The sequence below is a fragment of the uncultured Ruegeria sp. genome, assembly GCF_947504215.1.
In the GTDB taxonomy this organism is placed as follows: Bacteria; Pseudomonadota; Alphaproteobacteria; order Rhodobacterales; family Rhodobacteraceae; genus Ruegeria.
This window is the reverse complement of record NZ_CANNGO010000002.1, coordinates 225,718-283,388: the sequence shown is the minus strand read 5'-3', so window position 1 is coordinate 283,388 and position 57,671 is coordinate 225,718. Positions and strand designations below refer to the sequence as shown.

At 56.9% G+C, this 57,671-nt stretch carries 51 protein-coding genes (2 of these 51 only partly in view); 27 read left to right on the top strand and 24 right to left on the bottom strand.

The annotated features are described in order from the left end of the window. The 5 genes from Q1B21_RS06680 to Q1B21_RS06660 all read left to right on the top strand — a co-directional run. On the top strand, positions 1–1,007 hold the 3' portion of the coding sequence (locus Q1B21_RS06680; RefSeq protein ID WP_299887396.1) for a DUF2927 domain-containing protein. It extends 352 nt beyond the left edge of the window; 1,007 of the gene's 1,359 nt are visible here — the last part of the coding sequence; the start codon falls outside the window, past its left edge; it ends in the stop codon at positions 1,005–1,007. A 16-nt stretch (positions 1,008–1,023) separates the two neighbouring features. Next, positions 1,024–1,194: a hypothetical protein gene (locus Q1B21_RS06675; protein ID WP_299887394.1), complete on the top strand. Its 171-nt coding sequence runs from the start codon at positions 1,024–1,026 to the stop codon at positions 1,192–1,194. 4 nt (positions 1,195–1,198) lie between these two features. Continuing rightward, positions 1,199–2,383, top strand: coding sequence for a VWA domain-containing protein (locus Q1B21_RS06670; RefSeq protein WP_299887392.1), 1,185 nt, complete (start codon positions 1,199–1,201; stop codon positions 2,381–2,383). A 114-nt stretch (positions 2,384–2,497) separates the two neighbouring features. After that, positions 2,498–3,091: an NAD(P)H-dependent oxidoreductase gene (locus Q1B21_RS06665; RefSeq protein WP_299887390.1), complete on the top strand. Its 594-nt coding sequence runs from the start codon at positions 2,498–2,500 to the stop codon at positions 3,089–3,091. Between the two features lie 119 nt (positions 3,092–3,210). After that, entirely contained in the window at positions 3,211–3,897 is a 687-nt protein-coding gene (locus tag Q1B21_RS06660) for a M48 family metallopeptidase (RefSeq protein ID WP_299887388.1), read from the top strand. Between the two features lie 63 nt (positions 3,898–3,960). Here the strand turns inward: Q1B21_RS06660 and Q1B21_RS06655 are convergent, their stop codons facing one another. From Q1B21_RS06655 to Q1B21_RS06635, 5 genes are read right to left on the bottom strand one after another with little or no spacing between them, the layout of a single operon-like run. Then, positions 3,961–4,509 carry an RSP_2648 family PIN domain-containing protein gene (locus Q1B21_RS06655; RefSeq protein WP_299887385.1) on the bottom strand — a complete coding sequence of 183 codons (549 nt, stop codon included), beginning with the start codon at positions 4,507–4,509 and terminating at the stop codon, positions 3,961–3,963. Continuing rightward, complete coding sequence (locus Q1B21_RS06650) at positions 4,506–5,714, bottom strand: RSP_2647 family RNA methyltransferase (protein ID WP_299887383.1); 1,209 nt, start codon at positions 5,712–5,714, stop codon at positions 4,506–4,508. Before Q1B21_RS06650 ends, Q1B21_RS06655 begins: the two co-directional genes overlap by 4 nt. Positions 5,715–5,753: 39 nt before the next feature. Next, positions 5,754–6,032, bottom strand: a complete 279-nt coding sequence (locus tag Q1B21_RS06645; protein WP_299887381.1) for a hypothetical protein — start codon at positions 6,030–6,032, stop codon at positions 5,754–5,756. Then, positions 6,016–8,811: a glutamine-synthetase adenylyltransferase gene (locus Q1B21_RS06640; RefSeq protein WP_299887378.1), complete on the bottom strand. Its 2,796-nt coding sequence runs from the start codon at positions 8,809–8,811 to the stop codon at positions 6,016–6,018. The genes Q1B21_RS06645 and Q1B21_RS06640 overlap by 17 nt, the downstream gene beginning before the upstream one ends. A 49-nt stretch (positions 8,812–8,860) precedes the next feature. Next, on the bottom strand, positions 8,861–9,244 hold the full coding sequence (locus Q1B21_RS06635; RefSeq protein ID WP_299075977.1) for a nuclear transport factor 2 family protein: 384 nt from the start codon (positions 9,242–9,244) through the stop codon (positions 8,861–8,863). Positions 9,245–9,392: 148 nt separating this feature from the next. Here Q1B21_RS06635 and Q1B21_RS06630 point away from each other — a divergent pair, with 148 nt between their 5' ends. From Q1B21_RS06630 to Q1B21_RS06615, 4 genes are all read left to right on the top strand, one after another. After that, a complete protein-coding gene (locus tag Q1B21_RS06630; RefSeq protein ID WP_298935996.1) occupies positions 9,393–9,815 on the top strand; it encodes a DUF2852 domain-containing protein in 423 nt (140 codons plus the stop codon). 67 nt (positions 9,816–9,882) lie between these two features. Further along, the gene (locus Q1B21_RS06625) at positions 9,883–10,314 is read left to right on the top strand and encodes an RDD family protein (RefSeq protein WP_299887374.1); all 432 of its coding nucleotides are present in this window, start codon (positions 9,883–9,885) and stop codon (positions 10,312–10,314) included. 75 nt (positions 10,315–10,389) lie between these two features. Then, positions 10,390–11,214 (top strand): arginyltransferase, encoded by an 825-nt coding sequence (locus tag Q1B21_RS06620; RefSeq protein ID WP_298935998.1) that lies wholly within the window; start codon positions 10,390–10,392, stop codon positions 11,212–11,214. Positions 11,215–11,221: 7 nt separating this feature from the next. Continuing rightward, the gene (locus Q1B21_RS06615) at positions 11,222–11,611 is read left to right on the top strand and encodes a VOC family protein (protein WP_299887371.1); all 390 of its coding nucleotides are present in this window, start codon (positions 11,222–11,224) and stop codon (positions 11,609–11,611) included. Positions 11,612–11,751: 140 nt separating this feature from the next. On the opposite strand, the gene Q1B21_RS06610 is transcribed toward Q1B21_RS06615, so the two are convergent. The 3 genes from Q1B21_RS06610 to Q1B21_RS06600 all read right to left on the bottom strand — a co-directional run bounded on the left by Q1B21_RS06610 (position 11,752) and on the right by Q1B21_RS06600 (position 16,252). Then, complete coding sequence (locus Q1B21_RS06610; protein WP_299887368.1) at positions 11,752–14,106, bottom strand: TRAP transporter large permease subunit; 2,355 nt, start codon at positions 14,104–14,106, stop codon at positions 11,752–11,754. Between the two features lie 17 nt (positions 14,107–14,123). Then, positions 14,124–15,050 carry a TRAP transporter small permease subunit gene (locus Q1B21_RS06605; RefSeq protein ID WP_298936007.1) on the bottom strand — a complete coding sequence of 309 codons (927 nt, stop codon included), beginning with the start codon at positions 15,048–15,050 and terminating at the stop codon, positions 14,124–14,126. A gap of 119 nt (positions 15,051–15,169) precedes the next feature. Further along, the gene (locus tag Q1B21_RS06600; protein ID WP_298936008.1) at positions 15,170–16,252 is read right to left on the bottom strand and encodes a TRAP transporter substrate-binding protein; all 1,083 of its coding nucleotides are present in this window, start codon (positions 16,250–16,252) and stop codon (positions 15,170–15,172) included. Positions 16,253–16,499: 247 nt separating this feature from the next. Between Q1B21_RS06600 and Q1B21_RS06595 the strand changes: the two genes are divergently transcribed. Next, a complete protein-coding gene (locus Q1B21_RS06595) occupies positions 16,500–17,933 on the top strand; it encodes a cache domain-containing protein (protein WP_298936009.1) in 1,434 nt (477 codons plus the stop codon). After that, the gene (locus Q1B21_RS06590; protein ID WP_299075986.1) at positions 17,930–18,577 is read left to right on the top strand and encodes a response regulator transcription factor; all 648 of its coding nucleotides are present in this window, start codon (positions 17,930–17,932) and stop codon (positions 18,575–18,577) included. The genes Q1B21_RS06595 and Q1B21_RS06590 overlap by 4 nt, the downstream gene beginning before the upstream one ends. A gap of 504 nt (positions 18,578–19,081) precedes the next feature. Here Q1B21_RS06590 and Q1B21_RS06585 read toward each other — a convergent pair. Next, complete coding sequence (locus Q1B21_RS06585; RefSeq protein WP_299887362.1) at positions 19,082–19,927, bottom strand: hypothetical protein; 846 nt, start codon at positions 19,925–19,927, stop codon at positions 19,082–19,084. Between the two features lie 422 nt (positions 19,928–20,349). Here Q1B21_RS06585 and Q1B21_RS06580 point away from each other — a divergent pair, with 422 nt between their 5' ends. The 3 genes from Q1B21_RS06580 (at position 20,350) to Q1B21_RS06570 (ending at position 23,782) form a co-directional block, all read left to right on the top strand. Then, a complete protein-coding gene (locus Q1B21_RS06580; protein WP_299887360.1) occupies positions 20,350–22,101 on the top strand; it encodes an acetolactate synthase 3 large subunit in 1,752 nt (583 codons plus the stop codon). 56 nt (positions 22,102–22,157) lie between these two features. Then, positions 22,158–22,718 carry an acetolactate synthase small subunit gene (gene ilvN / locus Q1B21_RS06575; protein ID WP_298936014.1) on the top strand — a complete coding sequence of 187 codons (561 nt, stop codon included), beginning with the start codon at positions 22,158–22,160 and terminating at the stop codon, positions 22,716–22,718. Positions 22,719–23,035: 317 nt separating this feature from the next. After that, a complete protein-coding gene (locus Q1B21_RS06570) occupies positions 23,036–23,782 on the top strand; it encodes a helix-turn-helix domain-containing protein (RefSeq protein ID WP_299887356.1) in 747 nt (248 codons plus the stop codon). A gap of 7 nt (positions 23,783–23,789) precedes the next feature. Here the strand turns inward: Q1B21_RS06570 and Q1B21_RS06565 are convergent, their stop codons facing one another. The 4 genes from Q1B21_RS06565 to prfB form a co-directional block, all read right to left on the bottom strand. After that, positions 23,790–24,572 carry a DUF2189 domain-containing protein gene (locus Q1B21_RS06565; RefSeq protein ID WP_299887353.1) on the bottom strand — a complete coding sequence of 261 codons (783 nt, stop codon included), beginning with the start codon at positions 24,570–24,572 and terminating at the stop codon, positions 23,790–23,792. 25 nt (positions 24,573–24,597) lie between these two features. Next, positions 24,598–25,998, bottom strand: a complete 1,401-nt coding sequence (locus Q1B21_RS06560; protein WP_299887350.1) for an amidase — start codon at positions 25,996–25,998, stop codon at positions 24,598–24,600. Positions 25,999–26,126: 128 nt separating this feature from the next. Then, a complete protein-coding gene (locus Q1B21_RS06555) occupies positions 26,127–26,834 on the bottom strand; it encodes a M50 family metallopeptidase (protein ID WP_299887347.1) in 708 nt (235 codons plus the stop codon). Continuing rightward, positions 26,835–27,962, bottom strand: coding sequence for a peptide chain release factor 2 (gene prfB, locus Q1B21_RS06550; RefSeq protein WP_299076004.1), 1,128 nt, complete (start codon positions 27,960–27,962; stop codon positions 26,835–26,837). A gap of 77 nt (positions 27,963–28,039) precedes the next feature. Between prfB and Q1B21_RS06545 the strand changes: the two genes are divergently transcribed. Further along, positions 28,040–28,873: an aminoglycoside phosphotransferase family protein gene (locus tag Q1B21_RS06545; protein WP_299887344.1), complete on the top strand. Its 834-nt coding sequence runs from the start codon at positions 28,040–28,042 to the stop codon at positions 28,871–28,873. Here the strand turns inward: Q1B21_RS06545 and Q1B21_RS06540 are convergent. From Q1B21_RS06540 to Q1B21_RS06530, 3 genes are all read right to left on the bottom strand, one after another. After that, positions 28,867–31,356, bottom strand: coding sequence for a penicillin-binding protein 1A (locus Q1B21_RS06540; RefSeq protein WP_299887341.1), 2,490 nt, complete (start codon positions 31,354–31,356; stop codon positions 28,867–28,869). The genes Q1B21_RS06545 and Q1B21_RS06540 overlap by 7 nt on opposite strands. A 94-nt stretch (positions 31,357–31,450) precedes the next feature. Then, positions 31,451–32,671, bottom strand: a complete 1,221-nt coding sequence (locus Q1B21_RS06535) for an N-acetylmuramoyl-L-alanine amidase (protein ID WP_299887338.1) — start codon at positions 32,669–32,671, stop codon at positions 31,451–31,453. A gap of 66 nt (positions 32,672–32,737) precedes the next feature. After that, positions 32,738–33,901, bottom strand: coding sequence for an aminotransferase class I/II-fold pyridoxal phosphate-dependent enzyme (locus Q1B21_RS06530; RefSeq protein ID WP_299887336.1), 1,164 nt, complete (start codon positions 33,899–33,901; stop codon positions 32,738–32,740). Between Q1B21_RS06530 and Q1B21_RS06525 the strand changes: the two genes are divergently transcribed. The 4 genes from Q1B21_RS06525 to Q1B21_RS06510 all read left to right on the top strand — a co-directional run bounded on the left by Q1B21_RS06525 (position 33,900) and on the right by Q1B21_RS06510 (position 38,331). Beyond that, positions 33,900–35,282 carry a M48 family metalloprotease gene (locus tag Q1B21_RS06525; protein ID WP_299887333.1) on the top strand — a complete coding sequence of 461 codons (1,383 nt, stop codon included), beginning with the start codon at positions 33,900–33,902 and terminating at the stop codon, positions 35,280–35,282. The genes Q1B21_RS06530 and Q1B21_RS06525 overlap by 2 nt on opposite strands. After that, positions 35,279–36,037 (top strand): DsbA family protein, encoded by a 759-nt coding sequence (locus tag Q1B21_RS06520; protein ID WP_299887330.1) that lies wholly within the window; start codon positions 35,279–35,281, stop codon positions 36,035–36,037. Before Q1B21_RS06525 ends, Q1B21_RS06520 begins: the two co-directional genes overlap by 4 nt. A gap of 81 nt (positions 36,038–36,118) precedes the next feature. Beyond that, positions 36,119–37,144: an agmatine/peptidylarginine deiminase gene (locus Q1B21_RS06515; RefSeq protein WP_299887327.1), complete on the top strand. Its 1,026-nt coding sequence runs from the start codon at positions 36,119–36,121 to the stop codon at positions 37,142–37,144. 221 nt (positions 37,145–37,365) lie between these two features. Continuing rightward, the gene (locus tag Q1B21_RS06510; protein ID WP_299887324.1) at positions 37,366–38,331 is read left to right on the top strand and encodes a Hint domain-containing protein; all 966 of its coding nucleotides are present in this window, start codon (positions 37,366–37,368) and stop codon (positions 38,329–38,331) included. A gap of 27 nt (positions 38,332–38,358) precedes the next feature. Here Q1B21_RS06510 and ispG read toward each other — a convergent pair whose 3' ends face one another. The 3 genes from ispG to hemA form a co-directional block, all read right to left on the bottom strand. Then, on the bottom strand, positions 38,359–39,480 hold the full coding sequence (gene ispG, locus Q1B21_RS06505) for a flavodoxin-dependent (E)-4-hydroxy-3-methylbut-2-enyl-diphosphate synthase (RefSeq protein WP_298936032.1): 1,122 nt from the start codon (positions 39,478–39,480) through the stop codon (positions 38,359–38,361). Positions 39,481–39,551: 71 nt separating this feature from the next. Then, positions 39,552–40,760 (bottom strand): helix-turn-helix domain-containing protein, encoded by a 1,209-nt coding sequence (locus Q1B21_RS06500; RefSeq protein WP_299887583.1) that lies wholly within the window; start codon positions 40,758–40,760, stop codon positions 39,552–39,554. A 129-nt stretch (positions 40,761–40,889) separates the two neighbouring features. Further along, positions 40,890–42,113: a 5-aminolevulinate synthase gene (gene hemA, locus Q1B21_RS06495; protein ID WP_299076028.1), complete on the bottom strand. Its 1,224-nt coding sequence runs from the start codon at positions 42,111–42,113 to the stop codon at positions 40,890–40,892. A 335-nt stretch (positions 42,114–42,448) separates the two neighbouring features. On the opposite strand from hemA, the gene Q1B21_RS06490 reads away from it, so the two are divergent. After that, positions 42,449–43,834 carry a M20/M25/M40 family metallo-hydrolase gene (locus Q1B21_RS06490; RefSeq protein WP_299887320.1) on the top strand — a complete coding sequence of 462 codons (1,386 nt, stop codon included), beginning with the start codon at positions 42,449–42,451 and terminating at the stop codon, positions 43,832–43,834. Positions 43,835–43,891: 57 nt separating this feature from the next. On the opposite strand, the gene lpdA is transcribed toward Q1B21_RS06490, so the two are convergent. Next, the gene (gene lpdA / locus Q1B21_RS06485) at positions 43,892–45,286 is read right to left on the bottom strand and encodes a dihydrolipoyl dehydrogenase (protein ID WP_299887317.1); all 1,395 of its coding nucleotides are present in this window, start codon (positions 45,284–45,286) and stop codon (positions 43,892–43,894) included. Positions 45,287–45,501: 215 nt separating this feature from the next. On the opposite strand from lpdA, the gene Q1B21_RS06480 reads away from it, so the two are divergent. Beyond that, positions 45,502–45,936, top strand: a complete 435-nt coding sequence (locus Q1B21_RS06480; RefSeq protein ID WP_299887314.1) for a hypothetical protein — start codon at positions 45,502–45,504, stop codon at positions 45,934–45,936. On the opposite strand, the gene Q1B21_RS06475 is transcribed toward Q1B21_RS06480, so the two are convergent. The 4 genes from Q1B21_RS06475 to Q1B21_RS06460 all read right to left on the bottom strand — a co-directional run bounded on the left by Q1B21_RS06475 (position 45,933) and on the right by Q1B21_RS06460 (position 52,485). Next, complete coding sequence (locus Q1B21_RS06475) at positions 45,933–46,511, bottom strand: DUF924 family protein (protein WP_298936038.1); 579 nt, start codon at positions 46,509–46,511, stop codon at positions 45,933–45,935. The two genes, Q1B21_RS06480 and Q1B21_RS06475, sit on opposite strands and share 4 nt — an antisense overlap. A 109-nt stretch (positions 46,512–46,620) precedes the next feature. Then, complete coding sequence (locus tag Q1B21_RS06470; protein ID WP_298936039.1) at positions 46,621–47,892, bottom strand: MFS transporter; 1,272 nt, start codon at positions 47,890–47,892, stop codon at positions 46,621–46,623. Positions 47,893–48,004: 112 nt separating this feature from the next. Then, positions 48,005–49,051, bottom strand: coding sequence for a tRNA preQ1(34) S-adenosylmethionine ribosyltransferase-isomerase QueA (gene queA / locus Q1B21_RS06465; protein WP_299887580.1), 1,047 nt, complete (start codon positions 49,049–49,051; stop codon positions 48,005–48,007). Positions 49,052–49,095: 44 nt separating this feature from the next. After that, positions 49,096–52,485: a DUF3971 domain-containing protein gene (locus Q1B21_RS06460; RefSeq protein ID WP_299887310.1), complete on the bottom strand. Its 3,390-nt coding sequence runs from the start codon at positions 52,483–52,485 to the stop codon at positions 49,096–49,098. A 68-nt stretch (positions 52,486–52,553) separates the two neighbouring features. Between Q1B21_RS06460 and Q1B21_RS06455 the strand changes: the two genes are divergently transcribed. The 6 genes from Q1B21_RS06455 to aqpZ all read left to right on the top strand — a co-directional run. Further along, on the top strand, positions 52,554–53,015 hold the full coding sequence (locus Q1B21_RS06455) for a peroxiredoxin (RefSeq protein WP_299887306.1): 462 nt from the start codon (positions 52,554–52,556) through the stop codon (positions 53,013–53,015). An 87-nt stretch (positions 53,016–53,102) separates the two neighbouring features. Beyond that, positions 53,103–53,921, top strand: coding sequence for a ferritin-like domain-containing protein (locus Q1B21_RS06450; RefSeq protein WP_299887577.1), 819 nt, complete (start codon positions 53,103–53,105; stop codon positions 53,919–53,921). 176 nt (positions 53,922–54,097) lie between these two features. Continuing rightward, entirely contained in the window at positions 54,098–55,423 is a 1,326-nt protein-coding gene (locus Q1B21_RS06445) for a M23 family metallopeptidase (RefSeq protein ID WP_299887303.1), read from the top strand. Continuing rightward, positions 55,413–55,913 (top strand): polymer-forming cytoskeletal protein, encoded by a 501-nt coding sequence (locus tag Q1B21_RS06440; protein WP_120632856.1) that lies wholly within the window; start codon positions 55,413–55,415, stop codon positions 55,911–55,913. Before Q1B21_RS06445 ends, Q1B21_RS06440 begins: the two co-directional genes overlap by 11 nt. 132 nt (positions 55,914–56,045) lie before the next feature. Further along, a complete protein-coding gene (locus Q1B21_RS06435) occupies positions 56,046–56,855 on the top strand; it encodes a zinc-dependent peptidase (RefSeq protein WP_299887299.1) in 810 nt (269 codons plus the stop codon). 187 nt (positions 56,856–57,042) lie between these two features. Further along, positions 57,043–57,671 carry the 5' portion of an aquaporin Z gene (gene aqpZ / locus Q1B21_RS06430; protein WP_299887296.1) on the top strand. Its footprint extends 61 nt past the window's final position, so the window shows 629 of its 690 coding nt (coding positions 1–629); its start codon is at positions 57,043–57,045; the stop codon falls past the right edge of the window.

The window sequence follows — 57,671 nt, the reverse complement described above, 5'->3', positions numbered from 1 at the left end:
ACGAGGGTCAGGCGAATATTACAATCGAGGCGGTCAGCCAGAGGCAGATCCACCGTATCCTGCCGAATGCAGCCTGTTTCGTTGTACCCAACGCTTCGAGCTTTGAGGAATACAGCCGCGATCGACGTAAGGCCAAAAGCAGCTGGACCGAGCTGCGCAGCCGCGAACGGATCGGTATCTTCATCCCCTATGATGTCAGCCCGCAAGAGATGCGCGACTGCCTGCATGAAGAGCTGGCGCAAGCGCTGGGGCCGTTGAATGACCTTTATCACCTGCCGGACTCGGTGTTCAACGACGACAACATCCACACCGTTCTAACCGGCTTTGACATGTTGATCCTGCGAGCAGCTTATGCCCCCGAGCTGCAAACCGGAATGACCCGCGACCAGGTCGCTGCTGTCATTCCCGGTGTTCTGAGTCGCCTGAACCCGCGCGGCGACAGGCTGCCCGCGCAGCCGATTTCGGACACACCGCGCGAATGGATTGATGCGATTCAGAAATCGCTGGGCCCGGGATCAAGCTCACCCAGACAAATGCGGGCGGCCCGAAAGGCCGCCCAAATCGGTCAGCAGCTGGGCTGGACCGATCACCGCCGGGCGTATCCGCACTATCTGATGGGGCGCATGATGCAGTTCAACGACCCGCAAGAGGCACAGCGCCAGTTCCAGATTGCCCTGCAATTCCTGCGCGAAACGCCGGGAACCGAGGTCCACCGTGCCCATGTAACCACCCAGACTGCAGCTTTTGCGTTGGCGCAGGATCAGGGCCCCAGTGCTCTGCCCCAGCTTGATCAGGCCATCAACGTCATGACGCGGGCCGAAAACGCCTCAATTCTTGCCACGCTACTGTTGTTGAAATCCGAAGCCCTCAAACAGGCCGGAAAGCCGGAGCAGGCACGCGCAGTCAGGCTGGACAGTCTGGGATGGGCGCGATACGGCTTTGGCTCGGATCTGGTGGTTCAATCCCTGTTGCAGGACGCGACAGTCAGACCTTCCAACAGCAACTGAGGCGGATGACACAGCCATGTTAGTAGTTCTCGGAATGGCGTTATTAGGTGCAATCCTGGGCGCATTGACTGCGCGAAAACGCAATGGAAACGCGGCTGATATGGCGCAATATGCCGCCGGGTTTGGAATCGCCTTTGCGCTTGCCGGTCTCATAGTCTCGATGGTGCTGGTCCGGCTGGTAGTATAGCGCGATGTTCCTGCCCTTTTTTGAGAACCTCCGAAAAGCAGCCATTCCCGTTTCTTTGCGGGAATATCTGACGTTTCTTGAAGGCATGAAAAAGGGTTTGACAACCTATGATGTCGAAGCGTTCTACTACTTGGCGCGCATCTCGATGGTGAAGGATGAGCGCAATATCGACAAGTTCGACCGCGCCTTTGCCGCCAGTTTCGAAGGCCTGAACGAGATCACTTTCGATCAGGTGCTTGATGCGGTTGATATCCCCGCCGAATGGTTGGCCAAAATGGCCGAAAAGCACCTGTCAGAAGAAGAAAAGGCCGAGATCGACGCCCTTGGCGGATTTGACAAGTTGATGGACACTTTGCGCGAAAGGCTCAAGGACCAACAGGGCCGCCATCAGGGCGGCAACAAGTGGATCGGCACCGCTGGCACCTCTCCGTTCGGGGCGTATGGCTATAACCCCGAAGGCGTGCGGATCGGTCAGAAAGAAAGCCGTCATCAGCGCGCTGTGAAAGTCTGGGATAAGCGCGAATTCAAGAACTTAGATGACACAGTTGAACTGGGCACCCGCAACATCAAAGTCGCCCTGAAACGCCTGCGCCGTTGGGCGCGCGAAGGTGCAGCCGAGGAACTGGATCTGGACGGCACGATCCGCGCCACGGCCGAGCACGGATATCTGGATGTCAAAACCCGGCCCGAGCGTCACAACGCCGTCAAAGTGTTGCTGTTTCTGGACGTGGGCGGATCCATGGACCCGCATATCAAGGTGGTCGAGGAACTGTTTTCCGCTGCCCGCACCGAGTTCAAGCATTTGGAGTATTTCTACTTCCACAACTGCCTTTATGAAGGGGTCTGGCGCGACAATCGCCGTCGCTGGGATCAGCAAACGCCTACCCACGAAATTCTGCGCACTTATGGGCCGGACTATAAATGCATCTTCGTCGGCGACGCCTCGATGAGCCCCTATGAAATCGCCTATCCCGGTGGCGCCAATGAGCACTGGAACCAGGAGGCCGGTCAGGTCTGGTTGCAGCGCGCACGTGAACAATGGTCCTCAAACCTGTGGATCAACCCGTTGCCCGAGAAATACTGGGAATACACCCATTCCATCGGCATGATCCGAGAGCTTTTCGAGGATCGGATGGTCCCGATGACATTGGCCGGGCTTGAGCAAGGAATGCGAGAGCTGACACGGTAGTAGTCTCTAACCAGTCTATTGCCGAATACTCAGCAAACATCTCCTCTTGACCTCAAGCTACGTTGAGCTTCCACAGTGATCAAAGTTCATTTGACAACAACGTAGAGCTTGCCTGTGCACGTACTGACAATTCTGGATCATCCGGACCCGAACTCGTTTACGGCGGCCAGCGCTGCACAATTCATGAAGGGTGCCACAACAGCTGGCCACACCGTCGAGCTTGCCGATCTACATACCGAAGGTTTTGATCCGCGCTGGTCTATGGCGGATATTGAAGGGGATGCAAGCTCAACGCCGCCGCCGGACATCGCAGCCGAGCAAAAGCGGATCGCTCGTGCCGATGCCATCTGCCTTGTGTTTCCTTTGTTCTGGTGGGGTATGCCCTCAATGATGAAAGGCTGGGTGGATCGGGTTTGGACGTGGGGCTGGGCCTACGACCAGTTGCAGGATACGGAAAAGTCACTGCAAAAACCTCGATCCGGGGTGTTGCTGATCCCTGCCGGGGCGCGTTCAGACGAAATGGAAGCCGCCGGATATCATCATGCACTTGAGACCGCTTGGACCAAAGGAACGTTCGGCTATTTTGGCCTTTCGCCCCGTAAGATCGAAGTGCTCCACGGGTCGACCGGATCAGCAAAACGGCGGCAAGCGCTTTTGGAGCGAAGCTATGACATCGGACTAACCCTGCCGCCACCCCGTCAGGACTAGGCTTCGCTGTTGTTCAAAATCAAAGAGTTAGCCTGATCTAAGTTGAATTTGGAGGCGCTCTCCGGCCAGAACGCAACTTTCCATTTGCTCTTGCGCGGTTGAAATCCCATATCTAACCCATGCTCCGCTTAACGCCGATCCTGCTGGCCATTGCCTATGCCGTTGTGATGTACCGGATTTCTGTCTGGCGCACCCATCGCGAGTTGGATGCAAAATCGACAGAGCTGGCTGACCCTGCACTAAAACGCCTGACAGACCGGCTGGCGGCGGCGTTGGATGTGGACCGTGTTCCCGTTTATATTTATGAGATCGATCCTGTGAACGGATTGGCTGCACCGGATGGCCGGATATTCATCACGCGTGGGTTCTATCGCAAGTTCCGGAATGGTGAGGTTTCAGCAGAAGAAATGGCCAGCGTCATTGCGCATGAGTTGGGTCATGTGGCACTCGGCCATGCCCGGCGGCGGATGATCGATTTTTCAGGGCAAAATGCCATGCGCACAGCGCTGATGATGGTTCTGAACCGGTTCATTCCTTTTATCGGTGCCATCATTGCCAATGCGCTGACGACCCTACTGGCGTCGCGCCTATCCCGTGCGGATGAGTATGAGGCGGATGAGTATGCGGCCGCCCTGCTGACCAAGGCGGGGATTGGGATCGGGCCGCAGAAGTCCCTGTTTCATAAGCTTGAAGCGCTGACCGAACAACGCTCGGGCGTGGTGCCTGCGTGGTTGATGAGCCACCCGAAGACGGATGAGCGTATTGCAGCGCTTGAGACGCTTGAGCAGCGTTGGGGGCGTGGCTGATCGACCGGCAGCGAGAGGCCAGCCTCTCGCGCTCTCCGGGATATTTCTAGCCAGACGAAGGGACTAAGGATTTTGGCTGAGCGCTTTTCCCAGACGCGGCAGGCGGGCTTTTTTCATCAGAGGCCGTAAGGCCCATTGCGCTCCGGAAAGCCGATTGGCCTCGGCCAGCACACGGCTTGCGACCTGTTCGAGGCCCTCAGGATCAGTGAGCCAGAACCCCAGTAAGAGGCTGTCGGGATCGTGTCGTTCCAGACCTTCCTCGGCCAGGATGTTTTTGGGAAAGTCTTTTGCGTTGACGGTGACGATCACATCCGCAGAACTGGCGATGGCGGTGGCCAGAACATGGATGTCAGCGGCGTCCGGCAACCACAGCCGTTGTTCGAGCCCCGGAGCAGCGCCTTGTTCGGCGTTGGGCCATTGTGCTTGTGTCAGTGCGATTTCGGCCCGCGCCTGCATCTCACCCTCAGGGCCCAGCTTTCGGGCGGCACGGGCCCATTCTTCGAGGATCCGTGCAGACCAGATTGGAGTAAAATGGCCCAGTTGAGCCGCACCAAGCAACAGCTCACGCATCACCGTCGGGTAGATGATGCAGGTATCCAGAACCGCCTTCACAACCGGTAGAACACCGCTTTGAGATACCCGCTTTCGGCCAGTTGTGGCAGTTGCGGATGATCTGGCCCGGCAAAGCCTGTGTGGATCAATTGCGCCTGTCGTCCGGCACGCCCAATGCCACGGGATGAGGCATCGCGGAACCGTCCAAGGTCTGCGGCGTGCGAGCAAGAGCACAGGCCGAGGTAGCCGCCCGGTTTAACCAGTGGCGCAGCCAAGCGGGCAATGCGTTCATAGGCCCGCAATCCGGCATCCAGCGCTTGTCTTGACGGTGCAAAGGCTGGTGGATCGCAGATGACGACATCGAACTGCGCCCCCTCTTCGCCCAACTGGGTCAAAACGTCAAAAGCGTCGCCTTGTCGGGTTTGGAACCGGTCAGCAAACCCGGAAGCGTCGGCGCCCTTCGTTGCAAGTTCTAATGCGGGGACGGACCCGTCAACGCACAAGGCGTGCTTTGCGCCACCTGCCAGCATCGCCAAACCAAAACCGCCGACATGGCTGAACATGTCCAGCACATGCGCGCCGGAATGGACCAACCCTGCGGCAAAGGCATGGTTGGGGCGCTGATCAAAGAACAGGCCGGTTTTTTGCCCCCCGGTCAGATCTGCCATATAGGTCGCGCCGTTCATCGGCACGGGCAGAGGTGCATCGGGTGCTGCGCCGCGCAGGGTCAAGCTCAGGTCGTCTAGGCCTTCCAGACCGCGCGTGCGGCCGGAGGCGTTCTTGAGCACAGTTGTCACACCAGTAACTTTGACCAACGCATCGATCAAAACGTCCAGATGTGCATCGGCCCAGGCGGCGTTGGGCTGGATCACGCAGGCATCGCCGAACCGGTCGATGATCACGCCAGGAAAGCTATCTGCTTCGGCATGGACCAGCCGGTAATAAGGCGTGTCAAACAGGCGCGCGCGCAAGGCCAAGGCGCGGCTTAAACGGGTTTCGAACCAGTCGACCGTCAATTGCGCGTCGATATCACGGTCCAAGACCCGGCACATGATCTTTGACTCCGGGTTAACCGCAACCAAAGCGATGGGTGTGCGTTTGTCATCCTCGAGAACAGCCAGTGCCCCGGCGGCGATCTTGCGGGTGCGGCGGTCGGTTACGATGTCGTTGGCATAAACCCATGGGACACCATGGCGCAGGCCGCGCGCGTTGGCTTTGGGTTTCAGGCGGATACGAGGGCGGTCTGTCACGGCATTTTGCGTCATGACGCCCTCATAGTCGCGAAGGCGCTGATGGAAAAGCCCCTATGTCCCTCGGTCACGGGCGCGCCATCCGCCACGCCGTTTCGGGGCTTGGGCAGTTTGCAACCCTTCGGCCAGCACCTGAGTCATCGGGTGTTCAGAATCCTGCGCGTAATAAGCGGCGTGCAGATCGGTCAGCGCCTGTTTCTGATCCAGACTATCCGGTAAGCTCAAAGCCCAATCCAGAAAGATGCTTCGGCATTCGGGCAAAGCGATGCCATCGATGCGATAAGCCTCGCGGATCAGCCCCTTGGGATCGTTCGGATCAGTGCTGCGCGCCATCTTCGCCCTCCTTGATCACGCTGCCGATCAGACCGGCGGCGGTGATGTAACTGTCCTGCAATGCGGATTGCAGCTGTTCGACCTGCTCGAACCCGGTGGCGCGGCACAGAAACGCCGTACCGCCGTCACCGATTTTGTCAGCCTCGATGACCTTGCCCGAAAGCAGCCGCGCCGCACATTGCACCGACCAGCATAAGTCATAGCTGTCTTTCAGCGTTTGTGCCTGCGCGACATCCAACAAGCCTGCAGCGACCGCCCCGTCTAGTCCGGTATGCACATCGCGTTGCGGGCTGCCTGATAACAGCGCCCCGGTTTCGGCCATCAATTCGATGTCCAACAAGCGACCCGGCCCGTTCTTGGCATCCCAGATCCCCGCAGGTGATTTTGCCGCTGCCAGGCGCGCGCGCATCTCGGCCACTTCATGAAGGACCTGATCGCGGTTGCGCGAACTGGACAGAAAGTCAGCGCGAAAGGTTTCGATATCTTCTGCCAGGCCGGCATCCCCAGCCACCACACGGGCACGTGTCAGGGCGAGATGTTCCCAAACCCATGCATCTTTTCGCTGATAGTTGGTAAAACTGGCCCAACTGGTCGCGACTGGCCCCTGATTACCTGACGGACGCAAGCGCATGTCGACCTCATAAAGACGCCCTTGCGACATCGGTGCAGACAATGCCGTAATCAGGGCCTGCGTGAAACGGGCGTAGTATGTGCGCGTTGCAAGCGGTCGTGGACCGTCGGACATGTCCTGATCCTGCGGGTCATATATCACGATCATGTCCAGATCAGATTGCGAGTTAATCCGCCCTGCCCCGATTGAGCCCATTCCCAGGACTGCGGCTCCGCGTCCCGGTGCAGGCCCATGTTTTTGGGCAAAACTTGCGGCCACGTGGGGCAGGATCGCCGCAATAACCGCCTGCGCCAGTTCGGCGTAATGTCGACCCGCCTGCGCCCCATCGATCAACCCACGCAGGTGATGCACACCGATCCGGAAATGCCATTCCTTGCACCAGCGACGGGCAAAATCCAACTGCGTTTCGTAGTCAGTTTCTTCAGCCAAGGCACCTGCCAGCTCTGCCTGCAACGCCGCCTGCGCGGGCCAGTCGGCAAAAAAGCTTCCGCCGATCACCGCATCAAAAACAGCGGCGTTGCGGGACAAGTGCGTGGCCAATGCATGAGAGGTCCCGACGATATCGATCAGCAAGTCGATCAACTGCGGATTGGCTTCGAATAGCGAAAACAGCTGCACACCGGCTGGCAGCCCTGCGAGAAACCCATCCAAAGCCAGCAACGCCTCATCCGGCTGCGCGGATTTCGCAAGCCTCGACAGGAGTTCCGGTTTGAGGCGTTCAAAAATGCGCCGCCCCCGTTGTGAGCGCAACGCCGGATAGGTGGTCCAGCGGGCCAGAATGCTCTTGTCGAATGCGACCTCTTGCACTTGAACTGAGGCCGCTGATTGACCCGGCGCAAAAAAGCCTTCGGTCAATTCATGAACTTCAGTCAGGCGTCGGGTCAGATCCGATGTCAACGCCGCAATGCTGATCCCCATCAGGCAGGCAACGCGTTCGATCCCGTCAGGGGATTGAGGCACCTTATGGGTCTGGGCATCATGCACCATCTGAATACGGTGCTCGACGTCACGATGGGCGCGGTAATGGTCGGTCAGTTTATCAGCGACGTCCGTTGGCACCCATCCTTTTGAGGCCAGCGCAGCAAGGCCCGGCACCGTGCCCCGCACCCGCAGATCAGGATCGCGACCTCCGGCGATCAGCTGGCGTGTCTGGGTGAAAAACTCAATCTCGCGGATGCCGCCTTGCCCCAGTTTCATATCATGGCCCGGGATCGACAATGCCCCGCCGGTCCCTTTGTTCTCTCGGATACGCAGGCGCATGTCATGAGCGTCCTGAATGGCCGCAAAGTCCAGATGGCGCCGCCAAACAAAGGGGCGCAGGCCATCCAGAAACCGCTCTCCAGCTGCTATATCGCCTGCGCAGGCGCGTGCCTTGATGTAGGCGGCACGTTCCCACGTGCGTCCAAGGCTTTCATAATACCGCTCGGCCGCCTCCATCGCCATGCAGACCGGTGTGACAGCAGGATCCGGGCGTAACCTAAGATCGGTGCGGAACACATAGCCATCGGCTGTCTTTTCGCTTAACGTTGCGCAGAAATTGCGCGTGGCCCGCACCATGCCTTGCCGAGCGTCGTAGAAATCATCGGGATCAAAGCGTGTCTCATCGAACAACACGATCAGGTCGATATCCGAGCTATAGTTCAGCTCATGCGCGCCCATTTTACCCATCGCCAGGATGACCATCCCAGCGGCCGATTGGACGTCGTCTTCTGTCATCCCCGGTAGCTTGCCGCGCCGCACCAAGGCCGCAATTTCAGCCTTAGCCGCCACATCCGCCGCCAATGCGCCAAAATCCGTGAGCGCTGACGTGACCTTTTCCAGGGGCCAAGCCCCGGCAATATCTGCAAGGGCGGTCATCAAGGCTATGCGGCGTTTGGCTTTCCGCAAACCCGGCTTTAGCTGATCTGCCGGCAAGGCCCGCGCTGCTGCCATCACATCTGTCAACGCCTGATCCGGGTGCTGCAACGCCTGAGGTAGCCATGCCTTCTCAATTTCGATCAGGCCCTTCAGGTACGGGCTTGATCCGGCCGTCCCTGCAATCAACTCGCCATGTTCAGCAGACAACTCCGGCACCAACGCACGGGTTTCATCCCCCAGAGCTGGATCAAAAGCGCGCGGCAGGCGGGAGATGGTAAGAACATCAGTCATAAGCGCAACCTGCGCATTGCCGTGTCGGGTCGTCAATGGGGCAAACCCGTCAGGTTGTCTCCAGTGGGGTGTCCTGACTGAAACTGTTTACCCAAACCTCGTGCCGCCTTTCCCAGAGCGAAGAAATCAACATCGTCTCCCACCTATCGGCATCCGGCCTTTGGTAGTCGGCACGATAAGACAGCAGGACAATGTCTGGCGTCAAAACCATCAGCTTGGCCTCGCTCAGCTCGAATGTCGCCATGGTAGGCGCATCGGCGAATTGGCCAACGTGATCATCCCTGTTGGCGAATCCAGAAGGATAGACCCCCAGAAAATCCGGGCTCAGCAAAGCTCGATCTGCCTGCGCGTTGCCCGAGACCAGCGCGGCCCAGACCTGCTTTTCCAGATCAAGGATCGCGTCAACCGTCGGGGCGGCCTTGTTTTCAGTCATACTCATACCTGCAAACTGCGCGTGATCCCATGCCGCGTCAACCAGATCGCAAAATGTAAATCTTTTTCACATCGACCTCTTGCATCCAGCTAAATGGACCCCATCTAGACAATGTGAAAGGAATTTACATCAACCCTGGAGAGCCCAAATGACTGCACTAACTGAACCCGTCGCCCCGCAAAACCCGGGATGGTTCTATCGTGCCGAGGCCTGGCTTGACGACAAAGGCAAAGGCGCCTGGATCGCTGCTATGGTCCTTGGATTCATCTTCTTCTGGCCGATCGGCCTTGCCTTTCTGGCCTATATGATCTGGAGTAAACGAATGTTCAGCAAGTCCTGCAGTCGCCGCAAATCCTGGCAAAGCCACATGAGCACGATGAAGCCGTCCGGCAACAGTGCGTTTGACGCTTACAAATCGGACACCCTGGCTCGTCTGGAACGCGAACAACAGGATTTCGAAGCCTTCCTGCGCCGACTGCGTGAAGCCAAAGACAAGGCAGAATTCGACCAGTTCATGAATGATCGCGCTCGCGAGAACCATGAAGAAACTGACAAAGGTGAACCTGCCTGATCCCGCTTGCCCTGTTCCGATTGTTCGGGACAGGGTTATCTGACACCATCACCTGGATATTCCGACTATGACAAACCTGCCCGATCCCGATCGCCAACCTGAATTCTACAGGTCTGTGACGACAAAACGCTTTGTTGCTTGGCTGTTCGATATCGCCTTTATTTCACTGCTGTGCACCGTGGCAATCCTGCTGACGTTCGGACTTGGGTTTTTCATCCTCGCGCTGATTTACGCGGTCGTCAGTTTTGTCTACCGCGTCGTCACGATCGCGAACGGATCGGCCACATTGGGCATGCGCTTCATGGGGATCGAGCTGCGCGATGCATTCGGTGAAAAGATGGACACCGGCAAGGCGATTGCCCACACTGCCGGCTACTTTGTAAGCATGATGTTTCCGGTGATCCAGATCATCTCGGTTATCATGATTATGACCAGTGCGCGTTGTCAGGGTCTGACAGATGCGTTCCTCGGCACCGTCATGATCAATCAACGCGCCTGAAAATCCTTCGTGTGAATCACTTGGCGGCCAGAAAAACCGTTGCTATCATCCGGTTTGAGGCTACACAGGACCTTCATGCGACACACGCTGCCCATTGCGCCACAATTCTATGTGACAGCCCCTCAGCCCTGCCCTTATCTTGAGGGCAGGATGGAGCGGAAGTTGTTTACCGCCCTGCAGGGCGAAGGCGCGGATCAGCTAAACAACTCGCTGTCGCAACAAGGGTTTCGCCGGTCACAAAACGTCTTGTATCGCCCCTCCTGCACGGACTGCTCTGCGTGTCTGTCCGCTAGGATCGACGTTTCAGCCTTCCAACCCTCAAAAAGTCAGAAGCGCGCAATCAAGCGCAATTCTTACCTGCAACGCAGCGCGAAATCTCCTTGGGCAACCGACGAGCAGTACGATCTGTTTCGCGGATATCTCGACAACCGACATGCCGACGGTGGTATGGCGGACATGGACGTGTTTGAATTTGCGGCGATGATCGAAGAGACCCCGATCCGCAGCCGTATCGTCGAATACACGGATCCCGAAAACGGCGATTTGATCGCCGTCAGCCTGACCGATGTCCTCGATGATGGGCTTAGCATGGTCTATTCGTTTTATAACCCTGTGCAGCCGCAGAATTCCCTTGGTACCTATATGATTCTCGACCACATCGATATCGCCCGCGAGGCTGGCCTGCCCTACATCTATCTGGGCTACTGGGTCCCAGGCAGCCCCAAGATGGGCTACAAAGCCAAGTTCGCGGGGTTGGAAGCCTATGTTCAGGGCCAATGGCAGAAGATCGACGACCCGACCGCGTATCAGGATCCGTCACATCATCCACTCTCATCCGCCCCGATCGCCGAGCAGGTCGCCAACATTCAGTTGCCGGATCGTCACCCGACCAAAGGCTAGTAGCCAAATGCAGCAATCCCTCCATGCAGTCACCCTTGTGGTGCCTGACTATGATGATGCCATCGCGTTCTATACCGAAACGCTGGATTTCGAACTGGTACAGGACATCGATCTTGGGGGAGGGAAACGCTGGGTCCGCGTAACGCCTCCGGGGTCGGGCGACGCATCGCTTTTGCTGGCAAAAGCGGTCGGGTCGGAACAACACGCTGCAATCGGCAATCAGACCGGAGGGCGCGTCGGCTTCTTTCTGCAAACAGACGATTTCACCCGCGACCACGCTGCCATGCTGGCCAAAGGCGTCACCTTCGAAGAAGCCCCCCGCCACGAACCCTATGGCTCCGTTGCAGTTTGGCGCGACCCATTCGGCAACCGATGGGATCTGATTCAATTCACCTGATCCAAATCTTCATCTGGCTGAAAATATCCCGGGGTTGAATTGGCCAAAGGCCAAGAAGGGGCGGAGCCCCTTAATATCCGGCACAAAGCAAAGGGGGCCGACTGGCCCCCTTTTCCGATAACCATTAGCTTCGCCGATCCTCAATTCGGGATCAGATCCGGCACGATGGTCACGATCGTTGGGAAGAACCACAAGATCGCGATACCCACCACCTGAATGATCACGAATGGGATGATCCCTCGATAGATATGCCCGGTCGTCACCTCTTTTGGTGCCACCCCTCGCAAATAGAACAGCGCGAACCCAAACGGAGGCGTCAGGAACGAGGTTTGCAGGTTCACAGCCACCATGATCGTGACCCATTTCGGATCAAACGATCCGCCATAGATCACCGGACCCACGATGGGGATGACGATGTAGATGATCTCTAGGAAATCCAGCACAAAGCCAAGGATGAACAACACCAGCATCACGATCAGGAATACGGTGAACTCATTGTCAAAGCTCTTGAGGAATTGCTGGATATAGTGCTCTCCACCAAATGAGATCACCACCAGGTTCAGCAATTGCGACCCGATCAGGATGGTGAACACCATCGACGTCACCTTGGCCGTCTCGCGCACCACAGGCGTCAGGACGCCACCGGTGAACAAGACCCAACATCCGTAAACCAAGCCAAACAGGGCGTAGATATAAGCGGCGTAAGCAAGGAAGAACGCGACCCAGCTTTCGAACGACACCCCGCCCTGATTGACGCGCAAATCGAAATTCACGCCGAGAAGCAGGCAGATGATGACGGCAAAGGTCGACCAGATGATCACATTGCCGGACCGACCCTGATCCTGAAGCTTCCGATAGGCCGCCAGCATGATCGCACCGCCCGCACCCAAAGCAGCGGCTGGGGTCGGATTGGTCACACCGCCAAGGATCGAGCCCAGCACCGCTATGATCAGAACCAAAGGTGGGAACACCACCCGGATCAGATCATTTGTCGCGCAGCGCGCTGCCGCTTCCTTGCAACCGTAGATCGCAAGGGCGAAAGGCACAGCCAACAACAGGAAAGTGGCACCCGAAGACGTGGTTGGTTTTATCAGCAAGACATCGACAAACAGCATCAACAACAGACCAATCGCACCAACGATCAGAGGCTGCGGTGACCGCGACGGCGCGATGCCCCGCCCCAAAACCAACGTCAGCCCTAGTAGAACTGCAATAACCGCCACGCCATTCCCGATCGGAGCTGCTGCCGCAATCTTCGCGTCACGCGCTGCGACAAGATCCTCCTCACTCAGGCGTTCCGCATTCGATACACCACCGGCCGCATCGATCTCTTCCTGCTCGGCAATCGCTTGATCCCACGCTGCCTGACCATGCAGATCAATCATCGAAATCTTGCACTCTTCAGGCACATTGGTGCGCAGTGATGCACCCTGCCCGACATCCGAGAATGCTGATACCGTGACGTTCTGGCTGCCGATCAGTCCAACACTGCTCAGCAACACGGCGCCAACGATCAGACCCACCGGGGCTGCTAGCAACCACGTCAGGCCTTCCGCGCGGGTAATCGGTTCGCCACTTCCACCGGACATCGGCACAGCGGGTGCCTTGTCGGGGTTCAACAGCGCATAGCCAAATGCATAAAGCGCATAAAGCAACGCCAACATGATCCCCGGCAGCAAGGCTGCCTGAAACAACGTGCCGACCGACACAACCGCGGGTTCACCAAGATAGGTCAACGCATCGCTACAACCTGCCTCAACTGCACGGGCTTCCTGCGCCGTTGAATACAGGTCTCCGGCCAGCGTCCCCAACAGAACGATCACGATCGAAGGTGGAATGATCTGTCCCAATGTCCCCGAAGCCGCTATCACGCCCGTCGCCAGCTCCGGCGAATAGTTGTTGCGCAACATAGTCGGCAGGGCCAACAGACCCATCGTCACCACGGTTGCGCCGACGATCCCGGTCGAGGCCGCAAGAAACGCGCCCACAACCACAATGGATACAGCCAGACCACCCGGCAGCGGGCCAAACACCCGGGCCATTGTGGTTAGCAGATCATTCGCGATTTTCGACCGTTCCAGCGTGATGCCCATCAGAACGAACATCAAAACTGCCAGCAGCGTTTCGATAGACTGCCCCGCAAGAACGCGTTCGTTCATCCGGTTGACGATGAAAGATACGTTACGGTCCAGCGCAGTTTCCCAGCCTGCGGGGAACACTGGCTCGCCTATCCTCGGCAAGTCCGGATATCGGAAAACGGATACCGCGTCGGGCTTAACGCCTGTCGCAACCAGATCCCGATACATCTGCGAGCTAGTATCAATCGCCTGATGTATCAGCAGGCCGGAACTGTCCAGCGCAGCAATAATTCCGAATGAGATTACCCCGGCCCCGCCGATGGCAAAGGCCACAGGGAAACCGGAAAGGATGCCTCCGAAAAGGCAGAAAAATACGATAATGAGGCCTATCTCGACGCCATCAAGTCCGAATAACATTGTCTGGGTCTCCGTCCCTAATGTGCGCCTTCGTAGGCTTCTTCACCCTCACCAAGGCTGTCCTTGTCGAGGTATTTTCCAGCGCTTTCCGGTCCTTCCACATATTCCAGATACGAGCGGTACAGGAACGCGATCGCATGCAGGAACACCATCGCCGCAAAGGCCACCAGCAGGATTTTGAACAGGAAGTAAGCGTTGAATCCGTTGGGGCTGAACCCGATGGTTTCGACATTCCAGCGCATCGCGCGGGATTTCATGACCAGGCGGTCCAGTGTATCGCTGGCTGATGGTTTCGGCACTATCAGGTGGCGCCACATGAAATACCAACCATACATCCAGGTCAGCACAGCCATTGGCATCATGAACAGAACCGCGCCCAGCATATCCACAACACGTTTGGCACGGTGGCTTATCCCAGCATAGATCAGATCAACCCGCACATGTCCGCCCTGCACGAAGGTGTAGGTGCAGCACAGGCAGACGACCATAGCGTTGTAGAGTTTGAGCTCTTCCGCGAACCAACTGATATCCATCTGGAACGGAATACCCAAGCCAAAGGCCATATCCGGTCGTGTAAAAACCCGCTGCATGAAAACGATCACGATCTGCTGGATCACCATCAGCAAACCCGCCCAGGCAAAGAACCGCCCGGTTGTGTTGGCAAAGCCCTCAAGGCCCCGCACGATGCCCCACATGAAATTCCGGTAATACAGGCCGATAGCCGTCAAAACCAAAAACAGGGCAAAGATCACAAAGAAGAACTCGACCGACCCGCCGTAATAGACAAAGCGCATGATCGCTTCTTTGTCCGACCAGTTCAGCCAGAGATGCGGATGCGTGATGGCGTATCCGAAATTATAGAAAGCTTCGGCAATGTTCTGAACGAACCAGACCAGTCCGTTCCACAGGGCGCCGAAGAACGAGATACCGTTTTCGTCCTGCATGTTGTCCCCAGGTCGCGTCGGTTGCCTTGCTGATTATTGGGCTTGTCCAACCCACGCAATTGCAACAGGAAAGGTTTCCCCGCAGTCGCGGGGAAACCGTTTGATCTCAGCGGTGTATGTTAGCCGCGAACGCGGTCACGCTCTGCGGTATAGACACCCGATGACAGGTTGTTCCAAGCCGAGGACGCCGCCATCGACGTCATTGCGCTGTCGTGGATACGCTTGAACAGGTCATCACCCATATACTGATCCAGCACTTCCTGGCTTGCCTGACCAAAGGCATCCCAAACAGGCTGAGGGAATTCCAAAACCTTGACGCCAGCGGCCTGCAGACGCTGCAGCGCCGCGCCGTTATTGGCCAGGAATTGCGCCAGATTCCACTGGTGGCATTCACCTGCGGCGATCTCGATGATCTTCTGCTGCGCTGCTGACAGGCTGTCATAAACCTCGCGGTTTGTGGCCAGCGACAGTCCCGCGCCCGGTTCGTGGAAGCCCGCAGTGTAGTAGGTCTTGGTGATTTCCTGGAAACCCGCCTTTTCGTCGGCCCATGGACCGATCCACTCGGTTCCGTCAAGCGCGCCGGATGACAGGGCCTGATACACTTCTGAACCCGGAATGTTCTGAACAGATGCACCCAGTTTACCCAGCGCCTCGCCACCCAGACCTGGCATACGGAATTTCAGACCGTTGAAATCTTCAGGGCTGTTGATCTCTTTCGAGAACCAGCCGCCTGCCTGGGCACCAGTGTTGCCGGCCAAGAAGGATTTCAGGCCAAAGATCTCGCCCAATTCGTCATGCAGTTGCATGCCACCGGCGTGGTAGTACCAGTTCACCAGTTCCTGCGCGGTCATTCCGAATGGAACTGCGGTAAAGAAGGCATAGCCCGGATGCTGACCGACAAAGTAGTAATCCGCCGCGTGGTACATGTCGGCCTGACCCGACGACACGGCGTCGAACACTTCGAAGGCGCCAACCAGTTCACCAGCTGCTTTGATTTCAACGTTCAGATTGCCATCCGACATAGTCGTGATGCTGTCGGCACAACGCTGAGCGCTGTCAAAGACGCCCGCAAGGCCACGACCCCACGAGGTGACCATGGTCAGAGTGCGCTTGCCCTGCGCATATGCCGGTGCTGCCAAAGTGGTTGCCGCAGCAGCCGAGCCGCCCAGCGCGGATTTTTTCAGAAATGAACGACGATCCATATGAGTATTCCTCCCCTTAATAGTCCTGACCCAAGAAACTTTGGGCCTGTCGCATTCAGTGAGCGTCAGACTAGTGTCCGCGACCTGAAAAGGAATACCTATTACTGCGTAGAGATCCGGCTTTCTTTCCGGTTTTCGCCAAAAAATATGGGCGATTTTCCAGCCTAGGACGGGTAACTGGGGCAATATCACCCGCGCGCGCCCAATCTTTTTGCATTTTCGCCGCCGCTTGCGTATCGATTCGACCATGCAAAGATTTCGAAACATGGTCTCGCTGAACTACGCGCAGAAACTGTCGCTGGTAGCGGCAATTCCGTTGGTCCTCGCCGTTGCGGCGATTGCCGTGCTGGTCGCCTATGAGGCGCGCGCAACCGCCGAGCGGGAAATCCGGGCGCTGGAGCGCAGCCTGATCGAGGCCAAGAAGGAAGAATTGCGGAACTATGTAACCCAGGCCAGAAACGGGTTCGCCTATATTTATGGCCGGGCCGAACCGGATGACGAAGTTTCAAAGAATCTTGTTTCGCAAATCTTGTCGGCCATGATTTATGGTCAGGATGGGTTCTTTTTTGTATATGATTACGACGGCAAAAATCTGGTGAGCCCTCGGCAGACTCAATTCATCAACCGCAACTGGGAAGGCCTGACCGACAGCGACGGCACTCCGATTGTGGATGAGTTCATTCGCCTCGCGCGACAAGGTGCGGGGTGGCACAGTTTCATGTGGCAAAAGCCGTCAACCGGGGAAGAGGCCCGGATGATCGCCTATGTGGTTGGGTTGCAAGACTGGCGTTGGGTTGTGGGCACCGGCGTGTTCATTGACGATATCGTAGCCACTGTCGCCAATGCCCGAGCCGAGGTTGAGGCACGGGTACAGCGCACCTTTATGTATATCGGCGCAATTGTGACCGCTGCAGTTTTGATCGTGTTCGCCTCGGGAATGCTGTTGAACATCCGCGAAAGACGTCTCGCAGACGCCAAGTTGAAAGAGCTGACGCAGCGCGTGTTCGACGCTCAGGAAGAAGAGCGCGGCCGGGTCGCGCGCGAATTGCATGACGGCATCAGCCAGATCCTTGTGGGTGTCCGCTATGCGCTGGACAACGCCCGACGGCGGCTTTCCCGCGGCGATGATGAGGGCGCACGTGCGCCACTGGACAAGGGTATCGATCATCTGGGATCGGCGATCACCGAGGTGCGCCGCATCAGCCGTGATTTAAGACCCGGCGTGCTGGATGACCTTGGTCTTGGCCCTGCCCTGAAGGCTCTGACCGATGATTTCCGCGACCGCACGGGGATCGAAACGGATTTCTCAACCGTGGTCTTCCGCAACCGGCTGGATCAAGACAGCAAGATCGCGCTCTATCGGATTGCGCAGGAAGCCCTTACAAACATTGAACGCCACGCAGATGCATCTCGTGTTACAATTGACCTGCGCGGGCACAAAAAGGGGGCGACCATGCGCATCACCGACAATGGCCGAGGATTGCGTTCAGAGCCGGGACAAACTGGCACGGGTATCGGTTTGCGCAACATGCAGGAACGCATTGAGCAGCTTGACGGATCACTGCGCATTCTGTCATCACGCGGGCCGCGCGGCGGCACAGTGATCGAAGCCAGCCTGCCGCTGAGCCATTTGCTGCCGCCACAGACTGACGCAACTCCGAACCGAAAGGCCGGTACATGAGCGCCGAAAAGATCCGAGTTCTGATCGTTGATGACCATCCAATGGTCGCCGAAGGTATTCAATCCATCCTCGAATCCTATGAGGAGATCGCGGTGGTTGGAACATTGGGCAGTGGGCAGGCGGCGGTGGATCAGGCCACGCAACTGGCGCCGGATGTGGTGTTGATGGATTTGAACATGCCCGGCCTTGGCGGGCTGAGCGCAACCGAGATCATTCTCGAACAATTGCCCGAAACCCGCGTTCTGATCCTGTCAATGCATGACAGCCCGGAATACATCTCGACCGCGCTCAACCATGGCGCGAAGGGGTATATTCTTAAGGATGTTCCGACGGAAGAGATCAAACAGGCCATCGATGCGGTTATGCGCGGCGAGCAATATCTGTGCACCGGTGCCAGCCTGTCCCTGCAGCCCAAAGGTGACAGCACACGCGAGGCGCTTACCGGTCGGGAACAAACAATTCTGCTGGAGCTGGCGCAGGGAAAATCCAACAAACAGGTTGCCCAGACGCTTGATATCTCAGTGCGCACGGTCGAGACACACCGCAAGAATATCAAACGCAAACTGGGTATCTCTTCAACAGCCGGCCTGACCCGCTACGCGCTTGAACATGGCGTGCTGCAAGGCACCGGGGTCGGCTTCTAACTTATGCGTACCCGCAGCGCGCAGCGCTGCGCAGCCCAACCAGAGGACATGCGCTGAAAGCGCGTTGACGATGGGCGGGAGCATTTACGCCCCGCTTTGAATGCCTTCCCCGAAAACACCAACGTGCTCTTTTCATCCAACTCATCGAACTCACGCTGTTGATAAGGTTGATCGAACGGTGGTCGGACACGCCCGTCCGGCAATCCTCGAGCCCGGGACGCAAGATCTGAAAAAGCGCGCCTATTCCCTCAACATCAATGTAAAAGGATTGGTCATCCCCCAACGGCTTGGCATCAGTTCGGGCATTCCAGCAACCTGATCGCTACCGAACCATTTCGCAAAAAACGCATAGTTCTCTTGAGTAAGCCCGCACGTAACCCACGGCGACCGAAGTAAAAATCGATCTGCGCCTTCAATGAACTGCAGTATATAAACGGCGTGAGCTGCAATAGCCTTGGCATCCGAGCCCCGCCGCTTGGAAACGCCGTTACATGCCGACGCCTCTCAATCCAGCAACTGATCCTTACGCATCCCTTCACGGGCATGATGGTGCGGCAAGACACGCCCATAAAGTTGCCGGGTCCGTTCAATGCCACCGCACATCCCTTCTGCTTCAACAAACGAGAATATGCCGACATACCGACAGCGCTTACCCGTCACCGGCGCAACCCGGTGCAGAGAATAACGGCCCCTGAATATCTGCAGATCCCCCGGTTGCAGTTCAAGGCGCCGAACCAAGGCCCCATTGCCATCCAAAACCGATGCGACCTTGTCGAAATTCTCATCCTCGGATGTGCGCAAATTGGGCGCATATTCAAACGCCCCGCCTGCCTCACCGTTCTGGATGGCCAGCGTCACGGTGTAATTGTTGGTGTCAAAATGCCAGGGAAACCCCTGCCCTTCTTCAACCACGTTGACAATCACATCCGCAAGCGGGTCATCATATCGAAAAAACCGATCGGCCGGTTCCCCCAATGCCGCTCGGATAAAGCGAAGAAATCCTTTGAATTCATAGATCCGCCGCAAGGGACCGGACTTGGTAAAATTATCAGCAGGGACAAAAGCGTTTGAACGGTCATAAAACCGCCGGATCGGATGACCCACGCCAAATCTCGGATCGTCCTTGGTGAAGTAAGCATTGGTGCGATTGAATGAGCGATGCGCCATGGGCGCAACGGCTTCTGCTTCGCTGACCAACAGTTCAATCCCCTGCGGATGTACAAAGCCAGGCATCACAGCACATCCATCCTGACCCAGCTCGCGCTGCAAATCCTCGATCATCCGGTCATACGCCGGCGAATCCGGGCGATCGATCGGATACCGTCCAAGATCCACTAAATCGTGTAGCATACGCCGCCTCCCGTGTTTGCGCTCTCAGGGTCAGCGTGACGCAGCAGAGATCTCAAATCATGCCAGTTTTGGACACCGGCCTGACGCTTTCGGACAAGTCAAAAAAACCGCACACGGAGCTATTTTTTCCTAAATTTTCCCGGATATTCCGATCATTCGGCAATTTGCGCAATAAAATGTCGCAAAATCCCGCCCTCAAGTTAGAAAATTGGCGCAATTGCCTGTTGACGCCCCTTTCGCTCGCCCATAATGTCCCTCCCAAGCAAAAAGGAGCCTCTGGCGATGAGAACGCTAGTCGTAATCGTAGGAAACACGCGCATGGGCCGGTAACGGTAAACCATAATCGAACCCATGCGCCTCCGAATGATCGGGGGCTTTTTTTTGTCAAACGCAAGACACATGTCGCGAACGGAGCAAAGCAGATGACACGTGAGATGACCGGCGCAAAGATGGTAGTTCAGGCCCTCAAGGATCAGGGCGTGGACACGGTATTCGGATACCCCGGTGGCGCCGTCCTACCGATCTATGACGAGATCTTTCTGCAAAACGACATCCGTCACATTCTGGTGCGTCACGAACAGGGCGCGGTTCACGCCGCCGAAGGCTATGCCCGTTCAACCGGCAAGCCGGGTGTCGCGCTTGTGACTTCTGGTCCCGGTGCCACAAACGCGGTGACCGGCCTGACAGATGCTTTGCTGGATTCGATCCCGATTATCGTTCTGACCGGACAGGTGCCCACCTTCATGATCGGCTCGGACGCCTTTCAGGAGGCAGACACCGTTGGCATCACCCGCCCCTGCACCAAGCATAACTGGTTGGTGAAGGACACGGATTCACTGGCCACAACGATGCATGAGGCATTCCATGTTGCAACCTCGGGCCGCCCAGGCCCGGTTCTTGTCGACATTCCAAAGGACGTGCAGTTTGCAAATGGTGAATACAGCGCACCAAAGCCGTCAAGCTCACACTACCAACCTGTTCTGAAAGGTGATCTGGAAGAGATCACCGAGTTGGTTGCCGCAATTGAAACCGCAAAGAAACCCGTCTTCTACACCGGCGGGGGCGTCATCAACTCCGGCCCCGCGGCCAGCCAATTGCTGCGTGAGTTGGTGGATGCAACCGGATTCCCGATCACCTCGACCCTGATGGGTCTGGGCGCCTATCCGGCCTCAGGCAAGAACTGGCTGGGCATGCTGGGCATGCATGGTCTTTATGAAGCCAATCTGGCGATGCATGACTGCGACCTGATGATCAATATCGGGGCGCGGTTTGATGACCGGATCACCGGACGGATCGATGCGTTCTCGCCCAATTCGAAAAAGGCGCATATTGATATCGACCCAAGCTCGATCAACAAAGTGATCCGTGTGGACATCCCGATTGTCGGCGATGTGGGTCATGTGCTTGAGGATATTCTGAAGGTCTGGAAAGCGCGCGGCCGCAAAACGGATGCCGCGAACGTTAAGCTGTGGCAGGGTCAAATTGCTGAATGGCGCAAGGTGAACTGCCTTGCTTACACCAACAGCGAAAAGACTATCAAACCGCAATATGCGTTGGAACGGCTTGAGGAACTGACCAAAAAGCACGATCGGTACATCACCACCGAAGTTGGTCAGCATCAGATGTGGGCCGCGCAGTACCTTGGCTTCGAAGATCCCAACCGTTGGATGACATCTGGAGGGCTGGGCACCATGGGCTATGGCTTCCCCGCCTCAATCGGGGTGCAGATGGCCCACCCGGATGCTCTGGTGATCAATGTGGCTGGTGAGGCGTCGTGGCTGATGAACATGCAGGAAATGGGCACTGCAGCTCAATATCGTCTGCCGGTAAAACAGTTTATCCTGAACAACGAACGTCTGGGCATGGTGCGCCAGTGGCAGGAACTGCTGCATGGCGAGCGTTATTCGCACAGCTGGTCCGAAGCCCTGCCCGATTTCGTCAAGTTGGCCGAGGCGTTCGGAGCCAAGGGGATCCTGTGTTCCGACCCTGCTGATCTGGACGATGCGATCATGGAGATGATCAATTACGACGGCCCGGTGATCTTTGACTGCCTCGTCGAAAAGCACGAGAACTGCTTCCCCATGATCCCGTCAGGTAAAGCGCACAACGAGATGCTGTTGGGAGAGGCCGAGACGCAGGGTGTGATCGATTCCAAGGGATCGGTTCTGGTTTGAGGTTTTTGTCGGGGCTTGCTGCCACCGACACACGCAAGATGATGAAAGGGACATAAATGTCTGCCCTACATATCAAAAAAGGCTCCACACGCCATTCGGCCTACAATCTACGGCCAACCTTCTCGGACGTACAGGAACGCCATACCATTGCGGTTCTTGTCGAGAACGAACCGGGTGTCCTGGCCCGTGTTATCGGCTTGTTCTCGGGCCGTGGTTACAACATCGAGAGCCTGACGGTGGCCGAGGTGGATCATACCGGCCACCTGAGCCGTATTACCATCGTCACTACCGGCACGCCGCAGGTGATAGAACAGATCAAGGCTCAACTTGGCCGCATTGTTTCGGTGCGCGATGTGCATGATCTGACGGTCGAGGGTTCGTCGGTCGAACGCGAATTGGCTATCATCAAAGTGGTGGGTGACGGCGACAAACGGGTCGAGGCGCTGCGACTGGCCGATATCTTCCGTGCCAACGTAGTAGACAGCACGCTGAACTCATTCATTTTTGAGATCACCGGCGCGCCGGACAAGATCGATGCTTTTGCCGACCTGATGCGCCCTTTAGGCCTTGCAGAAATTGCCCGCACCGGAGTCGCCGCCCTGCTGCGTGGCGACTGATCGAAAGTCGTCCCTGCCCTAGATTGCATAAAAGACTGGGGCGGGGATAACTCCGGGTGGCATTGCACCTGGAATTCCAACGCAATCCATCGGTTTTGCGCGTTAGACTTTCAATAACCCGACTTCTTCATCCAAAAGATCGCACATTTTCACGTCGAGCCTCTTGCGTTTGCCATCCGGGTCGCTAGCTTCGATGCCGCAACGCGACGTGGGGAAACGTTGCTTGGGGTCATCTGTACGATTTCTTGATATGCGTGCGGCCTGCGGGTCAACGCTGTCGTTTTTGCACTATGCATTGACCAATGCCCGGGACGAATATGACGAACAACACTCGCAGCCCTGCTGAATTGCGCGCCATGTTTGGCGCCAACCTCAGGCAGCTGACACAGGACTACCCGTCCGTTGCGGCTTTGTGTCGTCAGTTGGGTGTCAATCGCACCCAGTTCAACAGGTATCTGTTTGGCGAAAGCGTGCCTCGAGCTGAAGTTCTCGACCGGATTTGCAGGTTCTTTAATGTCGATGCCCGAATTCTGCTGAAGCCTATAGATGATATCCCGGCGCTGGATCAAAACCGCACTTTAACCACCCTGACCAGTTTTCTGACGTCGGGTGTTCAGGCAAATGACAGAAATACGCTTTCGCCGGGCTTCTATGCAGTCACTGAAGGTGAATCATCCAACCGACAGCTTAGTCTTCTTTACGCGCGACATCTGCCGCAATGCACGCTTTTGCGCGGATTTACCGCGCGCAGAGATATGCCCGATGCCCCGCCTTTGGCGCGCGAGAGACAAGGGTTTGCCGTGTGCGCCGACGATCACATTTACATACTGATATCGCGCCGCAACGGGGAAGACAGCCGTGTCTATTTGGTGACCCGTGACCTGGAAGGTGATGCCACCCGATGGTTTGGCACAGTGACCAAACCTTCCTCGGCACAAAGCCCTATGCCTGTTGTTCTCAAGCATCTTGACGCGGACACGGCTGCGGTGCTCGACACCGCGCGGAAATCAAACTGCGGTGCCTCGAAAACCAGTTCGCTATTGGCCGAGGCTCGTACCACCTGATCACCCGTTATTGTGAATCCTCGTCGCTGCCTTGCGCAATCTGACGGTACAAGTGCCAGCTAGCGTGTCCCAAAAGGGGCAGAATGACCAGCAACCCCAAAAACCACGGCACCATTGCCGCGAATGTCAGCAAAGCAATGAACGCCCCCCAGACCAGCATAATGGGCGCATTGGCAGAGACGTACGAAAAGCTTGAGATCATCGCAGTGACGAAATCCAGTTCCCGATCCAATAGCATTGGGATCGACAGAACAGTGAGCATGTAAAGCACGGTCGCAAACACCGCCCCAACAACGCTTCCGACCGCCAGCATCGTCAATCCGTTGGGTGTCAGAAACACATCAATCGACGAGGACACATTCGTCATTGTCGACAGCCCCATGAACAATGCGAAAATCATGTGACCGAGAAAGAACCAGAACAGAAACATCACCACTATGATGGCACAGATCGAGGGCAACTGGCGGCGGCTTTGCTGGAAAACGACACCGAAAATCGACTTTAGATCAAGCGGTTCGCCCTGCTCCAGCCGGTGCGACACCTCGTATAGACCCACTGCCGCAAACGGACCGATCAGCGGAAACCCGATAGCAGCGAGAACCAACCAATAGGTCGTTCCTGTCTGAACCGTGATCCACGCGATTGCCCAACCGGCCAGCACATAGAAGCCAGCAAAGATCAAACCAAACTGTGGCGCACGCAGAAAGTCAGCCCAGGCCTGCCGCAGGGATACACGCAGCATCTGCGCATCTACCGGCCGCATCTGTGGAGCACCAAACGGCTTTTCCATGTTCTGTTCCTACTCCCTTATAGCGCTAAATCATTGCCGGATGTTTTTGCGGCCACTGGGTTTCGGCGTGATAAGCTGCACCAATCGAAAGCAGTTTTGCATCCGCACCGCGCGGGCCAAACACTTGCAGGCCCATTGGCAACCCGGTGGATCCGAAGCCAGCAGGTGCCGCTAGACAGGGCAAGCCCAGCAAGCTTACCGGCGAAGTCACATGCATCCACCGGTGGTAAGTGTCCATCGACTGCGCCGCAATCTGGGTGGGGTAAGGCACCTCGATCTCAAATGGCCACACCTGAGCCGAAGGTAGCACCAATGCATCATAGTCGCGAAACAACTCTTCTGCCCGCCTGAACCAATCGGATCGGATAGCACTGGCGCGGTGAACATCCATCGCTGTCATGGCGAGGCCTCGGTCCAGCTCCCATATTGCGGTGTCTTTCAAGGATGCCCGTTGTTCCAGCAATGGTTCCAGCCCCGCCGCGACACTCCAGGATCGCAGCGTGATCCAGCTGTCCCAGATCTGTTCGGCATCGAATGGCGCCGCTATCGGGTCAACATATGCGCCCAGGTTTTCGAAAACGTCCAACGCAGTTTCGCAAACATCCAAAATGCCCGCCTCGGTCGGGAATGCGCCCGTCCAATCCCCAAGCCATCCAATTCGCATCCCCTTCAAATCGGCAGCCTGGACGGGCGAGACAGCGTCGCTGTGATGAACGTGAGGAAGACGTGAATCGGGGCCTGAAATCACATCCAGAAGCACGCCCAGGTCTTCGGGGCTACGCGCCATCGGACCAAGCGTCGACAGTTGATGCAGAAACGCATCGCCCACAGGCTCGGGCGGGACCCGCCCCCAGCTTGGACGAAATCCATAGACGTTGTTCCAGGCTGCTGGGTTGCGCAGGCTGCCCATCATGTCAGACCCATCGGCCAGAGCGACCATACCGGTCGCCAACGCAACCGCTGCCCCACCGGACGACCCGCCGCAGGTCCGTGCGCTGTTATATGGATTTCGTGTGGCACCGTAGACCGGGTTAAACGTGTGCGACCCCAGTCCAAATTCAGGCGTGTTTGTCTTGCCGATCAGGATCGCCCCGGCCTGTCGCATTCGGGCTGCTATCAGATCGTCTTTTTGCGGTACGAAGTCGCGAAAAACCGGGGACCCTTGCGATGACACAACCCCTGCGACATTGACCAGATCTTTGACCGCAATCGGCAGCCCGTGTAATGCGCCTTTGATTGGCGCGGCATCCATAGCTTTGGCCTCGGCCATCAGGTCATCTTCATTGCGCAATGCCACGATCGCATTAACTTCACCGTTGATGGCTTGGATCCGGTCCAACGTCGCGCGCATCAATTCCGATGCCGACAATCGACTGGCGCATATCTCCGACAGCAATGCAGTTGCAGAGGTCTGGGTTAGGGTCATTGGGGCCTCAGCGGATGTGGCTTTTCTGTTGTTGCGATCAGCCTAGCCGGGGCTTTAACCCAATTAAACCCGTAGTTTGGATGTATCTTTCACCCTGCCAATCGAACACACTGTTCTGAGAGTTTTGGCTACCTGGCGCGGATGTCAAACCGCAGATTGCTGTCGCGGCCCAGCATATAGCGTAGACAATAGATGATCATGACAAAGCTGAGGACCAACCATAACCCGCCCCACATCAACGTTGTTCCGCCAAACTCTTCGGCCAGCATGTACGCATCCGAGCGTAAACCGGCGCGCCTTATGGTGTCGTCAAAGATATCAGACGGAACGTAGATCATGCTGGTCAACCCGATAACTCGTAGTACCAGATCACAGAGCTTGCGGCTCATATACCAAGCAGCACCCAGCATAACTGCACCAAAACCCGCGCAGAAAGCCATGGCAAAGGGATCGCGGACATAAAGAAGCGTCACAAGCAACATGACCCCGCCGAACACGCCAAGCACGGCCCTGTCCATATCTGTGCGCAAGGCGATGATCAGTAGGCCCATTCCAAGTAAGAGCGATCCCAGATATCCAGCAGACAGACTTACAAACCGGTTGCCGCCCCGCCCGATCACAAGACCACCCTGCTGGGGCGATACCGAGAAGCTTTCGACAGAGCCGCCGGTCAGAACAATAGCCAAAGCGTGCGAAAGCTCATGCAGGAAGACAACAAGGATCTTCAGTGGAAGAATGAACGGCGTGTTCCACAACAAGAACACGGTTGCGACAATGGCGATCAACTGCCAATGGCCTGTGATCAGGTTTGCGGCAAAGGTCAGACGCTGGCGCAATTAGCCTTCGCCCTGCGCCTCGGAGCGACTTTTGCCAGCCACATTTAGCGCTAGTGTCGCCGCCATGAACTCATCCAGATCTCCGTCCAGCACGCCCTTGGTGTCCGACGTTTCGTGGTTGGTCCGTAGATCTTTGACCATCTGATAGGGCTGCAAAACGTAAGACCGGATCTGGTTGCCCCAGCCCGCGTCACCCTTAGCCTCGTGGGCTGCGTTGATATCGGCGTGTCTGCGATCCAGCTCTTGCTGATACAGGCGCGATTTCAAGGCCTTCATGGCGATGTCACGGTTCTGGTGCTGCGATTTGACAGAGCTGGTCACCACGATCCCAGTCGGAATGTGCGTGATCCGCACCGCCGAGTCTGTGGTGTTGACGTGCTGACCACCCGCGCCAGAGGACCTGTAGGTATCGATACGAATGTCAGACGGGTTCACGTCAATCTCGATATTGTCGTCCACGACGGGATAGACCCAGACAGAACTAAACGACGTGTGCCGTTTGGCCGCCGAGTCGAAGGGCGAGATGCGCACCAGGCGGTGCACACCGCTTTCGGATTTCAACCAGCCATACGCGTTGTGGCCCGAAATTTTGTAAGCTGCCGATTTGATCCCCGCCTCTTCGCCCGAGGTCTCGGATTGCAGCTCGACCGTGTATCCCTTTTTCTCGGCCCAACGTACATACATGCGCGCCAGCATCGAGGCCCAGTCGCAGCTTTCAGTACCGCCCGCGCCCGAATTGATTTCAAGGAAGGTATCGTTTCCGTCTGCTTCGCCGTCCAACAGAGCCTCAAGCTCTTTCTTGGCCGCTTTTCGCTGTAGGCTTTTGATGGCCCCTTCGGCGTCTTGGACGACCTCTTCATCTTCTTCGATTTCGCCCAGTTCGATCAGCTCGATATTGTCACCGAGATCTGTTTTGATCGACTCGTAGGTCTCAATTGCATCCACAAGCATCTGGCGCTCGCGCATCAGTTTTTGCGCCTTTTCAGGGCTGTCCCACAAATTGGGATCTTCAACACGCGCGTTGAATTCCTCCAACCGGTGCGGTGCGGTTTCATAGTCCATGCGCTGCGCCAACAGCTCTAGCGACTTTTCGATTTCCGCCACGATATTCTGGGTTTCGGCGCGCATGGTATGGTCCCAACTTGCTCAATCAGGCCTGCGTGATAGCAAGAGGTGCGAGGCACCACAAGACAGGCGAGGCGTGAATGCAAGACGCACCACAAGAGTTTCTGGACAGATGGGCACTTATCCCGCTTGGCGTCGTGGCAGATACCGGCGCTGCACGGGTTTGGAAAGTGCAGCAAGCGGATGGAACTCACGCGGCGCTCAAACTGTATCGCCGGGCGGACCGCGGGAACGAGGCGCCGGGGACCCAATTGTTATCCGCATGGCGGGATCGCGGGGCTGTCAGAATTCTTGAAGTTGCCGAAAACGCAGTGCTGATGGAGTGGTTGGACGGGCCGACCGTTGGCGACATTGCACGATCCGGGCAGCCGGACAAAGCGGTTCAAAGCTTGGCGGATACGGCGCGCTGTCTGCACCACCGTCCAATGATTGACTGCGCTGGATTGAAGCCTCTGGCCCTAGTATTTGCCCCACTGTTTGAGTGCCGATTTGCCAAGACGTGCCCCGCCTCTTTGGCAAAGGATATGAAACGAGCGATCAGCTTGGCCCGCGATCTATTGGATAAGCAAACCGTGCAAGTTCCACTGCACGGGGACCTGCATCATGACAACGTCATTCAGACCCAAACCGGACCGCGCGCGATAGATGCCAAGGGATATCTGGGAGATTCCGCGTTTGAGCTGGCAAATGCGCTGCGTCATCCCAAAGGCATGAAAGGCCTTGTTCGCCAAACGCAGCAAATAGAACAGTGTCTGACACTCTATGCTGATGCGATGGCTGTACCGCGCCAGCGCCTGGCAAAATGGGCAGCTGCAAAATGCGCTTTGTCGATGTTCTGGCGAGCGAGCGGCCTCGTCACCGAAGATGCCGAAGCCGATCTGTTGCGCCTGCTGTTAAAGGCTGCCGATCAATAAAGCCCGCCAGTCGACAGATCGCCTTGCGTAGCTTTGGGGCCGACGGTCACAGTCTCACCGGTAGATGTCTGCACCTCAACGCCCGCGCGCTGCACCTCTTCGAACAGCGGCAGGTCAGATCCGATGGCAAAACCACCATCGTAGATCCGGTCAATGAAGCCATCGACGCCATCGCGGAAATACTCGGCCACAACATAGTCGCCACTGGCGTTGTCAGGCAGACGCGCGCCGCTGAATCGGTCGATCTTTATGAAACGCCCGCCCGGCGGTACGTCGAAGGGACCGCCGCCGTATTTTTCCACGGCTTGTTCCATAAAGCTCTGGAAGACTGGTCCGCACAATGTACCACCGTATGCGCCACGCCCCATCGGGCGCGGGCGGTCATACCCGATGTAGCAACCCGCCACGATGTTTGAGGTAAATCCGATAAACCAGGCGTCCTTCGATTCATTTGTCGTGCCTGTCTTGCCGGCGGTAGGAACCGGTAGATTGACAACACTCGAGGCTGTTCCGCGATCTACGACGCCTTTCATCATGGACGTCAACTGATACGCAGTGACGGCATCCATAACCTGGCTACGGTTGGTCTCAATCGTCGGGGCTTCATCCGGTTCCAGCCAGTTAGAATTGCAGTCCAGGCACTGACGATCATCGTGCCGATAGATTGTCTTGCCAAACCGATCCTGAATACGGTCAACCAATGTGGGCTCAACCCTCTCGCCACCATTCGCGAACATCGCATAGGCAGCCACCATCTTGTACAAGGTGGTTTCTTCTGCCCCCAACGAGTTGGCCAGAAACGCGCCCATACGGTCGTAGACACCGAACCGTTCCGCATACCCGGCGACAACGGGCATCGTCACCTCTTGCGCCAGTCGAATGGTCATCAGGTTTCGCGATTGTTCGATCCCGGTGCGCAGTGGCGTCGGGCCGTAGAATTTGTTGGAAGAGTTCTTGGGCCGCCACAGGCCTTGCGGCGTGTTCACTTCAATCGGAGCGTCCACCACAATGGTCGCGGGGCTGTATCCGCTATCCAACGCAGCCGCGTAGACAAAGGGCTTAAAGCTTGACCCCGGCTGGCGTTGCGCCTGCGTGGCCCGGTTGAACACCGTGTCCTGATACGAGAACCCGCCTTGCATCGCCAGAACACGGCCCGAGTTCACGTCCATCGCGACAAAGCCGCCCTGCACTTCGGGTACCTGTCGGGCGGACCATTGACCCTCTTCCCCGGCGACGACGAGTATCACGTCACCACGTTTGAAATTCGCTGCGAAATCGCCCTGCATCCACTTGATGTCGGAACGCGGGATGACGCCATCTGCCGGACCATCTTCAATCCCGACCGTCAGGGATTGTTCCGCAACATCCATCACAACCGCCGGATACCACTTGGTCGGCAGAACCACATCGCGCGGGATCTCCATAATGGACAGTGCTTCTCGCCATTGCGCTTCGTCTGCCAAGGTTTCTTCGGCGATCACTTCGCCAGTTCCGCGCCACTTGCCGCGAGAGCGGTCGTATTTCTGCAAGGCTTCACGCAGAGACCGGGCGGCTTCGACCTGCATTTCTTCATCGACCGAAGCACGTACTGTGAATCCACCAGTGAAGAATTCACCTTCGCCAAAATCCTCGCTCAGCTGGCGGCGGATTTCGTCGGTAAAGTAATCCCGGGGCGGCAGTGCAGTGCGGAAGCTTTCGAAGTCACCATTCTGAACCGAGCGCAAGGGCTGGTCGACCTCAACTTCGAAGGTCGCCTGATCGATATGACCATTTTGGCGCATCTCGCGCAGAACATAATTTCGGCGATCCAGAAGGCGCTGTTTTTGCCGAACCGGATGGTAATCAGAAGGCGCTTTGGGCATCGCGGCGAGTGTTGCGGCCTCATGCGGGTCCAGCTCTTGCAGAGTTTTGTTAAAGTAGGTCTGTGCCGCAGCCGTTACACCATAGGAGTTCTGGCCCAGAAAAATCTCGTTCATATAAAGTTCGAGGATTTGTTCTTTGTCCAGCGTATCCTCAAGCCGCGTGGCGAGGATGATTTCCTTGATCTTGCGTTCGGCCCGGCGGTCACCAGACAGCAGGAAGTTCTTCATCACCTGCTGGGTGATGGTCGATGCACCGCGAACAGTTTCGCCTTTAGACCGGACAGCTTCGACGCCGGCCGCAATAATGCCACGCGGGTCATAGCCCTGATGGGTGTAGAAATTCTTGTCTTCGGCAGAAATGAATGCCTGTTTCACCAGGTCCGGGATTTCTTCGGACGGCGTGAACAAGCGGCGTTCCTGCGCAAATTCGTCGATCAGTTGCCCCTCGCCGGAATAGATACGGCTGATTGTCGGCGGCTTGTATTGTGCCAGCGACTCGTGGCTGGGCAGATCGCGCCCGTACATCCAGAACACCGCGCCTACAACCAACGCAGCCATGAAGATACCCAAGGTAACAAGGCTGAAAATAGCCCCAAAAATCGAAAGAATGAACCGGATCACGTTACTGCCTTTTTCTCGCGCTGCCGCCTATATAGTGTCGCGCTGCTCAAGGGTCAAAACAACAAGCATATTCTAGCTGGTTTGCGTCGTCAGGTCACTGACCAATCAGAGATTGCCGGACCAGGTCCTGCTGACGCCAGTCTTCCAAACCCTGATAAATCCCCAATGCCATCTTCGCACGCCATTCAGGATCTTTGAGGTTGTTCAGATCGCGAGGGCTGGACAGAAACCCAAGTTCAACCAGAACCGACGGGATATCGGCCGCTTTTAGCACAGAAAACGAGGCTTTGCGCAGGGGGCGGCGATTCATTGGCCCGCCCTGTTGCGCCATGCCATTGGCCAGCGCCCTGGCAAGCGCATCCGTGCGTGGCTTGGTTTCCTGGCGCGCAATATCCAACAGTACATCGGCCACCTGATCATCCGCGCCGTTCAGGTCGATCCCCGAAATCAAGTCGCCCCGATCGTGTCGCTCAGCAAGTTTTGAACTGGCCACGTCCGAGGCATCCTCGGACAGAGTATAAACCGCAGCGCCATGCGCCTGCCCTTCGGACAACGAGTCGGCATGAAGTGAAATGAATAAATCCGCCCCGGCCCGATGGGCCAATGCGATGCGTCGTTCGAGCGAAACAAACTGGTCCTCGACACGCGTCAACACGATCTCATACCCACCTGATCGCAACAAAAGCTCTCGCAGTTCCCGGGCAAAAGTCAGCATCATTGTTTTTTCGTCGATCCCGCCAAATTCGGCCCCCGGATCGATCCCGCCATGGCCTGGGTCCAGCATCACGCGCAGCGGACGGTCCCCATCACGCGGCCGGACCTGCTTGGTCACCGCCGGTTCGGGCAAATCCCAGCCCGGATTGCGTGGCGCACCCGCAGTGGCATTGAATGTGTCGAAATCCGTACCTTTAAGGGAAAGCGATAGAAGCGCTGAACCTGACCCTTCGTCAATCTTCAGGTTCGCCGATTCCACAGCCATCGGGGCGCCGAGATCCAGAACCAGTCTGGACCATCCTGGCACATAGGCGCCGAATTGCACGTCGCTGACGCGTTTGGATTTCAGGAACTGCTTTCGGGTCAAACCGGTCCAGTCAACCTCTTGAAAATCCAGCACCATCCGGTAGGGATCGCGCAATGTGAAAATGCGATATGGCACACCTTGGCTAAGGCCAATGTCCACGCGAATACCCGCGCGCCCGGTATCGACAATCCGGCTTTGGTCCGGTTGCACACGGGCAAGCGCGCTGAAGTCCTGCGCGACGGCCGTACCGGCCAGCGCCCAGAGCAGCGCAATGCAAAAGATGATCCTGCTCATGGCCTCAAGTTTTCCCGAGATCGTTTGGAACGCACCCTATACCAACCGGGGGCCTTTGTGAACGCTTCAGACCTGTTCGGTGATCGCGCCCTTTTCGAACATGAAGCAACGCAACCTGTCCAACCCGTCCTGAATGTCAGCCGTGGCGCGCGCATAGGAAAACCGCAGGGTGGTATGGCCCCGCTGCGGGTCGAAGTCCAACCCCGGCGTCACGGCAACACCGGCCTTTTCCAGAATCTCTGACGCGAAGGCCCGGCTGTCATTGGTCAGGTCCGAGACATCGGCATAGACATAAAACGCCCCATCTGGCGGTGCGATATTGGTGAAGCCTGCTTTGGGAAGCCCGTCCAGCATAAGTGCGCGGTTCTGCCGATAGACATCCAGATTGGCCTGCAACTCGTCCTCACAATCCATTGCGGCCAGTGCAGCCACCTGACTGGCGTGCGGCGCACAGATGAACATGTTCTGGGCAATACGCTCCACCACCCGCACCTGATCTTCAGGCACCACCATCCAACCCACACGCCACCCGGTCATCGAGAAGTATTTGGAGAATGAGTTGATCACATAGCATTCGTTGGTCAGTTCAAGCGCAGTGACGGCTTTGGCCTCATATTCCAGACCGTGATAAATCTCGTCACTGATGAACGAGGCTCCCTGCTCCTGAGCCGCACCGATCAGTGCGTGCATCGCAGCGTGATCCAGCATGGTGCCGGTCGGGTTCGCGGGGGATGCGACCATCAGACCTTGCAGATCTATTCCTGCGAAATCTGCGGGCACCGGCTGCAAACGGTTTTCCGGAGCTGTGGGCAGGTCGACCGGAACCAGTCCCAGAGCTTTCAGAATCTGCCGGTAAGATGGATAGCCGGGTGCACCGATGCCAACACGATCGCCGCTGTCAAAAAGTGCTGTGAAGGCCAGCAGAAACCCACCGGAAGACCCGGGTGTAATCACCACACGTTCTGGGTTCAGGTCGACATTATACCACTCTCCGTAAAGTCGCGCGATCCGCTTCCGCAACGCAGGCAGACCCAACGCCACTGTATAGCCCAGCGGGCCCTGTTCCATGGCTTGGGCAAGGGCTTTTACCGCCTCTTTTGGCGCTCCGGTTCCGGGCTGGCCGACCTCCATGTGGATGACGTGACGCCCGGCTTCTTCCGCCTTGCGTGCGGCCTCCATCACATCCATCACGATGAAGGGATCGACCCCGGATCGGGTTGAGTTTCTCATGCCCATCTCCCATGTTGCAACCATGGCTTTTGAACGCGTATCCCGTCTGGCGTCAATCCCGGCCCTGATGCTGGCGGTTGCCGTTTGGCTGACAGCCGCGGCATCCAGCAACGCGCAAAGCCTGATCCGGGATCCGGATATCGAACATGGGCTGCGCGAACTGGCCTTTCCGGTCCTGCGCGCCGCCGGGCTGAATACCAACCGCGTTCGAATTTTTGTGGTCAATGACAACACGTTCAATGCCTTTGTCATCGACTACAACGCCATCTACTTGAACTATGGCCTGATTCTGACCGTGGACAGCCCCGAAATGCTGCAAGCCGTCATCGCGCATGAGGCCGCCCATATCGCCAATGGCCACCTGGCGCGCCGCGCTGAAAACTTGCGTGCCGCGCAGCGAAATGCAGGTCTCGGCACCGCGCTGGCCATAATCGCTGCAGCTGCGGGCGGCGGAGAGGCCGCAGCCGGCATCGCCGCCGGAACATCTGCCTCTGCCCTGCGCAGTTTTTTGGGTCATACGCGGGCTGAAGAATCCTCGGCCGATCGCAGCGCAGCCAGCTATTTGCGATGGGCAGGTATCTCGCCCAGTGGCATGGTCAAACTGCACCGCAAATTCGCCGGTCAGGAATTGCTGAGCACCGCCAATCAAGACCCATATATGCGGTCCCACCCCACCAGCCGCGAACGCCTGCGCGCGGCCGAGACGTTTTTGGACGAATTTGGGGACAAGGCAGAGCCAAATGCCAATGCCGACTATTGGTTTGCTCGCGTTAAGGGCAAGTTGTCGGCGTTCCTAAGATCGCCGACATGGACCCTACGCCGTGCCAAGGAAGAAACCGACCGTGATATCCGCCTGATGCGCGAAGCCTCGGCCCATCACCAGAATCGCGATCTTGCCCGCGCCCGCGCGGCAATTGATGCGGCGCTGGCCATTCGCCCGGATGATCCGTTCTATTACGAGTTGAAGGGGCAAATTCTGCTGGAAAACCGGCAGTTTCAGGACGCAATCACAGCTTATGGTCAGGCCGTTGAAATGGCTCCGAACAACGCGTTGATTCTGGCCGGGTATGGCCGTGCGTTGCTGGGTCAGGGCCAGACGAAGAAAGCCCTGCAAGTCCTTGAAAAGGCGCGTGCACGTGACTATCGGAATGCCCGGTTGATGCGGGATTTGGGCGCGGCATATGCGCAGGTTGGCAACAACGGGATGGCGTCAGCTGTCACCGCCGAACGGTATGCTCTGCAAGGCCGCTTGGCCGATGCAGGTATCCATGCAAGACGGGCCGTTGGGCAATTGCCCGAAGGGTCTCCGGGTTGGCAAAGGGCGCAGGATGTGTTGATTGCCTCAGAACGCGCAAAGAAATCGAAAAGGAAACGGAAATGATCCTCAGACATGCTGCACCCGCCCTTCTGGGGCTTTCCCTGCTCACCAGCCCAGCACAGGCGTTGGATTTGAACGCGATGACCGAGACCGAAAAGGCCGAGTTCGGCGCGCAGGTCCGAGAATATCTGCTGGAAAACCCAGACGTCATCATCGAGGCGATCAATATCCTTGAACAGCGCAACGCCGCTGCCGAGGCCGAGACGGATAAGGAACTTGTCGCGGCCAATGTGGATGAGCTGTTCAATGATGGTTATAGCTGGGTTGGCGGCAACCCCGAGGGCGATATCACTCTGGTCGAATTCATGGACTACCGGTGTGGCTATTGCCGTCGTGCCGTGCCCGAAGTGGCCAGCCTGCTGTCTGAAGACGGCAATATTCGCCTGGTGATCAAGGAATTCCCGATCCTGGGCGATGCATCGGTGCTGTCTTCACGCTTTGCCGTGGCCACCAAGCACGTCGCGGGTGACGACGCCTATAAGCAAGTCCATGATGCCTTGTTGGAGTTTAGCGGCGACCCCTCCGAAGTAACTCTGCGCCGGATATCAGATGGCCTTGGACTGGACAGCGATGCGATCATCGCGGCGATGGACAGCGATCAGGTCACCGATGAAATCTCGCAGACCCGCGCGCTGGCGCAGCGCATGCAGATTTCAGGAACCCCGTCCTTTGTTTTGGGCACTGAAATGTTGCGCGGGTATCTGTCGGCGGATCAGATGCTGCAAATCGCCGAAGGCGTGCGCGCTGATCGGGGCTAAACGGGAACAAATGATCTGATGGCGCGGCGGTCTGTGATAAACCGGCGGGATTTCGTTCTCGGCGGAGGAGCGGTGGGATTGATGAGTTTACCCGGCAAATCATATGGCCAGACTGATACAGGCTTTGTCGTTCCTCCAGAAGAGGCCCCGCATCAGCGGACATTCATGCAGTGGCCGGTTAGCCGTAAGGTTTATCGGGATCCGGTCTTTTTGGAGATGGTCCAGCAAACCATCGCAGATATCGCCAATGCGATCTCAGATTTTGAGCCCGTGATTATGTTGGCGGCGGCCGAACGTCACGCTGGGGCTCGCCGTAAACTATCGGCCAAAGTCCAGCTTTGGGACATACCCACCGAGGACCTTTGGTGCCGGGATTCCGGGCCGATTTTCGCGATCAACGGCAAAAAGGAATTGGCCGTCAGCCATGTTCAGTTCAACGGGTGGGGTCAAAAGCAGGTGCACACAAACGACGCCCGTGTCGCCGGACGAGTAGCGGAACGCCTAAGTCTGCCCTTGCTGGCAACCGGTCTGAAGGGCGAGGCAGGAGGCGTTGAACAAGACGGTCATGGCCTGCTTATGGCGCACGAAAGCTCGTGGTTGAATGACAACCGCAATCCTGGCCTGTCCCGGGACGAAATCGAAGAGCGGTTGCTTGCCGCATACGGCGCGCGCCACATGATCTGGTCAGAGGGCGTGTACGGTGAAGACATCACAGACTATCACATCGACAGTCTTGCAAGGTTCACAGGTCCAAGGCGTGTTTTGATAAACCTGCCCGACGATCCTGACATGTCTGATCCGTTCCACGTCGCCGCACTGGAGACATATGATCGTTTGGTGGCCAACGGCCTGCAAGTTGAGGTCATCCCGGAACCGCATTCTGTACGCACCAACGACCCCGAATTTGTCGCCTCCTACGCGAATTATTATGTCTGCAATGGTGCGGTTGTTATGGCGCAGTTTGGTGATCCGGAAACAGATTCCATCGCGAGTGAAACACTGGCGCGACATTATCCGGGGCGAGAGATCGTGTCCTTGAATGTCGACGTGTTGGGAGAGCTCGGCGGGGGCATTCACTGCGCCACGCAGCAGATGCCATTCGTATAGAAGAATGTACGGGCTTTTCCCCGCCCTGCGTTCCAAAGAACGCAGATCTGCCACAATATGATCAGAAATTCAGTGAACACTAAGGCTCGTCTTGGTGATGCAAGACGCGCGAAAAACTTGAGAATTGCAACTTAATTGCACTTTTTCACCCTTTTTAAGAACGTTTCACATGATACCTAACCGAGAGATTTGTTGCGCGTTTAGTTTGTCAGGGGGGTCGGATGCCCACGTTCAGTATCGATGTTATCGGTGTAACCGGTACGGCTTGGGGAACTTTTACGTCCTTGGGCGTTGTTGGCACGATCACGTTTTCGGACGATGACTCATTTGGCATTGGTGACAACAACCCCGATACAGAAACGGCCGCGCTTCCGGTAATCACGGGCGTAACAGGCACTTTGCCCGCAGGTTGGGTTGGACAAACCCTTGCCTTTGGTTGGCAGCAGCAGATCGACGGAACCGGCGGTCCGGATGCTTTGGGCATGGTGATAGGCGGTGGATCCAACTTCATCTCGACACATCTTGTTCAGTATCCCGGCGGTACGCCGATTGTCACCGGAACCACCTACACTGCTTCTGGAATTGTAAACGTTCCGTCCGAAGTGGTTGTCTGCTTTGTAGCCGGGACAAAGATACAAACTGCGGATGGCGAGGTTGCGGTCGAAGATCTGGCGGTCGACGCTCAGATCGTCACCAAAGATAACGGCCTACAACCCATTCGTTGGATCGGTTCTGCCAGAAGGTTTGCAGCTGGCGAACTCGCCCCGGTCGTTTTCGACAAGGGCGCAGTTGGCAACACCCGCGTTCTTAAACTATCGCCGCAGCACAGGCTGTTGATCTCTGGCTGGCGGGCTGAATTGCTGTTCGGCGAGGACGAGGTTTTGGTTCCCGCGAAAGCCCTGGTCAATGACAGATCCATTTTCTTCGAACGCGGCGGATATGTAGACTACTACCACATCCTGTTCGACACACATGAGATCATCTATTCGGATGGCGTGCCGACAGAAAGCCTGTTTCCGGCAGATCAAAGTCTTGGAGCGTTGTGTCAAAGCGCCCGCGACGAAATCTTTGAACTTTTTCCCGAATTGGCTGGTAAAGAACCTTTGGCATTCTCGCATACAGCCCGGACATCATTGACGGTCAATGAAAGCCGATTGCTCTCTCCTGCACCGTCCACTCAGCGCTGACATTCAACACAATATGAAGGAACTAAGCTACTCTGCCGCTTCCTGAATAGCGTCAAGCGCGGCCGCTTTTTTCTCGACCTCTTCGACGATGTGGTCGATCATCTGATCGTTCGACATCTTGTGGCTGGCCTTGCCGGCCAGATAGACCATGCCAGACCCAGCCCCGCCGCCCGTAAAACCGACATCAGTCATCAACGCTTCACCCGGACCGTTCACGACGCAGCCGATAATCGACAGCGACATCGGCGTCTTGATGTGCTCCAGGCGGTGTTCCAACGCCTCGACCGTTTTGATCACGTCAAACCCCTGCCGCGCGCAAGACGGGCATGAGATGATGTTGACGCCGCGATGCCGCAGGCCAAGTGACTTCAGGATTTCGAACCCGACCTTGATCTCTTCCACCGGATCAGCCGACAGGCTGACGCGGATCGTATCGCCGATCCCCATCCACAGAAGGTTTCCCAAACCGATGGCGGATTTGATGGTGCCAGAGACCAGCCCGCCCGCCTCGGTGATGCCCAGGTGGATTGGCGCGTCAGTCGCCTCGGCAATACCCTGATAGGCGGCCGCCGACAGGAAGACATCGCTGGCCTTTACGCTGATCTTGAACTCATGGAAATCATTGTCTTGCAGGATGCGGATATGTTCCAGCCCACTTTCGACCATCGCCTCGGGGCACGGCTCGCCGTACTTCTCAAGCAGATGCTTTTCCAGACTGCCTGCATTCACGCCAATCCGGATCGAACAATTGTGGTCACGCGCTGCCTTGATGACTTCCTTGACCCGAGTTTCATCCCCGATATTCCCGGGATTGATCCGCAGACAGGCAGCACCGGCTTCGGCCGCTTCGATGCCGCGCTTATAGTGAAAGTGAATGTCCGCCACGATCGGAACCGGGCTTTCACGCACGATTTCTTTCAACGCCTTCGAAGATGCCTCATCCGGAACTGAAATCCGCACGATATCCGCGCCCGCTTCGGCGGCGGCCTGAACCTGCGCAACCGTCGCTGCAACGTCGGTGGTCAACGTATTGGTCATGGTTTGCACCGCGATGGGGGCATCCCCCCCGACCGGCACGTTGCCAACCATGATCTGACGGGATTTACGGCGATAGATATCGCGCCAGGGACGTATATGATTGAGGGACATATGGACGGATCCGCGTCTGCCTAGGTTGCGTCTTTAGATAGTTCGGCAACCAGGTCTCCGCAATGGCTAGATCACTCGGCGGGTTGTTCTGTCGCCTCGGTCTGCAGTTCGGCCACCAATTGCTTGAGCGCGCTGTTCTGTTCAGAGTTCAGATCGGCAACGCTATAGACTTCCGAGACCGCATCCTTTGACAGGACGACACCTTTGGCAACCGTGCCCGGCGCGCCAGCAGGTCCGTAGTGTTCACCATTCATCGAAAAATAGACTGAGCCTGATGCACCGGCGCGAAGTTGAGGCGGTTCCTCGGTCAACGGCACCTCGAAGGTGCTGCCTTGTTCGACTGTACCTAGCGTACCCTCAAAGATCACGCTGCCATCGGCTGCGGTTACACGCATCCAAGAAGGATCGACGGCCACGATTTTCAGGGTCGTATCAACCTGCTCGACAACTTGTGGCAGCGAAGGTCTTTCGACTGTGTGTATCTCAGCGACTTGAATCTGTGGCAGCTCAGGCGGGCGGAAGGTGCCCACGTCCCGTGGATCGAGCGTTGAGATCGGAGCATCACGCGCCACCAACACCGGCACGTCAAGCGCCTGAGGACGGTAAAGACGATCCAGCGCTTCGGAGTTTGACGCCAACGTAGTTTCATCAACATTGCGGTTGTTGCGCGCTGCGTCCAGCGGATCAAGATCGGACAGAACCACAGGGGCCTGTTCAACAGGGCTCACCTGGACTTGCTGGATCTTGTTCAAAACAGCCCAGCCGCCATAGCCGATGCCGCCAATCAATGCGAGCAAGACCAGTGAGGAACCAACAGCACGCGGTTCGATCTGGCTCACCAAAGATTCTTTGCCCGGAATGTACGGCGTGTTGGGTGAGATGAACGGATCGCGCCCCATCGGCCCGCGCGAAGGCAAATCGCCGGTGGGCTTGCGCACGACCGACGCCTCTGCAGACATCCCGTGAGCGACTTCAAACCCGCTTTCCTGACAGAAGGAAGAAAATGTCTCGTCCGGGTTCATTCCCAGATAGCGCGCATAAGAACGCACATACCCGGCGATGAAGCCGGGTGTGTCAAATGCGTCGGGATCGGCATTTTCAATGGCGGCGATGTAGTTGGCTTTTATCCGCAGTTCGCGTTGTACATCCAGAAGAGACTTACCCATCGTCGCGCGTTCGCCGCGCATCGTATCGCCAAGCCGCACCTCATAGTCGTCATAGCCCTTTGGCCTGACTTCCATGTCTTCTTCGGAATCGCGCTGTGATCTGCGCCCAATCATTCCTACTGCCCCATTCTGCCCGCCGCGTGTGTCGCGCTCGCAGCGAATCGTCCCCATAACGATTCGTCCGCTACTTTTGTTAGCGTAATCTTAACACGCGACAAACTAGTTGCACACTTTGGCGTTAGGTTATCCGGCAAGTTCGGCGCGATTTAGCGCACAATGTGACCAAAGTTCGTCCATCGCGTGCACCAGACGGTTCATTTCGTCGGGTCCATGCACCGGAGACGGGGTAAAGCGCAGACGCTCGGTTCCGCGTGGGACAGTTGGGAAATTGATTGGCTGCACATAGATGCCATGATCATCCAGCAGCATGTCGCTGAGCTTCTTTGTGTGCACCGGGTTGCCAACGATCACCGGTACGATGTGGCTGCCGTGATCGATCAGCGGCATGCCCAGCCCTTTTAAACGCAGCTTGAGGATACTGGCCTGTGTCTGATGCTGCGCGCGCAGCTCGGGCGCATGTTTCAGATATGCGACCGAAGCCGCTGCCCCCGCTGCGACAGCGGGTGGCAAGGATGTCGTAAAGATGAAGCCCGGCGCATAAGAGCGCACAGCGTCACACATCTTAGCGCTTGCCGCGATATAGCCACCCATGACGCCATACGCTTTGGCCAGTGTCCCGTTGATGATGTCGATACGGTGGGCCAGCCGGTCACGCTCGGTCACGCCACCGCCGCGCGGACCGTACATGCCAACGGCGTGCACTTCATCGATGTAAGTCAGCGCGCCGAATTCATCGGCCAGATCGCAAATTTCTTCGATCGGACCGAAATCGCCATCCATCGAGTAGACAGATTCAAACGCGATCAGCTTGGGCGTAGCGGGATCGTCAGCCTCAAGCAGCTCACGCAGATGAGCGACATCATTATGACGGAAGATACGCTTGTCCCCGCCATTGCGGCGCACGCCTTCGATCATCGAGGCATGGTTCAACGCGTCGGAATAAATGATCAGGCCGGGAAACAGTTTCGGCAGCGTGCTGAGCGTGGCATCATTGGCAATATAGGCGCTGGTGAACAGCAGCGATGCCTCTTTCCCGTGAAGGTCGGCCAGTTCTGCCTCGAGGCGTTTGTGATAGACAGTGGTTCCCGAGATATTGCGCGTGCCGCCGGATCCTGCCCCGGCCGCATCAACAGCGTCATGCATAGCATCCAGAACAACTGGGTGTTGACCCATGCCGAGATAATCATTGCCGCACCAGACGGTGATGTTCTGATGTGACCCATCAGGGCGCGTGCGCACCGCGTGCGGAAAATGTCCGTTACGACGTTCGATGTCGATGAAGGTCCGGTAGCGTCCTTCGTCATGCAGCCTGGCAATCGCTGAATCGAGCTGAGCAGTATAGTCCAACGGACCCTCCTTGAATGCCTGGCGATCATTCCGACCCCGGACAATGTATTCCACCACAACGCACAGTATACACTGTTTTCGCGGTTTTTGCGTTCCTCTGACCTAACTGCCTACAGCCGAACCAGTGAACCCAACTTTGATTTGCATCAAATATAAGTTTGCGCTTGCTCCGACAAGTAAAGTTACGTCCATCAGACGCGAGGAAACGACGCAGGCAAACTATCCGGGATCGGCAGGTTTCCGATACTAAACCAATTTCCGCCTTAACCGCACTGGACGGCGGCGATAGCGCTGATAGGTTCGCGCCTGAAAACACCCAAAAGCAGGAGCCACCCATGTCGCTAGACGCCGTGCTGAACCAGATCGATGCAGATCTGCAAACTTCGATCGATCGCCTGATGGAGCTGCTGCGCATTCCGTCCATCTCAACCGATCCTGCCTTCAACGAACAGGTCAGTCAGGCCGCAGACTGGCTGGTTGCCGACCTGCAAAGCATCGGCATTTCGGCCGAGAAACGGGAAACACCCGGCCACCCGATGGTTGTCGGACATGTTGGCGAGGGCAGCGACGGGCCGCATGTCCTGTTTTATGGCCATTACGACGTGCAGCCGGTGGACCCTTTGGAGCTTTGGAATCGTGAACCATTTGACCCGGCCATCGAAGATTCAGACTATGGCCCGGTCATTCGGGGGCGAGGTTCGTCAGATGACAAAGGGCAGCTGATGACATTTGTCGAAGCCTGCCGAGCTTGGAAAGCGGTGCATGGGTCCCTGCCCTGTCGCATCACCTTTTTCTTCGAAGGGGAAGAAGAATCAGGGTCCCCGTCCCTGGTGCCGTTCCTTCGCGAAAACGCGGCAGAGTTGAAGGCGGATCTGGCGCTGGTCTGCGACACGTCGATGGTGTCGCGCGGCGTGCCGTCGATTGCGTCCCAACTGCGCGGGATGCTGAAGGATGAATTCACCATTGTCGGCCCCCGGATCGATTTGCATTCCGGTCACTACGGTGGTCCCGGCCTGAACCCGTTGCGCGAACTTTCGAAAATTGTCGCCTCTTTCTACGACGACGAAACCGGGCGCGTCGCGGTACAAGGCTTCTATGAAGGTGTTCATGAGGTGTCTGACGAGCAGCTGCGCCAATGGCAGAGCTGCGGATTTGATGAGGCCGAGTATCTGAACTCGGTCGGGTACAGCCAACCCCATGGTGAAAAGAAGTATTCAACCCTGGAGCAACAATGGGCACGCCCGACCCTTGAGGTGAACGGTCTGTGGGGCGGTTATAACGGCGCCGGATCAAAAACCGTCATCCCGTCAGAGGCTCATTGTAAAATAACGTGCCGCCTGGTTGGCGACATGGATCCCGACGCGCTGCGCGATAAAATTCGCAAACATGTCGAGGACCGCTTGTCCGCAGATGCCAAAGTCATCTGGGACAACGATCTGGAAGGTGCGCCTGCCTCGGTCATGAACCTGGACCGTCCTGAATTCGAAGCCGCGCGCGGCGCGTTGTCGGACGAATGGAACCGCGAGGCTGTATTCACCGGTATGGGCGGATCAATTCCTGTGGTTGGTTACTTCAACACAGAGCTTGGGCTTGATTCCATGCTCGTTGGATATGCCAATGATGATGACGCCATCCATTCGCCGAACGAGAAATACGATGTCAAAAGCTTTCACAAGGGCATCCGCTCATGGGCGCGTATTCTGGATGCGTTGACCAAATAAACTAAAAAAGGCACCGCCAGACTGACGGTGCCTTTTTTTGATTGCGCTTAAGCAGATTTACATGTGGATCACGCGGCCATAGGCATCCAGAACGCTTTCATGCATCATTTCTGACAATGTCGGATGCGGGAAGACTGTATTCATCAGGTCCTCTTCCGTCGTCTCCAGCTGACGCCCGACAACATACCCCTGAATCAACTCGGTCACCTCGGCACCAATCATGTGGGCTCCAAGAAGCTCTCCGGTTTTTGCGTCGAAAACGGTCTTGATCAGACCTTCGGGTTCGCCCAAAGCAATGGCCTTGCCGTTGCCGATGAACGGGAAGCGACCGACCTTGATGTCATAGCCAAGCTCCTTGGCTTTTGCTTCGCTGTAGCCCACAGATGCCACTTGGGGCTGGCAATAGGTGCAGCCGGCAATGCCTTCAGGTTTCACCGGATGCGCGTGTTTCCCGGCGATCAGGTCTGCGACCATAACGCCTTCATGGCTGGCTTTGTGCGCCAACCAAGGCGCCCCGGCGATGTCGCCGATAGCATAGAGACCCTCGACGCCCGTGCGGCAGAATTCATCTGTCACCACATGCGTGCGATCAATCTTGACGCCCAAAGCTTCGAGTCCGAGGCCTTCGACGTTACCGACAATCCCAACTGCAGAAATCACGGTGTCAAAGTCGTGTTTCTCAACCTTACCTTTCACCTCGATATGCGCGGTCACTTTGCCCTTGGCGCGATCAAGCTGCTTGACCATCGCCTTTTCCATGATGGTCATGCCTTGCTTGGTGAAGGCTTTTTTGGCCAGTCCGCTGATTTCGGCATCTTCGACCGGCAGCACGCGGTCCATGACTTCGACGACCGTCGTATCGGAGCCAAGCGTATTGTAGAAGCTGGCAAACTCGATACCGATAGCGCCCGAACCGATCACCAACAGCTTCTTAGGCATCCGAGGCGGCTGAAGTGCGTGCTTATAGGTCCAGACCAGATCGCCATCGGCCTCAAGCCCCGGCAATTCTCGTGCCCGCGCACCGGTGGCCAGAACGATGTTCTTGGCAGTCAACTCCTCAGTGCCTTTGTCAGTTTTGACGCTGACTTTGCCCTTGGCCGGGATCGTTGCCTCTCCCATCACTACGGTCACTTTATTTTTCTTCAGCAAGTGACCGATACCACCGGAAAGCTGCCCGGCGACGCCGCGCGACCGCTTTACGACGGCGTCCAGATCGTAGCCGACCTTGTCCGCCTTCAAGCCGAAATCCTTGGCGCGCTCCATCAGGTGGAACACTTCGGACGAGCGCAAAAGCGCCTTGGTCGGAATGCATCCCCAGTTCAGGCAGATTCCGCCCAAATGCTCGCGCTCGACCACGGCCACTTTCAGACCCAGCTGAGCGGCGCGGATTGCAGCCACATAGCCCCCAGGACCAGCGCCGATTACGATCAGATCAAAAGATTGTGCAGCCATATGTCCCTCTCGGCGCAGGTCGGTTCAAATTTAGTTTACCATTAAACTAAATTCCGCGACGCATCAACACGGTGCCTGCGCGACATATGCGACGCAAGATCGGCATGTTCAGGTTGTGCTGCTTTCAGCCTATACCCGGGACGTTACAAAGGCTAGAAAAGAAGAACAAATGCCCCTTGGACGTTCCTTTTCACAAGTCATTCGAAAGGCTTACCATGGCCAAGACGCTCAAAGATTTAGTGCTCGCCCTGCTGAACGCCACGCTTGTACTGATTGCATTATGCTTGTTCCTGGGATGGAAACTGGCATCTTCAGTGGACAACATCACCACAAGTTTCTCTGAGAACCTGAAGATCGTCACCCCGCTGAGGGAAGAAGCCCAAGGAATTCGCGGTGAGTTGGCTGCCCTGCGGAGTGATTTGGCCGCGATTCCTGTTGACGGAGGCACTCTCGACAGCGCAACCGCGGCGCGTATCGCGGAGGCTCTGGATAAACTGAACGCAGTGGAATATAAACTTCAATCCACCCAAGCCCGGTTCGCGGAAATGGCAGAGTCTCCTGAGATGCTGATCGAACAGGCCATAGACCTGTCGGCCGACGCAGTGGCCGACCGGGTCAAAGACATTCGAGGATGTGTGCCGGAGACTTAACCCGCAGCTTGCAATTCACGAACCGTCGAACCGTAGCCGCCCATATTCACATAGGCCGCCTCTGGCTCGGTTGTTGGCCGAGACAGGGCTTCATTGCGATACGGGAAGCGGCCGAACTTGCGGATCACTTCACGATGCGCCCGGGCGTGCAAAAGATTGCTCGGATCGTCACTGCTCAGATTCTGGCACATCAGGCGCACGCAGCGTTCCTGATCACACAAATTCTCAGAATGCATCATCGGCAGATAGAAAAACTGCCGCGCCGGTTCATCAATCTTAAGGTCCCAGCCTCTGTCGACCGCACATTTCGCGGCTGCGAGTGCTGCGCGATCTGATGCAAAGGCCCTCGCCTCTCCGCGGAACATGTTCCGAGGGAATTGATCCATCAAAACGATGTATGCCAATGCCCCGCTTGGATAGGTCAGCCAGAGCGAAAACTTGCCCTCACTCGCTGCCTTCCAGGACTCTTGGAAACGGTCACGGATTTCAGCGTCTAACGCGTCATCCTGCAGATACCACCCTTCGGGACCAACCTTGTCTAACCAAAAACTCAATACGTCTTCAGGCCCAACCATTGCCTTAAACTCCGTCTTTTGCCCTCCCCAGGGACGTAACGTCATTTAAGTCGGTTTTACAGAAGTGTTACAGTAACATATTGCAACACTTACGACATATTTTCGTGTCCTAGGCGGTATCCTGCGCGTCCTGCTCTTCCTGCGCAGCTTCGATGACAACCTCTTGAGCAACCTCCATCGCGATCGGTGACGAGGTTGGGTAGATCGGGGCGATGGCTCCGGTTTCATCAACAGGCACGTAGGCACGCTGTGTCATCCGATAGAGCGCATAAACCGCCATCGCAAACATTAAGGTAGCAATAAACAGGAAAAATCCCGGTGGTCCGACAACTCCACTACCCATCAACCACCCTGTGATCACTGGCCCGGCAATCGCACCAAGACCGTTGATAAAGACCAACCCACCAGAGGCCGCCGACATATCATCATATTCTAGATAGTCGTTTGTGTAGGCAACCAGCAGTGAATACAGCGGGCTTGTCATGCCGCCGATGATAAAAGCCGCAGACAACAAGGTTGTGAAAGTGGTGCCGAACATCATGCCAATCAATGCGCCGCCCCCTCCAACCGCTGACACCAGAAGGATCAAAATACGTCGATCAACCCTGTCTGATACCCATCCCAGGGGAAATTGCAGTAAAACAGCGCCAATGTAGAAAGCCGCCACAAATGACGAAATCTCGATCAGCGACAGCCCTGCCTGTGCTCCGTAAACAGCGCTCATCCCGAACTGGGCCGAAAACACGCCACCCAGCAGGAACATGCCAACGCAACCCAGCGGCGACGTTTCCATAAGCTTGCGCAGTGTCATTGGTTTGGTTGTATCAAAGGCGGGCGTTGGTGAGATCGAGAGCAAGATGGGCGCGAACGATACAGACACAAGAATGGATGCAATTACAAAGGTTTCATAGCCTGCTGGATCACCCACAAGCAACAGCGCCTGCGCGGTAACAACGCCCGTCATCTGCACGATCATGTATAGTGACAGGGCCTGACCACGATTTTCGTTGCTCGCCGCGTTGTTCAGCCAACTCTCTGCTGTGACATACACTCCTGAAAAACAGAACCCGATCACGACGCGGCCCAGCGACCATGCAATCGGGTCTGTGAGCATGGGGTACATAATCATGACGGCGGAAATGAACGAGGCCAAAGCGGCGAATACACGCACATGGCCTACCCGTCGTATCATCTCGGGGGCCAGGCGCGACCCCCCCAGAAAGCCAACAAAGTAGGCGGACATCACAAACGACATCTCTAGCGTCGAGAACCCTTCAATGTCTCCGCGCACGCCCAAAAGGGTACCCTGCAGGCCGTTGCCGACCATAAGCAGCCCCATACCGAGCAATAGCGCCCACGCGCTGGAAAGGACCTGAAGCATTGGGGCCTCCGAACTAAATCAACCTGAGTTTTGGAATCGTTTTGCGATCAAAAAACGCTCTGGTCGCGCTTGTCTACGACATTCCCAAATGTCGATCCCGTGAACACGCCCTTCAGGGGATCAAAAGCGACGCATCCCCATAAGAAAAGAAACGATAGTTCTTCTCAATCGCATGGGCATAGACGGTTTGCATTCTCTCTTGCCCCATCAGGGCAGAGACCAGCATCAGCAAAGTAGACTTCGGCAGGTGGAAATTGGTCATCAAAGCGTCAGTCACAGCGAACTTGAAGCCCGGATAGATAAAGATGTCGGTTTCGCCTACCCAGTCTTGGATCACGCCACCGCGCGCAGCACTTTCGATCAGGCGCAGGGCCGTTGTACCAACCGGAATGACCCGCCCTCCGGCGGCTTTGGTCGCGCGGATTTCTTCGGCTGCGGCTGCGCTGACACATCCCCATTCGGCATGCATTTTATGAGTGGTCACGTCCTCGACCTTGACCGGTAAAAACGTGCCCGCCCCCACATGTAATGTGACATGACTGAATTCGACGCCGCGCTCGGCCAGAGCGCTCATAAGCGGATCGTCGAAGTGCAGCGACGCCGTTGGCGCGGCGACCGCCCCGGAATTGCGCGCCCAGATCGTCTGGTAGTCCGTCTTGTCTTTGTCGTCTGCAGGGCGTTTGGCAGCGATGTAAGGTGGCAGTGGCATGGCCCCTGCTTGTTCCAGCGCGGCGTCGAAATCATCACCTGTCAAGTTGAAGCGCAGATAGGCCTGACCGTCGCTGACCTGCTCCAGCGTCGCGCTGAGCTGGTCCGAAAACAAGATCTCTTCGCCCAGCTTTATCTTTTTCAAAGGCTTGATCAGTGCGGACCATGTCCCATCAGCCTGTGGGTCCAGCAAAGTCGCCTCTATCGCCGCCGAAACCGCGCCTTGCACGCTGTGCCGATGGCGCCGCCCGCTAAGACGCGCCGGGATCACCCGCGTGTCATTCAACACCAACCGGTCGCCGGGCTGCAGCCAATCCGGCAGGTCAAACACGTGACAATCTGCGATCGCACCCCCATGCGCCACCAAAAGACGTGCGGACGAGCGCGGGCTGACGGGCCGCGTTGCAATCAGGTCTTCGGGAAGTTGGAAATCAAAATCGCTGAGTTTCATGGATGCGCCATACAAGGCAGAAAAAGATTCGGCCATATCCCCAGTCAGTTGTCTCTGGGTGGGGATCCGAAAGTACGCTTCGGTTCATCAGGTTTCTGCGGCTGCGCATTGGGTCCGTCCGAAACGGTGGGGGCTGGCGCGCGCAACAGATTTCGCAGGAACAATGGGGCAAGGCCTGACAATGGGTTCACGGACACTTGCGGCGAATCCAGCGGTCCGGTCAGCGTATAGTTGAAACCTATTATGCCCTCACCTTTGCGGGTGAACACGCTGCCAATCGCATTCACCAGATAGATCGGAGAGATGGCGCCACGCAAATTCAACATCCCTGCGACGGGATCAATGGTACCGTCAAAAGACAACCCCATAGAAGGGCCAACGGCGCTGCCGCTCAACACCTTGATTTCCGTCGGCGTGAGCCGCATCCGGCTTTCGATCGTCGAGAAGAATATGCCCTGCCCTGCCATCTCATCCAGCAGCCCGATCAGGCTGATGGCGTTGAGCAATGCAGCCATGGCCGGTGCGTCCTGAATGCGCGTGTTGATGATTTTCAGGATCACGTCGTAGCTGCCCGGCGCGCCGACCGGCTCTAACTGCAAATCAAGACCGCCGCCCCGTGCTTGCGTCAGCAGACCGGCTGATCGCAGAACGGCGCCTGCGTTCTCGGACGTAAGGGTGACTGCGCTGCGACCGCCGCGCGGGATAACCTGCCCGCGAACAGAGGCTCCGCTGTTGACCTGTGCCGTAAACCCGCCATTGATGCCCCCAGTGGTCGCAAACGAGCCTTTGAACCCGGTTAAGGCGACTGTTTCAGTGACCTGTAATCGATCCAGCGCTACATCCAATTTTGGCCCGGCGGCTGCCGAGCTGTCCCCAGCCCCTCCACCTTCGCCAAACGTTGCACGGCCCAGATTTATAACACCACCCAGAATCCGAATGTCTGGCACTGCAGCGCCACGTCCCACCAGCTCTGCCGGAACAGCCAGCCAATCGCCAATCTCGAACGAGCTGAAACGGACGCGGTCAAAGCCGCCATCTTCCCGAAACGAGATAGATGCGGCCGTGCGCAGACCTGCAGCGTCCAGCCGCAACGAGTCGACACTCAACCTTTGTCCCAGTGTCGCCTCGGCCGTTAGGTTTCCTTTGCTGCCGTTGGTCTTGCGCCAGCCCAATTCAGGAATGGCAAGCGCGACCCCTTCCAAGTCTGAGGACGCGGATAGCTTGGGTGGTTCGCCTGCGCCGATCCCCAAGGCGATATCCGCAGTGCCCTGCCCGGTTAGCATACCTTGCGGCAAGCCTGCGTTAATCGCCTGCATCAACCGCGGGGATAGCTCGATCTGGCCAGTCAGTTCGCTGCGTTGTGCGGTCTCTCCATCAATAGGTTGCCGCCATTTCGCCTGAATGGGAACGCCATCGAACAGTCCCTCACCTTCAATCTGAACACCTGTCTGATCCCCGCTAAGATCAAGCATGTCGGCACTGACCGTAAACCCTGGCACCAGTCGGCCGCTGTTCAAATTCCCCAGATCGCCATCGAAGTGGAATTCTGTATCCTGAAACTTCAGGCCCTTTTTCAACGGTAGTGACAGTGTTCCGGACAAAGACACCGACCCATCAGCTAGATCGACCGGCAAGTTGGCTTTGCTCAGCAGTTCCAGCGGAGGCCTGTCCAGCAACGACAACGCAGCCGTTACGCTGCCTTTTGCCCTGATCCGCGCAATCGCTGGTGCGGATTTTTTGATATCGGTATCTGGAATAATAAAAGACGTCCCCGACGCATCTACCCCACCGCCCTGATCGGCCTGAACCACCCCGTTTTCGGCTGTTGCGGTAAATCTGCCATTGATCAGGCTGGCCTGCCCCTGTGCCCCAACGATCGGAGGCAGCGTTTTGGCAAATCGGATCTTGGCTTTTTCGAACCCGAAATCCAGATAGATATCTGGTTTGCCTCCGGGCTCTAGCCGCAAGGCGAAATCCATGTCCGAGAGGTCGCCTTCGTACAGGTTTTCTGTAACCCATTCGCGTGGCTTTGGGGCCAGACGCTCGGGCCAATATCCCAAAACCTGTTCCGATGACATGCCATCCAGATGGGCATCCAGCTGAACAGCCCAGCCGTCTGGTCGCCCCGTCAGATTACCCGACGCACGCACGGTGTGATCCGTGTCGTAGACGGTCATTTGCCCAAGGTGCAGCTGAAAGGGCGCAAACTCCATCTTGAAGTCGAGATCCGCCTGAGACAGCTGAAGTGCCTCGGGAAACAGGTTTGCCGGGTTTACATTAATGCCGGTTAAACGCAGCTGTGCCGCCAAACTGTCAAGGATGCCGTCCTCGACCCCAGCCAGGAACGCAGTGCCTTCGGCCTGCACCGACCCCCAAGCGGACTTTACGGAAACCTCGTTAAAATCGAGCGCCTGACGGCGCGGATCATACGTGAAATATGTGCGCGCAGATTCAAAGGGGACGGGACGGGTTTCCGGATTTGGTTGCACTGCGCCGGCGCCCAGATTCAACGTGGCAAACAATGGCCCGACGGCGCCTTCGCCATCAATACTGCCGCGCAACGCGCCTGAAATCGGCGTTCGCAGCACCTGCAACCAACCCAGCGCAGGGCTTTGACCGGCAATGTCTTCTGCCGGCAGATCCGTGATTGAAACCCCGAACCGCGCGGCGGGGGACCCCAGAACGCTAGAGTAATTTGCCTCGATCGTGCTGATATAATCACGCCCAGCCAGAACGGAAAACCCCGTCGCCAACCGCATTTCGCTGGCGCTGCGGGTTACCAATATATGCCCGCCATCCAGAACCCAGGATCGTTCCAGCCGAAGATCGCGATAGTCTAAGGTAATCGCATCCAGTTCCACCGATGTCAGTGCGGACAGGTTTTCGGACAGAAAGACCTGATCCGAGGTCTCGATCAGCTGCGCCAAGTTTGGCGCTTCTCGCACCGGCGCACTTCCGGCGCCGACGGTCAGCGTCAGCGCGCCGTCTTTTCCGCGCGTCAGGGCGACCTGTGCCCCGCTAAGGATAATGCGCTTCGGCCTGACGTGGCCCCGCAGCAAGGGACGCATGGCAAGGCTGGCCCGCATATCGGACACTTGCGCAATCTGCTGTCCTGCTGCGTCGCTGATGCTGACATCCGTTAACCTCAGACGGGGCCGCCACCCTTCGTGAATGACAAAGCTGACATCGCCGAAACGGATCTGCAGACCGCCAAGCGTTTGCTCCAGCCGCGCTTCGACCCGGTCCCGCAGCCAGGCAGGCGCGTGCATGCGCTGGCCAATGACCATGAAACCCGCGAATAGGGCCAGAAAAACCAGCAACAACACGCCGCGCATGGTCCAAATTCCCGCAGTGCGACGGCGCGACCGACGACGCGCGGATTTACCCGGCCGTTCGCCCCCGTCATGTTCCTGCTGCGCCAATTTGGTGTCCACGCCTTTCAACCTGCCCGTGCCGCCCTATGATATCGGGCAGCCTATGAGAATCTTTAGCGGAGTTTCCAATGCCTGACGTCTCAGACATCGCCCCTAATTTCACACTGCCCCGCGACGGCGGCGGCGAAGTGACCTTATCGGACCTGCGCGGCGGTACCGTCGTTTTGTTCTTTTATCCCCGCGATGATACGCCGGGCTGCACCAAGGAATCCATCGGTTTCTCAGAGCAACTTCAAGCCTTTGCCGATGCAGGTGCTAAGGTCTTTGGCATCTCACGCGATAGCGTGACCAAACATGACAAATTCGTCGCCAAACATGGGCTGACCACGCCTTTGCTATCGGACGAGAACTCGACCGTCTGCGAGGATTACGGCGTGTGGGTCGAAAAGAATATGTATGGCCGCAAGTCGATGGGGATCGAACGGTCGACGTTCGTAGTCAATGGCGAAGGCCGCATCGCAATCGTCTGGCGCAAAGTGAAAGTGCCTGGTCATGTGGACGCGGTGCTGGAGGCAGTTAAAGCGCTGTAACGCCCTCGACCTGGGTTGCCATCCGGTTTATTCCGCACCCAGACCAATGACAGGCGGAGCAAACCCGTGGCTTTAACACTGACCGAGATGGCAACTGAGGTCCTGACAACCGCGGATGGTCAGGCCAAGACCGCCCTGTCCAAACGCCACGCCGCTGCATGGTTTGCGGCGCGCAAGGGCGACGCGCCGGAGATTGAGGTTGGCACCGCAGCACCACCGTTGAATCCGGCGCGCCCAGACAAACCTGAATTGCTGTCCCCGCGTGATGTCCCGAGACGCCGCCCCGGTACAGACGCCGGGCGTATCGCGCTGCTGCATGCCGTGGCACACATCGAGCTGAATGCTGTCGATCTGCATTGGGATATCATCGCCCGCTTTGGTCATGTCCCGATGCCAATCGGGTTCTATGACGATTGGGTCAAATGCGCCGAAGAGGAATCGCGCCATTTTGAGATGGTGTGCGAGTGCCTGGATCAGATGGGTAGCCACTATGGCGCCCTGCCCGCCCATGCCGGAATGTGGCGCGCCGCAGAGGATACTGCCGAAGATCTGATGGGGCGGCTTGCCGTGGTACCTATGGTTCTTGAAGCTCGGGGCTTGGACGTAACACCCGGCATGATCGACATATTTCGCAAAGCACAGGCCGATCACGCGATCGCCGCGCTGGAAGTGATCTACGCCGAAGAGGTCGGGCATGTTGCCTATGGATCGAAATGGTTTCATTTCCTGTGCGGGCGCGAAAATCTGGACCCGAAAGATGTGTTTCATCAACTGGTCCGCCGCTACTTTCACGGGCAACTGAAGCCGCCTTTCAACGAAGAGAAACGCGCCGAGGCGGGCCTGCCGCCAGATTTTTACTGGCCTCTGACCGAAGATGTGCCCGCGCCCGGCTCAGTCTCAAAGTGATCCTTTTTAGGTTAGTTTCGGCAACTTCTCGCCGATGACGCGCGGGAATTGCATGTTCTCAGACCCATATTGGTCAACAAACTTGCCCGAACGCGGCTGCCCCTTTATGCAGTCCGCCCAAGGGGCGGCGAACCACTCACGACCGGTCCCGATCTTGGGGATGAAAGGTGAGGCGCGTGAGAACACGTCTGGCAATAAAACTACACTCACTACTAGAACGGCAATTTCCGGAACGTCGTGTGTTCCTGAAATCGGATCAGGACACGCGGTTTATACGTCTCAGTTCGGAAACTCAGTTTTTCGCGGTGGCAGGTGTCGCCGTGATCGTGGGTTGGACTGCAGTCGCAACAGCGATCCTGCTGATGGACAGTATCGGGTCGGGAAATTTCCGCGAACAAGCGAAACGGGATCAAGCGACCTATCAAGAGCGCCTGAATGTGTTGTCGACAGAACGCGATGCACGAGCGCATGAGGCACTGGCCGCACAAGATCGGTTCAACGCCGCGCTGGACCAGATCTCAGTGATGCAGTCAGAACTTCTGGCATCGGAAAACCGCCGCCGCGAGCTGGAAACCGGAATCGAAGTGATCCAAACCACTTTGCGCGCGACAATGAAACAGCGTGAGGCAGTTCGGACCGAACTGGCAGAGTTGCAACAAGACGCTGAAGGCGCGGACTTGTACCAGGCTGCCGTCGCCAATCCTGTCCAGATGGAATTCATGACCGAAGCGCTGGCGCGCACTGCTGAAGAGCGTGACCAGATCGCCGCAAACGCGCAGAACGCCTTGGATCAGCGCGACGATCTCGAGCTTGAAATCCAACTGATGCAGGAACGCAGCGACGAGATTTTCCGTCAGCTGGAAGAGGCCATGGTTATCTCGGTCGAGCCACTGGACAAAATGTTCCGGCAGGCTGGCATGCCCACAGATCGTATCATCGAAGAGGTCCGGCGCGGATATAGCGGTATTGGCGGTCCGTTAACCCCTTTAACGTTCAGCACACGCGGAGAAGAGCTGTCCGCAGATGAGATCCGCGCCAACACACTGCTGCAGCAGATGGATCAGTTGAACCTCTATCGTCTCGCAGCAGAAAAAGCGCCTTTTGCCAGCCCCGTTCGGGCCGCCGTTCGCTTTACCAGCGGATATGGCACACGCCGCGACCCCAAAACTGGCGGACGGCGCATGCATAACGGCGCAGATTTCGCCGGTGCGCAGGGCACCGACATCTTCGCGACCGCTGATGGTGTAGTGTCACATGCAGGCTGGCAATCGGGCTTCGGACGGCTGGTCAAGATCAAGCACGCGTTTGGAATTGAGACACTTTACGCTCATAACACCAAGATCAACGTAAAGGTCGGTCAAAGGGTCTCGCGCGGGGATCATATTGCTGATATGGGTAGCACCGGACGGTCTACCGGCACGCATCTTCACTATGAGGTGCGCGTGAACGGAAAACCTGTTAACCCAATGACTTACATCAAGGCTGCGAGAAATGTTTTCTAAGAGCAAAATCAACGAGCCCGGATCCAAAGAGGCTGAGGCAACAAAACCGGCTGCCCCGGCGACTCCGGCGGCACCAGCACCGGCAGAACCGAAGGCCAGCACCGCGCCCAAGCCAAAGCCCCCCGCATCGGTTTTGTCCTCGGACCTGCACATCACAGGCAACCTAAAGACAACCGGCGACATTCAGGTTGAAGGCACGGTTGAAGGCGATATCCGCGCCCACCTGCTGACAATCGGTGAAACCGCAACCATCAAAGGCGAAGTCACCGCGGATGACGTTGTTGTAAACGGCCGTATCGTGGGCCGGGTACGTGGCCTGAAAGTGCGCCTGACCTCTACCGCACGTGTGGAAGGCGACATCATCCACAAGACCATCGCCATCGAAAGCGGCGCGCATTTTGAAGGCTCCGTCCAGCGTCAGGATGATCCGCTGAACCCCGGCCGCAGCTCGAAACCGGGTGCCAACCCGGCGGCCGAAGTCAAACAGTAAGTTCTTTCATAACAACAGAAATTCAAACGCCGCAGGTCAGCCTGCGGCGTTTCATTTTGGGGTATGCTGCCAAGAGCAGGTCGATACATGATCAGAGTTCCAACTCGGGCCTGATACAGATAGAATTCCCATATGTTGATTTTTCTTACAATTGTCGCACTGATCGCCGGGGCCCTGATCTTTCACCAATGGTCCAAGTCGCAAGCGCGTAAGTCGTTGCTGGCTGCTCCGCTGACGACGTATCAAAGCGACCTCATCGAAAGCCACGTTCCCATTGTGCGACGGTTACCGCCGGACCTGCGCGCCAAGCTGGATGGAAAGGTGAACCTGTTTCTGGATCAAGTGAACTTTTTCGGTTGTGACGGTCTGGAGGTCACAGAAGAGATGCAGCTGTCGGTTGCTGCACAGGCGAGTCTTCTCGTGGCCAACAATGATATGTGGTACGACAACCTGACGACCATTTTGATTTATCCCAATGCCTTCAAATCCCGGCAAAGCAAACACAGCGGCTATGTCGTGACCGAGAAGGAAGTCATAAGGACCGGTGAAAGCTGGAATCGCGGCCCGGTGATCCTGTCCTGGGCGCACAGTCAGCAAGGCGCGATGAATGACCATGATGGCCAAAATGTTGTCTTTCATGAGTTTGCGCATCAAATCGACGATCTATCTGGCAGCACAAATGGCGTCCCCGTTCTAAGCCGCGGACAGAGCTTTGATGAATGGGAGAGTGTCTTTCTGACAGCTTACAATGCCCATGTACGCGCTGTTGAAACCGGGCAACCAGTCGTCATCGACCCTTATGGCGCAGAGGGTCATGAAGAGTTCTTTGCCGTAGCCGTCGAAGTGTTTTTTGAGAAACCGCAGGCGTTAAAACAAGAGAACCCGAAAGTTTATGAACAACTGGAAAAGCTCTTGCACCTTGATCCCGCGACCTGGGTTTAGCCCATCCGAAGAAACTTCGCATAACGGCGCCAGCCCCGCGAAAGACGGTCAGCTGGTGACCGATATTGATCATCGAGCCAGTTGGCATGTGACAAAAGATCAATCGAAATTCCCCATTCGCGCCAATCTGACATAAGATAAGTCTTGTTGCACAATTTCATAAGACTGTTTTGACTTAGGAGTTTTCATGTCTTCCAAACTCATGGCCGAGTTCTTCGGCACTTTCTGGCTGGTCCTTGGAGGCTGTGGCAGTGCGGTACTTGCGGCGGGCGTCGCTGATGTCGGGATCGGATGGCTGGGTGTGTCCTTGGCATTTGGCCTGACGGTTCTGACTATGGCGTACACAGTCGGTCATATCTCGGGCGGCCATTTCAACCCGGCGGTCAGCCTTGGCCTGATGATCGGTGGACGGTTTCCAGCCAAGGATTTGATCCCCTACTGGGCGGCTCAGGTATTTGGCTCTTTGGCAGCAGCGGCGGTTCTGTACCTGATCGTTAGCGGTGCACCGGACTTTATCGGGGTCGGCAGTTTCGCCTCAAACGGGTATGGGGACGCATCGCCCGAGGGCTATTCGATGCTGTCTGCGCTGGTGATCGAAATCGTGATGACCGCGTTCTTTATTCTCATCATTCTGGGTGCAACATCGGACAAAGCACCAGCCGGGTTCGCCCCGATCGCCATTGGACTTGGGTTAACCCTGATCCATCTGGTATCGATTCCAGTGACAAACACCTCGGTCAACCCGGCGCGATCGACTGGCGTGGCATTGTTTGCCGATGGACCTGCTCTGTCGCAGCTTTGGCTGTTCTGGGTCGC

Bases quoted from the DNA above. Each gene is read 5' to 3' on its own strand.
- Q1B21_RS06605 (WP_298936007.1), bottom strand. From the start codon at position 15,050: ATGCAGGACGAAAACGGTATCTCGTTCTTCGGCGCCCTGTGGAACGGA.
- Q1B21_RS06660 (WP_299887388.1), top strand. From the start codon at position 3,211: ATGCTCCGCTTAACGCCGATCCTGCTGGCCATTGCCTATGCCGTTGTG.
- Q1B21_RS06640 (WP_299887378.1), bottom strand. From the start codon at position 8,811: ATGACTGATGTTCTTACCATCTCCCGCCTGCCGCGCGCTTTTGATCCA.
- Q1B21_RS06650 (WP_299887383.1), bottom strand. From the start codon at position 5,714: ATGACGCAAAATGCCGTGACAGACCGCCCTCGTATCCGCCTGAAACCC.
- ilvN (WP_298936014.1), top strand. From the start codon at position 22,158: ATGTCTGCCCTACATATCAAAAAAGGCTCCACACGCCATTCGGCCTAC.
- Q1B21_RS06565 (WP_299887353.1), bottom strand. From the start codon at position 24,572: ATGGAAAAGCCGTTTGGTGCTCCACAGATGCGGCCGGTAGATGCGCAG.
- Q1B21_RS06435 (WP_299887299.1), top strand. From the start codon at position 56,046: ATGTTGATTTTTCTTACAATTGTCGCACTGATCGCCGGGGCCCTGATC.
- Q1B21_RS06480 (WP_299887314.1), top strand. From the start codon at position 45,502: ATGGCCAAGACGCTCAAAGATTTAGTGCTCGCCCTGCTGAACGCCACG.
- Q1B21_RS06615 (WP_299887371.1), top strand. From the start codon at position 11,222: ATGCAGCAATCCCTCCATGCAGTCACCCTTGTGGTGCCTGACTATGAT.
- queA (WP_299887580.1), bottom strand. From the start codon at position 49,051: ATGAAACTCAGCGATTTTGATTTCCAACTTCCCGAAGACCTGATTGCA.
- Q1B21_RS06625 (WP_299887374.1), top strand. From the start codon at position 9,883: ATGACAAACCTGCCCGATCCCGATCGCCAACCTGAATTCTACAGGTCT.
- Q1B21_RS06440 (WP_120632856.1), top strand. From the start codon at position 55,413: ATGTTTTCTAAGAGCAAAATCAACGAGCCCGGATCCAAAGAGGCTGAG.
- ispG (WP_298936032.1), bottom strand. From the start codon at position 39,480: ATGTCCCTCAATCATATACGTCCCTGGCGCGATATCTATCGCCGTAAA.
- Q1B21_RS06600 (WP_298936008.1), bottom strand. From the start codon at position 16,252: ATGGATCGTCGTTCATTTCTGAAAAAATCCGCGCTGGGCGGCTCGGCT.
- Q1B21_RS06525 (WP_299887333.1), top strand. From the start codon at position 33,900: ATGCCCATCTCCCATGTTGCAACCATGGCTTTTGAACGCGTATCCCGT.
- Q1B21_RS06520 (WP_299887330.1), top strand. From the start codon at position 35,279: ATGATCCTCAGACATGCTGCACCCGCCCTTCTGGGGCTTTCCCTGCTC.
- Q1B21_RS06490 (WP_299887320.1), top strand. From the start codon at position 42,449: ATGTCGCTAGACGCCGTGCTGAACCAGATCGATGCAGATCTGCAAACT.
- Q1B21_RS06635 (WP_299075977.1), bottom strand. From the start codon at position 9,244: ATGACTGAAAACAAGGCCGCCCCGACGGTTGACGCGATCCTTGATCTG.
- Q1B21_RS06595 (WP_298936009.1), top strand. From the start codon at position 16,500: ATGCAAAGATTTCGAAACATGGTCTCGCTGAACTACGCGCAGAAACTG.
- lpdA (WP_299887317.1), bottom strand. From the start codon at position 45,286: ATGGCTGCACAATCTTTTGATCTGATCGTAATCGGCGCTGGTCCTGGG.
- Q1B21_RS06630 (WP_298935996.1), top strand. From the start codon at position 9,393: ATGACTGCACTAACTGAACCCGTCGCCCCGCAAAACCCGGGATGGTTC.
- Q1B21_RS06610 (WP_299887368.1), bottom strand. From the start codon at position 14,106: ATGTTATTCGGACTTGATGGCGTCGAGATAGGCCTCATTATCGTATTT.
- Q1B21_RS06645 (WP_299887381.1), bottom strand. From the start codon at position 6,032: ATGGCGCGCAGCACTGATCCGAACGATCCCAAGGGGCTGATCCGCGAG.
- Q1B21_RS06515 (WP_299887327.1), top strand. From the start codon at position 36,119: ATGAGTTTACCCGGCAAATCATATGGCCAGACTGATACAGGCTTTGTC.
- Q1B21_RS06675 (WP_299887394.1), top strand. From the start codon at position 1,024: ATGTTAGTAGTTCTCGGAATGGCGTTATTAGGTGCAATCCTGGGCGCA.
- Q1B21_RS06510 (WP_299887324.1), top strand. From the start codon at position 37,366: ATGCCCACGTTCAGTATCGATGTTATCGGTGTAACCGGTACGGCTTGG.
- Q1B21_RS06560 (WP_299887350.1), bottom strand. From the start codon at position 25,998: ATGACCCTAACCCAGACCTCTGCAACTGCATTGCTGTCGGAGATATGC.
- Q1B21_RS06475 (WP_298936038.1), bottom strand. From the start codon at position 46,511: ATGGTTGGGCCTGAAGACGTATTGAGTTTTTGGTTAGACAAGGTTGGT.
- Q1B21_RS06620 (WP_298935998.1), top strand. From the start codon at position 10,390: ATGCGACACACGCTGCCCATTGCGCCACAATTCTATGTGACAGCCCCT.
- prfB (WP_299076004.1), bottom strand. From the start codon at position 27,962: ATGCGCGCCGAAACCCAGAATATCGTGGCGGAAATCGAAAAGTCGCTA.
- Q1B21_RS06535 (WP_299887338.1), bottom strand. From the start codon at position 32,671: ATGAGCAGGATCATCTTTTGCATTGCGCTGCTCTGGGCGCTGGCCGGT.
- Q1B21_RS06670 (WP_299887392.1), top strand. From the start codon at position 1,199: ATGTTCCTGCCCTTTTTTGAGAACCTCCGAAAAGCAGCCATTCCCGTT.
- Q1B21_RS06545 (WP_299887344.1), top strand. From the start codon at position 28,040: ATGCAAGACGCACCACAAGAGTTTCTGGACAGATGGGCACTTATCCCG.
- Q1B21_RS06585 (WP_299887362.1), bottom strand. From the start codon at position 19,927: ATGCTACACGATTTAGTGGATCTTGGACGGTATCCGATCGATCGCCCG.
- Q1B21_RS06570 (WP_299887356.1), top strand. From the start codon at position 23,036: ATGACGAACAACACTCGCAGCCCTGCTGAATTGCGCGCCATGTTTGGC.
- Q1B21_RS06455 (WP_299887306.1), top strand. From the start codon at position 52,554: ATGCCTGACGTCTCAGACATCGCCCCTAATTTCACACTGCCCCGCGAC.
- Q1B21_RS06500 (WP_299887583.1), bottom strand. From the start codon at position 40,760: ATGATTGGGCGCAGATCACAGCGCGATTCCGAAGAAGACATGGAAGTC.
- Q1B21_RS06450 (WP_299887577.1), top strand. From the start codon at position 53,103: ATGGCAACTGAGGTCCTGACAACCGCGGATGGTCAGGCCAAGACCGCC.
- Q1B21_RS06530 (WP_299887336.1), bottom strand. From the start codon at position 33,901: ATGAGAAACTCAACCCGATCCGGGGTCGATCCCTTCATCGTGATGGAT.
- Q1B21_RS06590 (WP_299075986.1), top strand. From the start codon at position 17,930: ATGAGCGCCGAAAAGATCCGAGTTCTGATCGTTGATGACCATCCAATG.
- Q1B21_RS06580 (WP_299887360.1), top strand. From the start codon at position 20,350: ATGACACGTGAGATGACCGGCGCAAAGATGGTAGTTCAGGCCCTCAAG.
- Q1B21_RS06470 (WP_298936039.1), bottom strand. From the start codon at position 47,892: ATGCTTCAGGTCCTTTCCAGCGCGTGGGCGCTATTGCTCGGTATGGGG.